The sequence below is a fragment of the Gracilibacillus timonensis genome (genome assembly GCF_900086715.1).
Lineage (GTDB): Bacteria > Bacillota > Bacilli > Bacillales > Amphibacillaceae > Gracilibacillus > Gracilibacillus timonensis.
In genome coordinates, this window is record NZ_FLKH01000012.1 from 1,845,488 (window position 1) to 1,903,158 (window position 57,671).

The window sequence follows — 57,671 nt, forward strand, 5'->3', positions numbered from 1 at the left end:
GCTTATTTTCTTTATTGGATTGGGAACATGGATGGGATTGATCACCAAAAGTGTTATTGAGGCCTCTGTCTATATCCTTCCAGTCATGTTTATCTTTGGCATGGGAAACATGTTCATGGCATTTGCAGATCAGTACAGCTTTTTAGAGATATTAGCATATACACCAGGAATTCAGTTGGAGGAAATCGCAGGATTAGAGGATTCGGGAGCTGGCTTGTCTGAATTAACGAAACCGTTTGCCATTATCGGTGCCTGGGTTGTCGTATCCATCACCTTGACTGTTATCACGTTTAGGAAACGGATGACAGATTAAACAAGTAAACGCAGTAACCTACCAAGCCAATGACAGGACAAAATCGTTCTGTCATTGGCTTTTGCTATCTTCATTGATAAACCAGTTCTTAAGATACATAAAAAAGTATATATTCACGAACATTTTTGATAATGCACTTCATATTGTTCGTAATTTAATTGACATTGCCGGATAAGCTTGGTAAAATTAGTTCGGAGTGAATAAATTAATAAGGCGGAGGTGCCGTTTATGTCTTCAGTAGTCGTTGTTGGAACACAATGGGGAGACGAAGGGAAAGGAAAGATCACCGACTTTCTTTCACAAAATGCAGAAGTAGTCGCACGTTATCAAGGTGGTAACAATGCAGGTCATACGATTAAGTTTGATGGTGTTACATATAAACTACACTTAATACCTTCAGGAATATTTTTCCAAGAGAAGGTGTGTGTACTAGGAAATGGTATGGTAATTGATCCAAAGGCGATGGTCGAGGAATTAAAATACTTAGATGATAAAGGGGTAAACACCGATAATTTACGAATCAGTAATCGGGCGCACGTGCTTTTGCCGTATCATATCAAATTAGATATGTTACAAGAAGAGGCGAAGGGCGTTAATAAAATTGGTACGACAGGCAAGGGGATCGGCCCTGCCTATATGGATAAAGCAGCGCGCGTTGGTATCCGTGTTGCCGATTTATTGGATAAGGATGCCTTCCGTGAGAAACTGGAAAGCAATTTGGAAGAGAAGAACCGTTTATTTGAAAAGGTATACGAGATCGAGCGCATGGAAGTTGAAGACATCATTGACGAGTATTATGCCTATGGTCAGCAATTAAAGAAATATGTGGTCGATACATCGGTTGTCTTAAATGATGCCCTTGACGCAGGTCGACGAGTGCTTTTTGAAGGGGCACAAGGGGTTATGCTGGATATTGACCAGGGTACTTACCCGTTTGTTACATCATCGAACCCGATTGCCGGCGGGGTAACGATTGGTTCAGGTGTGGGGCCATCCAAGATTGATCATGTGGTTGGCGTATCCAAGGCCTATACAACTCGTGTCGGTGATGGTCCGTTCCCGACAGAACTGGATGATGAAATAGGCCATCAGATTCGTGAAGTTGGCCGTGAATACGGAACAACCACTGGACGTCCGCGCCGTGTTGGTTGGTTTGACAGTGTAGTTGTCCGCCATGCTCGTCGTGTCAGCGGGATCACTGATTTGTCATTGAATTCGATTGATGTACTAACAGGTATTGAGACATTGAAGATTTGTACGTCATATAAATATCGTGGGGAAATCATCGAGGAATTTCCTGCCAGCTTAAAGGCCTTGGCAGAATGTGAACCAGTATATGAAGAAATGCCGGGCTGGACCGAGGATATCACGGGTGTGAAGAGCTTGCATGAACTGCCAGCAAATGCTCGTCATTATGTAGAGCGGATTTCCCAACTTACTGGTATTCCTTTATCAATCTTTTCTGTTGGACCAGACCGTTCTCAAACCAACGTCGTTCGCAGTGTCTATAGTAATTAACATAACAAACCGCTTCGTATCCATTACGAAGCGGTTTTCCTATATTTTTATGCGCTTTTTGTGTTTTTCTTATTCACTCAACTTTTGCACCTGAAAATAGGGGTGTATATATTGCCATTCTAAGATAATCAAGCTCTGCATTATAGTGATTACTTTTTGGTTAAGTGATCTTTTGTCTCGTTGATGTGAAGTTATTTTATAAGGTGCAAAATATTAATTATTTATTCAATTAAATAAGTTTAAACAGGTGGTGAAACATACATGCCAAAAGAAAGTAATTGGATATTTCAATTAGAAGATGAAGAGATTCGATTTATAAAGAATTTTATATTAAGTTCTGGCTCGCTTAAAGAATTGTCAAAAATATATACCGTTTCTTATCCAACCGTACGTAATCGATTAGATCATTTAATGGAACGAATAAAGCTAGTCGATGAAAAACAAGAAGACCCCTATGTACATTATATTAAAAAGCTCGCTTTGGATGATCAATTTACTTATGAAACGGCGAAACATCTAATTGAAAAATATAAAGAAAGGGTGAAAGAGAATGGATGAATTAATCTTGGGTCCAGATCTTCGAGTGATGATAATACTCATTGGATTTCTATTAGGAGCGTTGGAAATGATTTTAGTAAAAAAATTCGGGGTGAACTTATGGGTATTACCTATAATTACCTGGATAATCTCCGCAGGTCTTGCCTTAACCGTAAGTGCCACATTAGGAGCTTTCCCATCTTTAATGCTACTTGTCATCGTTCTTATTTTTTACATTAATGACCACTTTAATAAATTTAAATATCGAAACAATGCTGATGAAAAAATGAAAATTAAAGATTTAAAATAACGGATTTCCGCTCTAGTTAACGAATCATAAAAAAATCGACAATAGCTCAGTCGAAACCGAGCCATTATCAAAAGGGGAATCTACTATAATAGACGTATCACTTACTAAAAAAGTTTCAACTTTTGCAAAAAAATTTAAATAAAGTGAGATTTCATTCCAAAGAAAGTACTAATTCTTGGTATAACAGGACTTGGAATGGTGTTGACCTGGAACGAATCGCGAAACCGATCAGTTGGATGATGGAACGTAACGAGTCCGTCTATGTTATATCGTAAAGTTGATCGTTTGTCGGTGCTAGGCAGCGCTGCGGAAATAGGTTTCGCTTCGATGCACAGGACGTGCAAGTGCAGGCGTTACGACAGGAGGTCGTGATCTTAGCCTGCGAACCTTCGAGACAAGGCTTTAGCCTCCTCATCAGCAAGATCGCTTCCTGTGCGCTTTTCCCAATCAAAATAAAGGTGGATTATTGGTAAATACAGTCGATATCCTTTAAACTAGATAGACAGACACCTAAGACCCTTGTTACCATTATCGTAGCAAGGGTTTTTTACCAGATCAAGCATGCCGTACATATCGATGTTTTTTAGGGTGAAATGGAAATATAACCCTATGAAAAAATAAACACACTAGACAATAGAAGGAATAAGACATTTCCGTTCATTTCGGTTAGAATAGTAGTATAGGAAAAAGTGAAACTTCATTCAAAGGGCAAGACGCTGCGATTTTAGTCTGTTACCAAACCTATCATGAATGTTAGTTGAACCAATTGGGCAGTTAATGGCGGTTGGCATCTCCAAGTTTTCTTCGTTCTAGAAAAGGGAGTCATACAGCCAGTTACACTGCGATAAAATTATAGAAAAAAGGACGTGCTTTTATGAGTCAGAAAATCTTAGTAGTAGACGACGAAAAGCCAATCGCTGATATATTGAAATTCAATCTGGAGAAAGAGGGCTATGAGGTGGTACTGGCTTACGATGGTGATGAAGCCATTTCACAGGCGACTTCGGAAGATCCGGATCTTGTCTTGTTAGATATTATGCTGCCTAATAAAGATGGCAATGAAGTATGCCGTGAAATTCGTAAAACCCACAGCATGCCGATTATTATGTTGACAGCCAAGGATGCTGAGATTGATAAGGTACTTGGATTGGAGATGGGGGCAGATGACTATGTAACCAAACCGTTCAGCAATCGGGAATTAATTGCGCGGGTAAAGGCTAATCTGCGTCGTTTACAGGTAGAACCGACGAATCAAAAACGGGATAACAGTGATATTTCTATCGGTTCCTTGGTGATTCATCCCGATGCCTATACGGTGACGCGTGAGGGCGAATACATCGAATTGACCCACCGTGAGTTTGAGTTATTACATTATTTAGCGCGCCATATTGGTCAGGTCATGACACGTGAGCATTTATTGGAAACCGTCTGGGGCTATGATTACTATGGCGATGTCCGCACGGTGGACGTAACCGTTAGACGTCTTCGGGAAAAAATAGAGGATAATCCTAGTAATCCATTATGGATTGTGACTAGAAGAGGTGTAGGTTATTATCTGCGGAATCCTGAACAGGAGTAAATTCGATGAATAAGGTTAGTTTTTTTCAGTCGATTCGTGTCAAGATTATCATTGTCTTAACCTTGTTCTTATTATTGGCCATCCAGGTGATTGGCGCCTATTTTGGTCAGAAGCTAGAAGAGAGTTTGTTAGAGAATCATAAACAGAACGTAGAGGACCGCTTGCAAGTATTGGTATCTAACTTGGAAGAGCCTTTTCGTAAAGAACGGACGGAAGATTCGGAAGGACCGAGTTTGACAGAGGAAGTAAGGGATATTACCTCGCGCTACTCCAGTGAGATGTTCTCCGATTTACAGGTGGTTGATTCACAGTTCCGCGTGCTTGGGTCCAATCAAGTAGATATGATTGGCAAGAAGATATCAGGCAACAGCAGTATCCGCGATGCCCTTCAATATCGCAATGCAGATGAAGCCATCCGGCGAAATAAGCAAACTAACGATCGGGTTTTTGTGCGGGCTTTGCCGATTACGGATGGTGATGTATCAGTCGGGGCCATCTATGTCGAGGCCTCTGTTGAGGAGGTCTATGACCAGCTGCGGGAAATTAACCAGATTTTTTTAAATGGTACAATTTTGGCCGTAGTAGTCTCGATTATCATCGGTATTCTGGTAGCTAGGTCGATCACCAAACCGATTACAGAAATGCGTAAACAGGCGATGGGCATGGCTCGTGGTGATTTTTCTCGAAAGGTAAACGTCTATGGACAGGACGAAATCGGGCAGCTTGCTTCGACTTTTAATGATATGAATGACAGGCTGAAGCTGGCCAATCAGACGACTGAAGAAGAACGACGTAAGTTGAGCTCTGTGCTTTCCAATATGTCCGACGGGGTGATTGCCACCGATGAGAGTGGGCTGGTAACCTTAATGAATGCCCCGGCAACACAATTAATTGGCATGTCCTTATATGAAGTCAAAGGAAAACCCATCATGGATGTGCTGCAGATCGAGGATAAAGCCATCGAACTAGAAGAATTAGAAGATACGGGCTCTTTAACGATTGACTTTAGTGATGACAATGAGCTCTTTTTGATTAAGGCGAACTTCTCGATCGTAGAAGATGAAGATGGCAAATTCAGTGGATTAATTACGGTGATTAGTGACGTAACGGAACAAGAGAAAGTAGAACGAGAACGAAAAGAGTTTGTTTCCAATGTATCGCATGAATTGCGCACTCCGTTAACGACGATGCGTAGTTACTTAGAGGCGCTTACAGATGGCGGGGCCTTAGAGAATAAGGAACTAGCGCCAAAATTCTTGAGTGTGACACAGACCGAGACGGAACGGATGATTCGCTTGGTAAATGATCTGTTGCAGCTATCGAAAATGGATCATAAAGAAAAGGTGATGTACAAAAAAATCATCGATATGACACCGGTATTTCACCTTATCCTGGACCGGTTTGAAATGAATGAGAAAGGACGAATCCGTATTGAACGGAATATCCCGAAAGAATCCATTTATGTGTGGGTGGATCAGGATAAGATTACCCAGGTAATGGATAATGTGATTTCCAATGCGATTAAATACTCCCCAGAGGGAGGCAAGATTACCTTTCACGTGGTCAAAGAAGCACACCGCGTAAGGGTAAGCATCCGTGATCAAGGGGTAGGGATTGCCTCAGAGAAGGTAGATAAGATATTCGACCGGTTTTATCGAGCGGATAAGGCACGTTCACGTGAATTGGGCGGTACGGGCTTAGGCTTGGCTATTTCCAAGGAAATCGTCGATGCCCATCACGGGAAAATCTGGGCCACCAGTGAAGAAGGAAAAGGAACAACGGTTTACTTCACGCTTCCGTTGCCGAATCGAAAGCGAGGTAATCAGCAATGAAATTGAATGTGGAATTTCTCAAGACCGTCTTACTCGTTTTCTTAGTTGCGCTAAGCTTGCTGTTAACCCTAGGACTATGGACTTTCCAAGGAGATTATGAGACGTCCAATAGTGATATGGCAGCGGACGCGCAGATGAATGGCACCACGGATGACAAGCAGAACCTTGTTTGGCCTAACCAATTATTACTTCATGATGGTGACGCACCTTTCGCTCTCCAAGATAAAACGGTGGAAAGGGATATATTTAATGATATTGCTAGTTGGACGATCTATGATTTTGAGATAATGACAGAGGAGAATGCATTCGAACGTAGTAATTACAGCCAGGTAGCAGAAATCGTTTTTCCAACGGATATTCCTTTTTCTTCGATTAGAGATATCTTTCCAGCTGTGGATGACACGATGCGTTTTGATGGCAAATTTAAACGAATCTATATTATTTTAGATGAAAATCTGTCGAACAACCAGATTATTTTTGATAATGAAAATGACGGTGGCGTTGATATCACGGCAAGTGTTCAGAATATTAATCAAGTCATCGAATACTTTATGAATCAGCGGGAAGAGAACGATCTTACCGAATTGATAGAGGCGACGATTAATAATGACAGAACCGTCTATATACCAAAAAAACCAGAAATTAACGGCCGGATGGTACGTTTTGAAACGATCAATGCCGATTCAACTAACTTTTTGAATATTTTCTTCCGTAAGCCATCAACGGTTGCTAGCTCACCGGATATACAGGGTGGTACGGTATATAGTGATGGTCAACGGGAACTGGCTGTTCGTGATTATGCTATGGAATACACGAACTTCTCGATTTCTGATGCACAGGATGCCGATTTAGAAGAACCGATGAATCCGTCCGATTATCTATTGAGCAGTGCGATTAGCCATATTAACTCGCATAATGGCTGGTTTATGGGACAGGGCACTTATTATCGTTTGTCCGGTTTAAGTGATGTTAGTCAAACGGTGGAATTTCGCCTGACACATGACAATTATCCAGTTTTTTCTACACAGGGATTAGCTAGTATTAACATTATGTATCAGAACCAGAGTGTTTACCGCTACAGTCGTCCATTAATGAATTTGACGCGATCCTATGAACGATCGGCAACGGATTTGATGACAGGTGGAGAATTGAAAGATTATCTGGATGAGTCGGAGCGCTTTGATTGGAGTCAAATATTAGATATTCAACTAGGCTATAAGCTGGAACAGCAGCCAGGTGGTCAATATTTCGCCTTGATTCCCACGTGGTGTGTAGAAACGTATAGTGGCTGGGAGTACATTTCTAGTGATGTAGCGCCAGCGAACCAAGGGGGGAAACCAGATGCAATGGGGACAAATTAAGACATTATTTATCCTTTGTTTTCTTGTTTTGGATATTTTCCTCTTACACCACTTTATCAACAACCCAAGATCGAATATTGAGTTGACCGAAGATGTCCCACAGGAAGAGAACCTGCGTAATAATGTCAATGGATTGGATAATCTGCCATCCGATCCGCCCGTGGAAGAAGCGATGCTGTATGCAGAGCAAAAAGAATTAAGCGGAGAAGATGTCGAGGCCATCAATGCGTTGCCTGAACAATCCAGTGTGATATTGGATAATCATTTGATTATTTCACGATTTAATGAGCCCTTAGATGTAGATATAGATGAAAATCCGGAAGCCGTGGGCAACTATATTTGGCATTTTGAAGAGTATAGTTATTTTGGCAAGGATGAAGAAACCAATACCCATATTTACTTTCAAAACTTAGAGCGGCCGATTTATTTCAACCACAGTGCCGTTATTCTTGTCCAGGAAAATGAACAAGGACAGCCTGTGAACTACTTACAGACTGGTCTGGCGCAAACTCCTGAGCCACAAGAAGAGGAGGAAATCAATCATCCTTTTGCCGCCTTGGATGTGCTGTATTCCCGGGGAGGTTATATTAACTCCGGTGATGAGATTACCAGTGAAGTGACCTTGGGTTATCACAACTTGCTTCCACTGCCAAATGGCGTGCAGGTGCTTGCCCCTACTTGGGAATTTGAAGTGAATGAGGATGAATATTTTTATGTGAATGCCTTTGAAAGACATATCACGGCGCGTAATACCAGTGAATTCATTGATGAAATGCGCACACAGACGAATCAATACTTTAGTGGCGGCAGCAGTGTAGATATGCAGGCGGCTGATGATTCATGGGACGAAGAACAGGTGGATGAATTTCTCGAAGAGTTAATCAATCAATTTCAAGAAATAGATGGAGTGGAGTAAGATGACGATGCAATTTAGTGTACTAGCTTCAGGCAGTACGGGGAATGCTTTTTATATAGGAACAGAAAAAGAGAGGATCTTAGTAGACGCTGGTTTAAGTGGAAAAGAAATGACGCGGTTATTTTCTGAGATCCATGTCGATCCCAGCAGCCTATCGAGGATTCTGGTCACACATGAGCACAGTGACCATATTAAAGGGTTAGGCATTTTTGCTAGAAAATATAACCTGCCGATTTATGCCAATGAAAAGACATGGAAGGCGATGGAGTCTTCGATAGGCAAGATTGCACTGGACCAGAAATTCCTGTTTGATATGGAAACGGTCCAGACGTTCGGTGATATGGATGTAGAGTCCTTTGCGGTTTCCCATGACGCAGCAGATCCAATGTTTTACACTTTTCATCATCATGGTAAGAAGGTAGCACTTGTTACGGATCTAGGCTATGTATCGGAACGTATCAAGAAAACCGTAGAGGCTGCCGATGCCCTGATATTTGAGGCGAACCATGATGTGGAAATGCTGCGGATGGGACATTATCCCTGGAGCGTCAAACGCCGTATTCTAGGTGATAGTGGGCATGTTTCCAATGAAGATTGTGCCTTTGCCCTACAGGATATTATTGATAATCAAACCAAGCGTATTTATTTGGCTCATTTAAGCAAAGATAATAACATGAAGGATTTAGCAAGAATGTCGGTAACCAACAGCTTAACCGAGTATGGTTTTGATATTGGTAATAAACTTATGCTGCACGACACTGATCCCAAGGTGCCGACACCGCTTTATCAGGTTATTTAATCGGTATCCCTCTTAAGAGCAGATGAAGGCGGACAAGCAGCCGCCTCCCTGCCTTTGTTCCTCTAATAAAACAAGGTAGAAGGTGATGTAATGGGCTATTACGATGATCATTATCAATCTCCAACCCGAAAGAAATCAAAGAAAAAAAGCTGGTTGATGCCGTTTGTGATTGGTATCGTCCTTGGTGCTTTTTTGTTTGCGGTGCTTTTACCAGCCTTAGTGAATCATAACCTCCTTCCCTACACCGTTATCGTTGGCAATCAAGATAATCACATTGCGGAAACACCATCAGAAAATACCTCCCCTCCCACAACTCGGGAGCAGATAGAGGTAGATATTTCCTCTGCCGTTTCTGACATTGTCAGTGACATTGCCCCTGCCGTCGTAGGTGTGATTAACATCCAGAATCAATTTAATTTATGGGAACAAGAAGGAAATGGAGAAGAAGGCACCGGTTCAGGAGTGATATACAAGATAGACGGAGATACTGCTTATATTGTGACCAATCATCATGTTATTCAAGGTGCCGATCAGGTAGAGATTGTGCTTTCAGATGAAACAAGAGTGGAAGCAAGCTTAATTGGCAGTGATATGTACACCGACTTAGCTGTGATTGAAATGGACGCTGAATATGCAACTCGGGCGATAGAAATGGGTCAGTCCAGTGATGTGCATGTAGGGGAACCAGCAATTGCGATTGGCAACCCTTTAGGTATGCATTTATCTGGTTCCGTCACACAAGGGATCATTAGCGGAAAACAGCGGGCAATTCCACAGGATTTTGATATGGACGGCCGCGCCGATTGGCAGTCAGAAGTTATTCAAACCGATGCCGCCATTAACCCAGGTAATAGTGGTGGGGCTTTATTAAATATGAAGGGCCAGCTAATCGGAATCAATTCGATGAAAATTGCCCAGTCTGCTGTCGAAGGAATTGGTTTTGCTATTCCGATTGATGATGCTATCCCTGTGATAGAGGAACTAGAGCAAGATGGTGAAGTAACCAGAGCCTATTTAGGAGTAGAGGCATACTCTCTAGAGGATATTGCCCAAGCGGAATGGGAGCGCACCTTACATCTACCGAGCGAGGTAGATGCAGGTATTTATGTCCGAAGTGTGGAGCCAGCCTCGCCAGCTGCTCAAGGTGGTATAAAGGCCTATGATGTGATCGTTGCCCTAGATGGCAATCCCATCAACAATGTCGTTGATCTGCGCAAGCATCTCTATTCTGATAAAGAGGTAGGCGATGACTTAACGATTAGCTATTACCGTGACGGTGAACAGGCAGAAACAACAGTACAATTAACAACCATCGCCTACTAAATCAGCTGTGGACAAACCCAAACCAATGTTTGTCCACAGTTTTTATAAGTTATGCACAAAGTGTGGATAATACTAGGGATAACTAGCTATATATGGTGGAGAACATTAATTCCGATACGATATACATACGACTTTTGTGAGTATGTTCATAACTTTGTGGATAACTTGTTTAAATCTCCTGGATTTATGTGTATATGTGGGTAAAAAGCATAAAACCACAGCCATTGTGTACAAAAATGTGGATAAGTGATACATGCAAAAAGCCGTCCACATGTTGATAATATTGATTGATTTTCCGCGAGCAACATAGTATCGTTTAAATAGAAAAGACAATAAATTAAGGGAGAGCTTTTTTTATGTATACAGAGCCAATTTTTCTGCAGCCCATTTTCAAAGAGAGGATATGGGGCGGTGAGAAGCTTCATAGTGAGTTTCATTATACCATTCCTTACAAACATACGGGAGAGGCATGGGCGATTTCTGCGCATGAAAATGGACCAAGTCAAATCATTAATGGAGATTTACAAGATGAGTCCTTATTAACAGCTTGGGAAAAGCATGGAGAATTATTCAAGAAATCTGTGGATAACAATGAAGCTTATCCACTGTTAATAAAAATTCTAGACGCTAATGATAATCTGTCAGTGCAGGTTCACCCGGATGATCACTATGCAAGAGAGCAAGCCGGTGAAGCTTATGGCAAAACAGAATGCTGGTATGTATTAAGCGCGGAAGAGGACGCCGAATTAATTATCGGCCACCATGCCGAAACACGAGAACAGTTAGAGCAGTGGATCCATGAGGGTGCTTGGGATCAACTGCTGCGCAAAGTGAAGGTACAAGCCGGTGATTTTGTCTATGTACCAAGCGGCACGATCCATGCGATTGGCAAGGGCATTGTCATTCTGGAAACGCAGCAAAGCTCCGATATTACCTATCGGGTATATGATTATGATCGCACGGACGATGAAGGTAATCCGAGGGAGTTACATCTGGAAGATGCGATTGCGGTAACCACTGTTCCACATGAAACACCGCAGTTGAATCAACAGGTTATCCACAAGCAAGACCTTACGGAAAGAAAATTAGTCGAAGAACAATATTTCACCGTCTATCACTGGAAGTTAGCTGGCGAAGCAGAGCTAGAACGGAAAGCCGATTTTCTGCAAGTGAGCGTGATCGAAGGCAATGCAACGATTACGACAAATGGAAAAGAAAATCAGCTTAAAAAAGGCGATCATTTTATTATTCCAGCGACGATTGATCAGTATAAGCTGGAGGGCAATGCAGCGTTCATTGTATCGCATACGTGATATTCACAAACAAAAGACAGGCAGGAATCTTGGAAAATCAGGGTTCCTGTCTGTCTTTTATTAACATGACTATTTGACCAGCTGTAAAAATTCGTTAAGCTTTCTTCGCGCGTCCGGGCTTAATGTTTTAACGGTATGCATTAGTTGAATAAGGTCTTCAGGCATTTCTTCTAGTTCCGAGGAGAAAAAAGTAGAAAGGTTGGAGCCAAGTACCGTTAGAATATTCTCCAGCATCCCAATATCGGGTAACGCCTTACCATTTTCAAAACGGCTGATATAAGACTGCGACACATTTACCTTGTCTGCCACTTCTTGTGTTGTCATATGTTGAGCCTTCCTCAAAGCCCGTAATTGCACACCAATTCTATTATTATCCATCATGCAATACTCCTTTAACGATCATATAAATCTAGTGTAACGTGGTTAGCGGAAAATCTCAGAAATAATGGTGTTTTAGAATTAATAATCGTTAAAATATTTACTTTTAGAACTTTAAAGTATAAAATGAAGGTAACTTTATTACTAATTTTCTATTTGTATTAACATAAAATTGAGAACAGGTGGTGTTACTATGGGAGAAATGGTAGGTCAAGAAAGAAAGAAGAGAGATCCCCTAGACAGTGTGGAAATATGTCGTAGTTGCTTGTGAGATATATGAAAAGGGATAATAGAGATTCAGTTTTTTCCAAGATTATTTTACAAATAGAAATAATGGATCGGTGAAAAATAAACAAATAATATAAATGATAGTGTATATAACTGTATGATGTCACAGTCCTTTACTCTGATGTGGATGGTGTATAACCTCCAACCAGGATAAAGGATTTTTATGCAGGCAGTATTATCAAACTATTACTAAGAATCTTACCCATAAAAAAATGACATACTTCAGCATATGAAAAATAGAATAGACTAACAAAGAAATATAATGTACACTTGACAAATTTCATTAATTAGGATAAACTCCAAAATTAAGTTTATCGAATGAACAAAGTAAGTTATTTTATTCAAAACAAATATAATCCTTTTATTGGTGCAAATATTGAAAGCGGATACTTTGGGTGGGAAATAAACATGGAAAGGAGTGGAATGGGCATCTTTTGCAATGAAATAATCATAAGGGTGGGGTGAAAATGAGAAAGAACGGCTCATTATTTGTTTTTCTGATGTTGATAATAGGCATCACTGTACTTGCTGGTTGTACTTTCTCATCTGCTGAAGAAAAGAAACAATTAAGAATCTGGACCTTCACAGATGAGGCCAATTTTGCGGTAGAGAAATTTCAGGAAAGACACCCAGAGATTGATGTAGACTTGCTATTTATCACCAATGATAACTATGTACAAAAGCTGATTTCCGTTTTACAGGTGGAAAAGAATGTACCTGATGTGTTTTTTGTAGAAAAAAGTTACTGGGCTCAGATCAGACAAATTCCGAGACTGGAAGATTTGTCCCAAGCACCGTATAACGCAGAAGAAATACTAGAACAGCAATATTCTTATATTCAAGATTTCGAGAGGGATGAAGAAGGTATTATTCGAGGATTGGGCTATCAAGGAACGCCGGGAGGTTTCTTCTATCGCCGTGATCTCGCGCAGGAGTATTTAGGCACGGATGATCCGGATGAGGTGAGTGAACGGATCTCCAGCTGGGATAAGATTATGGAGATTGGCAAAAAGGTTGTCGATGAAAGTGATGGAGAAGTCCATGCCCTGTCTAACTGGAATGATATCGGCACAGTTGAAAATGATGATATCACAGAGCCATGGGTGGTAGATGAGAAACTAGTAATTGACCCAGTGAGAGAGAATGTCGTAGAGCTTGCCAAAGAAGCTAGAGAAGAGAATATTATTGCCAATTATGAGGCATGGGGACCAGCATGGACGGCTTCTATGCAGCAGGGGACGGTTATGTTTTACCCGCAGCCTACTTGGGGTTTGCCTTATATCTTTGAAAGCAATGCACCGGAGACATCCGGTCAATGGGGGTTGACCCATGGACCGAAGGCCTTTAGCGGTGGTGGTACCTTTCTGGCGATGTATAACCAGAGTGAGAATAAAGATATCGCCTGGGAGTTTATGAAATTTTATACGACGGATAGAGAATTTTTGAAAGAATTGGCGGAGACAGAACAGTACTTCTTGAGTAATCAAGAGATCAATGAAGAGTTAGCTCCGGAATTAACCTCTGATTTTCTGGGAGGACAGCATTACTTTAAATTCTTTAATGAGGCAGGACAGGAAGTGCCGTCTTCTCCACAGACACCGTACGACAATGATATCGGCGCTTTATGGGATGAGAAGGTAAATGATTATTTGAACGGCAGGTTAGAGTCCAAAGAAGATATGATTCAATCATTTAAGACAGAAGTCGGTCACCATTTTCCGGAAATAGAAGTAGAATAGCAGCCATTTGGTGTTGCGGAGGAGGAAAAATATGTTTTCAAAGACATTGCGCAAAGATAATTATGGCTATCTGTTTATCGCTCCGTTCTTTGTTATCTTTATTGTATTTGGCTTATATCCGATCCTGTATTCCTTTTATTTAAGCTTTACCGATTGGGACGGTTTTACCAGTCCGGTTATCGTAGGATTTGAAAATTATCAGCGGCTGTTAGGCGACTTCTTTTTCTATAAAACCTTGTTCAATACATTAGCGATCTGGATTGTTTCGGTTATCCCACAGCTAACGATCAGCTTAGTGCTGGCGGTGATTCTGCATGAAAAGTTTGTCAAAGGGAAGAGCTTCTTCCGAGCGGTCTTCTTTTTTCCAAACATTGTTACGGCGGCGTCATTGGGCTTACTGGTGGCCTTAATCTTCAGCTGGCAGACGGGGAGCTTTAATCAGTTCTTGATGGCTATGGGGATTATCAGTGATCCGATCCAATGGACAGACAAGCCTTATTTTATGAGAGGGCTCGTATCCTCCATTCTGTTTTGGCAGTATTTCGGTTACTCGATGATTATTTATATCGCTGGTCTGCAGGGTATTTCAAGGGACCTACTAGAAGCGGCTGAAATGGATGGCGCTTCCAAGATAAAGGTTTTCTTTCGGATTACTTTGCCGCTATTAAGACCGATTATCCTTTTCCAAGTGGTGACTTCTATTATTGGCGGGATGCAGATTTTTGATCAACCATATACCTTAACGGATGGATCAGGACAGCCGGATAATGCGACATTAACTAGTGTGATGTATTTATACGAGACGGCATTTACCCGTTATCAATACGGTTACGGTTCAGCGGTTGCCTTCGGGTTATTCCTGGTTATTGTTGTCTTCTCGATTATATCGTTTACCACGATGAATATCCGAACGAAAAATCAACAAAATTAAGGAGGGAATAGGATTATGGCACAGCTCAATGCGGAAGTTATCGAGAAGAAGACAGCCAGGATGAAAAAAATAAAACCTAGTCATGTGATGATTCATATTTGTCTTATTTTACTGGCGATCATTTGTATTGTTCCTTTCTATATCATGATTGTTTACGGGACACATACCAACGCCGATATTGCCTCGTCATTTATTTTTTGGCCGGGGGAAGCATTGCTGGACAACTATCAGTACATGGTCGAGAACATTGATATCTGGCGGGGGTTTCTAAACAGCATGATTATTGCCGGTTGTTCCACGGCGCTCACCCTTTATTTTGGCGCCTTAAATGCCTATGGCTTTGCCAAATATAAGTTTCGTGGTAACAAAATCTTATTTTGGTTTGTATTGGCGACCATGATGGTACCCCAGCAATTAGGGCTGGTGGGGACGTTTCGAATTATGTATATGTTGAACCTGTTGGATACACACTTGGCGTTAATCTTACCAGCAGCTGCCAATGCCTTTGCCGTCTTCTTTGTTAAACAGTTTATTGATGGGACCATTCCCGATGAGGTGATTGAGTCGGCAAGGGTGGATGGTGCTAGTGAATTCAGAACCTTTAATCGCATTATTCTGCCCATGTTAGCCCCAGCGTTAGCGGCATTAGGGATATTCGCCTTTATCGGATCTTGGAACAATTTTATCGGGCCATTAGTGCTCCTTTTTTCCAATGAAAAGTATCCACTACCACTCTTAGTGCAATTGCTGCAGGGCTATTATGGCACGAATTACGGCGTTCAATACCTAGGTGTTGCCTTATCCGTCCTGCCAATTATTATTGTGTTTGCGATCTTCTCGAAGCGGATTATTGGCAGTGTTGCTATTGGCGCGGTAAAAGGTTAGGACATTTATTCTGAGGGGAAAGGGGTGGAGGAGGTGCAGTTACATGGTTTGATGAAGGTATTTTATCAAGCAGGAGTTTGGGTGATTCGACTTGTCTATCTCAATCTATTATGGGTAGGTTTTACGATCTTAGGTCTGGTCGTATTTGGCTTTATGCCGGCAACCGTCAGCTTATTCGCGGTTTTGCGGCAATGGATACATGGGAATGAAGATATGGCTATATTGTAAGCGATCAATAACCAAGTATCTATAAATGCAGCATCACCTCCTATACACTTATGGTAAGACAAAGATACAGGAGGTTTTTCTATTTGATTGTTAATTTAAAGCAAGCGAAAGGGTTTTATATTGTATGTGGAAAAACAGACATGCGGTATGGGATTGATTCGTTGGCTTATACGGTGCAATCCCAATTCCATTTAGATCCTTTTCAAGAAGCGTTGTTTTTCTTTTGTGGAAACAAGCAGGATCGCTTCAAGATGTTGCATTGGGATGGAGAAGGTTTCTGGCTGTTATATAAACGGTTTGAAAATGGGCAATTAAAATGGCCTCGAACGACCAAAGAAGCCCGGGAACTGACCAGTCAACAAGTGGATTGGCTACTCCGTGGTTTTTCGATTGATCCACCGATACAAATCGCTTCTTCTCGCGCCTTTTATTAAATAAAGAGTGCTTTTATATCCCTTTTATGGTATAATATAGTTAGAAAATAAAAGGGAGAAACGCGTATGAGTCCCGAGGAGACATTACTAAAAATCAACGAAGCACAAGTGAAACAAATCGAACAATTAACAGCTCAGCTCGCTCAACAAGCGAATGAGCTGACATTGTTGCGGGAACAAGTCGCTTACCTCACCCAAAAAATCTTCGGTAAATCCAAAGAAACACTACCTCCTGATCATCAACTCACCTTCTTTGATGCACCAGAAGCCCCTCCTATCGTGGAAGAGGACATCGAGGAGGTTACCGCGAAACGGAAGAAAACAAAAGGCAGAAAAAAAGCCATTTTAGACCAGTTTCCGGAGCAGCCTGTTCACCATCGACTGGAGGGAGAAGCCTGTACTTGCCCCACGTGTGAGGCAACGTTGGACGCCATCGGGAGCTATGCCGTGCGAGAAGAAGTCATTTACCTTCCTGCCAAGCTTCAACGACAAGTGCACTACCAACACGCTTATAAGTGCGCAGCCTGTTCCAAACAAGGGCCAGAAGATAAGATTATCAAAGCACCAGTTCCCAAAGCGCCTATCGATAATAGCTTGGGTTCTGCTTCGATTATTGCCCAGTCGATGCATCAGAAATTTGAGTTAAAAGTACCTGCCTATCGTCAAGAAAAAGGTTGGCACCGCATTGGTTTACCCATTACGCGCCAACAAATTGCCAATTGGCATATACGAGTGTCGGAGTATTATTTAGCCCCTTTTTATCAACTGTTGAAAGACACGCTACTTCAACAGCCGATGTTACATGCCGATGAAACAACGTATCGGGTGTTGGAAAGTGATACCGTGAATACGCATTTTTGGACCTTTTTAAGCGCCAAACATAGTGAAAAGCCGATCACGCTCTATCATCACGATCCAAGTCGGGGAGCCCATGTCGCTCAAAGCTTTCTTGGTACGTATAAAGGGTACATCCATTGTGATATGTGGAAAGCTTATCAAGCCCTTTCTAACGTAGAGTTGGTCGGGTGTTGGGCGCATGTTCGTCGCAAATTCATAGACGCGATGCCAAAGGATTGTCCCGCCGATGCGTTGAGTCGACAAGCAGCCGAGAGGTGTGACCAATTCTTCACGTATGAGCGCGCGTGGTCCAAACTATCCGATGAGGAAAGGCTGNGGGAAACGCCAAACCATCTTGAAACCCAAAATGGATGCCTTTTTTGATTGGTTACGGGAACAAGATCCTTTATCCGGCAGCAAGTTAGGCGAAGCGATACAGTATGCTTTGACATACGAGTCCACGTTTCGCACGGTCTTGAAAGATGCGAAACTAGCGCTTGATAACAACCGAGCCGAACGCGCCATCAAACCCTTCGTGATGGGAAGAAAAAACTGGTTATTCAGCGCCACCTATGAAGGAGCGACAGCCGCTGCGATTATCATGAGTATCATCGAAACAGCGAAACAAAATAACCTCGTTCCCGAAAAATATATCACTTATTTACTCGAAGAACTTCCTAACCTTCCCACCTTAGCCAATGAGGAAGATTGGAAGGCTTATTTGCCATGGCGTTCCCACGTCAAAGAACGTTGCCAGGAAAGAACGCTGCCAAAGCCATGAAACAAGAAATAAGGATAAATCTCCCCAACCCTTCTGTTCCTCTTTCTAGAACAGTTTATCGCAGGGTTGGGGATTTTTCTATACACTTGAGTATTGATCGCTTACGCTATATTTCCAGCCTTTTGGCGGTATTTCCGCCAAGAGTTCTGGAAAGCCAACCTTTGTGGACTGATTTTTCTAGCGATCGCATATATTTTGCGTATGGATATGATCTTGTTAAAAGAGTTTCCGCAATGGACGTTTCAGTTGCTGTTAGGTATTACATTTGGTTTGGGGGCCTTGTATGCCGTTATGCTGTTGTATTTCTTTCCGGTATACGTCCATTTTGATATTTCCTTATGGCAATCGTTTAAGTATGCCTTACTTATCGGACTTTCACACCTTCCGATCACCATCATGATGATCATTGGCAGTATCGCTGTATTTAGCCTGTATTGGTTCGTTTCTGGACTGATACCATTGCTCTGTGTCAGCTTATTCTGCCTGAATCTGATGTGGTTTGGGTATCGCTCCTTTAAGAATATCGAATACGCACAGCAGAAGGCATAACAGGCCATCACTATATATAGAAAAAAGGGAAGGTGAACACATTGAAAAAAGCACTTATATTTCAAGGGGGATGGCAAGGCCATGAGCCGGAAGCATCAGCCGACATTCTAGCAAGGTTGCTGGAGGAGGAAGCGTTTGATGTCAAGATTACCGATACACTCGATACGCTGCGTCAAGAGGATTTAACGGTCTATGATTTGATTGTGCCGAACTGGACGCAAGGCACGATCGAACCGGAACAGCTAAAACCATTAATGGAAGCGATCGAAGCTGGCACAGGACTGGCAGGTTTGCATGGCGGGATGGGTGACTCGTTCCGGATGGAGGTAGACTATCAATTTATGGTGGGCGGTCAATGGGTCGCCCATCCAGGGAATGACGGGGTTGAATATCAGGTGCATATCCTCGATTCCGATCATCCGTTAACAGAAGGGATGCCCGACTTTACCGTGGTCTCTGAGCAATATTATATGCATGTCGATCCAGCCGTTCATGTCCATGCGACCACCCGTTTTCCAGTAGCAGAGGGCCCTTATCAAACCAATGGCGAAGTCGATATGCCGGTGGTATGGACGAAGAGATGGGGCAAGGGTAAGGTGTACTACTGCTCCTTAGGGCATGTCGCAGAGATTGTGCGGATGCCAGAGGTCCTCGATTTAATGAAAAAGGGCATGGTCTGGGCCAGCCGGTAAGTGTGTGATAAAGAAAAGAAAAGGGGTAGTGTAATGGAATCATTGAAGGTTGGCATCATTGGCTGTGGTAATATCAGCCGGATTTATTTAGAAAATCAGCAGCGCTTTGCAAACTATAAGGTAGTGGCCATCGCTGATCTGCTTATTGAGCGCGCTCAGGAGCGGGCCGAGGAGTTTGGTATCGCCAAGGCCTATACGACAGAGGAATTGTTAGCCGATCCAACGATTGATTTGGTGGTTAATTTAACGATCCCTGCCGTTCACGCCGATATTGCCAAGCAGGCCTTGGAACATGGCAAGCATGTCTATGGCGAGAAGCCACTGGCTGTGGAAAGAGAAGATGGCAAGGAGATACTAGAACTCGCCCAGCAAAAGGGTCTCTATGTCGGCAATGCACCCGATACCTTTTTGGGAGCGGGGCTGCAGACTTGTAAAAAGCTGATCGAGGATGGCTGGATTGGTACACCCATTTCTGCGACGGGTTTTATGATGGTGCCAGGGCATGAGCGGTGGCACCCAGACCCTGCCTTCTATTATCAACGCGGGGGTGGCCCTTTATTTGATATGGGTCCTTATTATATAACGGCCTTAGTTGCCCTAATGGGACCGATCAAAAGGGTTACTGGATCGGCACAGATCACCTATCCGGAGCGCACGATTACCAGTGAGCCAAAGTTTGGTGAGACGATCACCGTCGAAACCCCAACACAGATTAATAGCGTGCTGGACTTTGAATCAGGAGCGGTCTGCTCATTGGTTACCAGCTTTGACACTTGGCATCACCATCTGCCGAATCTCGAAATCTATGGTACGGAGGGCAGTATCATGGTACCAGATCCCAATACATTTGGCGGTCCGGTCTGTGTCCGGCGCAAGAACAGTCAGGAATGGAGTGAGATCCCCTTACTTTACGGCTTTGCCGACAACAGTCGCGGCTTAGGTGTAGCGGAGATGGCCGATGCGATTATAACCAAACGGAGATCGCGGATCGATGGCGAGCTGGCTTATCATGTTTTAGATATCATGCATGGCATTCTGGAATCGTCCGAAACTAGCAGGCACTATCAAACAGAAAGCCGTTGTCCACGGCCAGCGTCACTGCCAATCGGATTTGATGAAACTTTTTTAAAACAAAGAAAGGTGGAGGAGTAAGATGAAATTAGGAACATTTCTTGTATTATTTGGAGACAAGCCCCTGGAAGAGGCACTAGACACCGTACAGCAGGCCGGGCTGGAAGCAGTAGAAATCGGAACAGGCGGCTATCCGGGCAATGCCCATTGTAATCCCGCGGAATTATTAGCAGATCAAGCCAAGCTGGAAGCCTTTCAACAGGCCATCGACTTCCGTGGTTTAACAATTAGCGCACTGAGCTGTCACGGCAACCCGCTGCACCCCAATCGGGACATCGCAAATAAGCACCATCAGCAATTTGAACAAACCGTACAGCTGGCAGAGAAACTCGGGGTAGATACGGTCGTTACCTTTTCCGGCTGTCCTGGAGAGTCAGCGTATTCCAAATATCCCGTCTGGGTCACCGCAGCCTGGCCAGAGGACCATCCAGAGATATTGGCATGGCAATGGCGCGAGCGGGTCTTACCTTATTGGAAAGAACAGAATAACTTTCTTGCCAAGCACGGTGTGCGCGTGGCAATTGAGCCCCATCCAGGCTTTGTCGTCTACAACAATGAAACGGCATTAAAACTAAGACGGGAATGCGGGGATCAGATAGGTGTCAACTTTGATCCAAGCCACCTGTACTGGCAGCAGATGGATCCCGTCGTCAGCATTAAGGAATTAGGCCGAGAACAAGCACTATTCCATTTTCATGCGAAGGATACGGCAATCGATAAGCAGAATACCGAAGCAAACGGTGTGCTGGACACCAAACCTTATACCGATGAGCTAAATCGTTCCTGGATCTTCCGCACCGTCGGCTTTGGCCATGGCATCGAAGAATGGAAACGCATCATCAGCGCCCTGCAATTAGCCGGCTATGAAGGTGCCGTCAGCATTGAACATGAAGACAGCCTGATGTCCGTGGAAGAAGGCTTCCAGAAGGCCGTCGCTTTATTACAAGAGGCCTTAATTAAGGAAAAGGTAGGTGAGGTATGGTGGGCCTAGTGCAGCAACCGATTCGTATCGGCATGATCGGTTATCAATTTATGGGGAAGGCTCACAGCCATGCCTATCGGGATCTGCCTTTTTACTTTGATACGCCATTAAAACCAGAACTTAAGGTTATCGCCGGCCGTAATGAAGCAGCAGTAAAAGAAGCGCAAGCACGCTACGGCTTTGAATCTTATGAAACCGACTGGCGTAAGTTGATCGAGCGTGAGGATGTCGATGTTATTGATATCGTCACGCCGAACCATACCCATTTAGAAATTGCCTTGGCCGCCATCGAAGCAGGCAAGCACCTTATCATCGAAAAACCACTGTCCATGAATGCAGCGGACGCCAAGCGTATGTATCAAGCCACGAAGAAGAGTGGAGTGAAGCATATGATCTGCCACAATTACCGTTTCGCTCCGGCAATCCAATTCGCCAAGCAGTTAATCGATCAAGGCAAGATCGGCCGTGTCTTCCATTACCGTGCCAACTATCTGCAGGATTTTATTATTGATCCCGATTTCCCGTTAGTCTGGCGATTAAAAAAGGATATCGCCGGCTCCGGAGCACTCGGGGATCTCGGCGCTCACAGCCTAGACCTGGCTCGCTTTTTGAACGGCGAAATCAGCGAACTGACCAGTACCATGGAGACCTTTATTAAAGAACGCCCACTCGGCGACATGACCGGCGGCTTAAGTGCCAAGGGAAGCTCCGATCAAATGGGCGAGGTAACCGTTGATGACGCCGTAGCTGTGATTGCCCGATTTGAGAATGGCGCCCTAGGTACATTTGAAGCGACTCGTTTGGCCAACGGCAACCGCAACAAGAACAAATTTGAAATCAATGGGGACAAAGGCTCGATCCGCTGGGATATGGAGGATATGAATAACCTGGAGCTCTATCTCCATGATGACGAAGCAGGCGAGCAAGGCTTCCGTTTGATCAACTGTACCGAAGAGGTCCACCCTTATGCCGGTGCCTACTGGCCAGCGGGACATATTATCGGTTACGAGCATACCTTTATCAACCTGATGCATGAATTTCTCCAGGGCATTGCCGAGGATTATCAACCCAAGCCAGATTTTGAAGATGGTCTGAGAAACCAACTACTGCTGGAGGCGATTGAGCAATCAGCAGAGGAGCGGGCGTGGGTGAAGGTGGAGCGGGTGTAATTGAAATGAAAAACAAGGCAGGCGCTGACACCCAGCAGCCTGCCTAGTTGCTTATATTTACGCCAAAATATTATTAATCGCTTCCAGTTCTTCCTCGCTAAAGTCCGTGTTTTCCAATGCTTGCATATTCTCTTCAATCTGGCTGACACGGCTAGCACCAATTAAAGCAGAAACCACTGATTTCTCCTGTAACACCCACACCAGTGCCATTTGTGCCAAAGTTTGTCCCCGTTCCAACGCCAATTCATTAAGCGCCTTCAGTTTTTGCAGCTTGTCAGAAGTAATATCACGTTCATTTAAAAACGGAATAAACTCCTTCGCCGCCCGGGAATCCTTAGGAATACCATTAAGGTACTTGCTCGTTAACAGCCCTTGCGCTAATGGGACATAGGCAATACAGCCAACGCCGTGCTCGGTTAAGACATCGGACAGTCCCTCTTCCAGTTTACGATCAAGCATAGAGTAAGCCGCTTGATGGATGATAAAAGGCGTTCCTTGCTTTTGCAAGATCTCCGCCGCCTGCTGCGTCTGCTCCGCGTCATAGTTGGAAATACCAACATACAGCGCTTTACCTTGACGGACCACTTGATCCAGCGCTCCCATCGTTTCTTCTAGCGGTGTATCTGGATCCGGACGATGATGATAGAAGATATCAACATAATCCAGCTTCATTCGCTTTAAACTCTGATCAAGGCTGGAGATCAAATACTTACGAGAGCCCCAATCCCCGTAAGGCCCGTCCCACATCCGAAACCCTGCCTTCGTGGAGATAATCAGCTCGTCCCGATAAGGAGCCAGGCTTTCCGTCATGATACGTCCGAAATTCTCTTCCGCAGCCCCGGGAGGCGGACCATAATTATTGGCCAAGTCAAAATGCGTAATTCCCAAATCAAACGCTCTCATTAACATCCTGCGCTGATTATTCAAGGTATCCTCGTCCCCGAAATTGTTCCAAAGACCAAAGGAAATCGCCGGTAACTGAATACCAGAATTGCCACAGCGGTTAAATACCGCGCTTTCATAACGCTTTGGATCTGCTTGATAATTCATCCTCGTCCTCCTCTAAATCGATTAGTAACCTACTTCTACGGCAGCGTTGACCATATACATCAAGTCATTCTTATCCGCTTGATCCTCCAGAATAATACCCGATGTCGTAGCCATCCCGCCATCGATCACTTCAACCGTTACCATCCCATAAGGAATCTCCTGCTTCACCTGATCGGTATCCACCAATTCCTTATCAGCAGGCACCGCCAGTTTGACGTTAACCCTCATGTTGTGTAAATCCTGACCGGGTAAGTATTCCTTGATGCCAGGCATAGAGTTATAGTGAAGCGCATTCTCAACCGCGCGAATACATGCTTTGGTGATATTCTGTCCGTGTACATCAATTCCCGTACCTGTTTCGATGAAAATGATCTTCTCCATATTCTCGCCTCCCATATAGAAGTGTTCTCAATTACTAGATTACTGGATTCAGCCAGCAAAATCAATTTATAAAACTCTTACTGATAATGGGATTTATCTGGTATAATGGATATAAGAGACTTGCAGGAAGGATGACACCAGCGTGAAAATATCTATCATCGCAGTCGGCAAACTAAAAGAGAAGTACCTAAAGCAAGGCATAGAAGAATATATGAAGCGCTTAACTGCCTACGCCAAGGTGGAGATCATTGAATTACCCGACGAAAAAGCACCAGAAAACATGAGCGAAGCCGAACAAGAAGCCATCAAACGCAAAGAAGGCGAACGAATACTATCCAAAATCTCACTAGATACATACGTTATTTCCCTGGAAATAAAGGGCGACATGATCAGCTCCGAAACATTCGCCAAAAAACTAGAAAATCTGATGGTCCACGGGAAGAGCAAGATCGCCTTTGTGATTGGCGGATCCTTGGGATTGAGCGAGGAAGTGCAGGAGCGGAGTAATTATGCGTTGTCCTTTTCGAAGATGACGTTTCCGCATCAGTTGATGAGATTGGTGTTGGTGGAACAGGTTTATCGGGGGTTTCGGATATTGAAGGGGGAACCGTACCACAAATAGAGGCAAAAATTGTTGTAGATAAGGTGGTAATTCTTTGTCGGAAGCGGGTATTGAAAACAAGTTTTCATTATCCGTTTCACGATATAACAAATGGATAAGAATAAAGGTCTTGGATATGTTGATTTCTGTAAAATCAAAGTCGAGTTCAATTTCATTAATTGTTCGTGACTTTGATTTTTGTTGTTTGATCGTTATTTTGTTAATAAGATGTTGAAGCAACCGCTTCTTATTCTCCCTTGAAGAACTTTTATACATTAAGAGAAATTGTTTTAGTAGTAATTCAATTAGTTCGGGCTGTATAATCCTTGAATCGGTAGAGCTTAACTCTACGGATATCTCATTTTTCTTTTGCTGCAATTCCTCTTTTTCATTACTGACTTTCTGTAGTCTTTCTTGAAGAATTGCTGTCGGTAAGGTGTTCTTTTCAAATGCTTCCATATAACGGTCTTGTAATGACTCTATTTCGGACAAGCGTTCTTCGATATTTTCTAATTCCTTATTGAGCTGACTATGTGAATCAACGGAGTTTGAGTTTATATCATGAAGCGTTTTATATAACTTCTTCTTAGAAAGTATTGTTTCGATTCTATTTATAACTGAATCCTCTGCATCATACGCTTTAATTGAGTTTGCTCTGCACGCAGATGATCCTTTATTGTGGAAATCACCACAAACATAATAACGATGTTTTCGTTTTGTTCCGTCTTTCCGAGTGTGAGAAGTGATAGATGGAACCATTCCTTGCCGACAATCAGGACAGCGTAAAAGGCCGCTTAGTAAGAAAGGTTCATTGGATTGACGCTGTTTAAAGGATTTACTTTTTCTTCTTGAGTGAACAATACTCCATAATTCATCCGATATAATGGCTTCATGTTGACCGTCAACAAGGATAGGATTAGGATTTTTACCCCTTCTTCGTTTTGTATCCCAATTCTCGAATTGTAACCATCTGATTTTTCCAATGTAGATAACGTTGTCAAGGATTTGTGCTACACCATTGATGGAAAAGTAACGATTACGTTTAGTCTTATAACCTGCTTTATTTAGGTGATTGGAAATTGCTCTTAGTCCTTTGCCATCTGCATACATAGTAAAGATTAACTTCACTACATCTGCTTCCTTATGATTGATAACAAGTTTTTTCTTATCAGAATGATTGTAACCAAATACAACACCACCATTCCATAATCCTTCCAAAGCTCTTTGTTTCATACCAAGTTTAACGTTTTCTGATAATGTATTGCGTTCCATCTCTGCAATTGAAGCCATAAGTTGTACAACTAAACGACCAATAGGTGTTCCAGTATCAAAGTTTTCCGAGTAGGAAATGAATTTCACCCCATAGTCCTCAAATTTATCCAATAGTGTTAGGGTGTCCAACATATTACGAGAAAGCCTTGAAATTTTCCATACAAGAACTGCTTGGAATTTATCCTTTTCAACATCCGCAACCAACTTTTGCATAGCAGGGCGACCTTTAATGTTCTTACCAGATATCCCTTCATCAACGTATTCTTCTGCTACTTTCCATCCATATAATTGTGTATATTGACGTAAGGTTTGTAATTGAGCGGAGATGCTGTAACCCTCAGTCGCTTGTTCTTCTGTACTTACACGACAATAAATTGCTACGTTTTTGATTTCTTCCAAGTAAATAGCCTCCTTTCAAATTTATTCTAAGACTTAGACGCAAAAAAGGAAAGGAGGTTATCCTTCCCTAACTTTAAGAAGCTATTTCCATCAAAATATTTTCATCAAAGTGATAGTGGATTTCAGAAATCTGGCGTTTTTTCCTTTTGCCACCTGTATCCACCTCTTCAATTTGTATATCAGAAATAATCTCTCTAAGAAGTCCTTTTTTTTCAGTATCATCAAGTGAGTAAAAGAAACTTTCAAAGTTGTTTAAAACCTGTTGAACAATAAATGTGGTGTTTTGAGAAGAGGATAGATGAAGTTTTGCTTCGATATTTTCTTTACGGGTTTTTAGTTCATTTTTCATATTTTCATATCTTGATACTTGATCTTGTAGTGTTTCTTTGGGAATTGTATGACTTGTAAATAAGTCAAATAGTTCGTCAATTTTATTTTGAAGTTCTCTTTCTTCTTGTTCAATCATGGAATATTGTTTTTTTACTGGAATTTGTTCAAGTTTTATTTGCTGTTTAATTTTTTCTGAAAGGAGATTTTCATAATCTGGGGATTGTAATTTTGAGGATAATTCATTGAGGACCTTTGCTTCGGCCTTTTCCTTGTTGACTAAGTTTGATTTACAAAGTCCTTTAGTCTTGTTTTTGCTACATTGATAATATAAATATTTACCGCCTTTTGACTTGTGCTGAACCATAGAAGACCCACAATCTGGACATCTTAGTAAGCCAGATAAGAAGTATGAACCTTTGTGTATCTTTATAGGATGATAGCTTTTGGCTTCAAATATTTGCTTTGCTTTTTCCCATTGTGCATTACTGATAATTGCTTGATGTTTTCCGATGTAAATCTTTCTCTCATCATTTTTCTCGCCCCAACGAATAAATCCAGCATAAATTGGGTTTGTAACTATGGTTTTAATGGATATAACATCCCATTCTCTTTGGGCTTTTGCTTCAGTGTATTGTGTATTTAGGAAATGGGCAATCTTTTTATATCCCCAATCATCATTTGTGTATCGATCAAAAATAAATTGAACGACTTTTGCTTGTTCTTTATTTACTTCTAGTTCCTTCGATAGTGTAGAGTTATAACCAAACACTTTCCCGCCATTAAACAAACCTTGTTGTGCTCTTTTTTTCATACCATTTTTTACGTTTAAAACAATATTCTCTCTTTCTTGCTCTGATTGTGCAAATTTGTTGATTAGCAATGTTTTGGCATAGGGGTTATCTGAATCAAAACCATCTACTATTGATACTAGACAATGTCCATGGCTTTTTAACAAATCAGCTACATGAATACCATCTACAGTATTTCTTGATAATCTGTCAAGTTTAGCTAATACGACGTATACTTTTTGATTTTTGTTGTTTTCTATCACATCGTATATCATCTCTTTAAATACGTCCCGATTCTCAATACTTTTCGCTGATCCCGCACCCTCATCGTAAATTTTTGATAAGGTTAGTCCTTTTGATTTACAGAAATCTTGTATCATATCATGTTGGGTACTGATGGAGAATCCATCCAATTGCTTACCGGTACTCACTCTTGAATATCCTACTGCCTTTGCCATTATTCATTCACCATCTTTTCATTTTTAATCTTATTTTTCAATTTGTCGTTTTCTAAAATTAGATCCACAAACATATTCAAAAAGTTATTTGCATGAACCTTTTTTGAATCTTTCTCTCCAAAAATTATATCGTTAATTTTACCTCTTGGGTCTAAGAAGAAATCGTCTTTCACAATGCCCTTCCTCCCTCAATTTATTTTGATTTCCTTAAAATATCGCTGTTTTTCTATCTTTTTCTACCACATTTGGTGAAGCTATCTGGTTAAGGTGAAGGAAAGTATACGCCCGGGGGGTTAAGTATGGAAATAATAAGTAGCCCCTCACGAACTTAGCATCCATATTTATGAAAACTAAGTAAAATATACCGTATGATTGCACCTTTGGATCTCCACATTCAACATGGCGGTGGATCCTCCCATGTTTCTCGGCGTCGTGCGCGTAGATTCCTTTGTTCAACCTTACCATGTGTGGATGCCGGATATGCTTTCTAAGTGGGTCTATGCCCTAACGGAGTAGATACCGACCGGCTAATCCGTGCTTCAGATGTCATCGAATTTAAACAAATAGACAGCGTATTTTCTGTTGTATCACGCCACATTCCTGTATATCATGCATTATTTGGTTTTGGTGGAGGCATAGCCTGTTATACAAGCTATCCTACATTCGCCTGTATCAAGCATTCACGCGTTTCTGTCTGCAATCTGTCTCATCAAGCTACTTTCTGCAGGGATCTCAATGAAGGGATATCCCTCATCATGCGTTCTCCATCGAATGCACAGTTGCGCGTACCCATGACATAAAAGATCTTGATAAGCTTTCGGCCAAGTGCTACGAACGATTCTTTGCCTGTCAGTGGATGGTCCGGGCGATTTCTATAATAATGATGCAGCTGTTTGAAACCTTCGTTATTAGCTGATAAAGGGCGTGCGGCAAGGTACAGTATAGATCTTAATCGACGGCGACCACGTTTCGTAATCGTTGTTTGACCCTTGAATTTGCCTGATTGGTTCAGCTGCAGATTAAGTCCCGCTAATTTAATGATTTGGCGTGGATCTTGATAATTGGATAAATCTCCTACTTCAGCGAAAAACCCGGCAACGGTCATGACACCAACCCCTTTTATCGCGATCATTTGACGGGCACCGGGCACCTGGAGAACAAGTTCTTCCAATCGTGCTTCATGAGCCTCGATACGTCCCTTTATAGCTACATATTGATCGATTAAATAGCTGATTTCCTCTCGTGCCATGGTCAGTCCAACGGTCATACCTACACTCGTTTCAGCCGCATGTTTCAGGGATCGAGCTTGCTTGATTCCAACGCCACGCTTCGCCGCTTCTTTGATTTCCGCCAGTAAAGCCTCTTCCGAACAGGAGGCGATATCAACGGGAAGATAACCTTTTTTCAAGAAATGGATCGGTGTTTTCTTCGTCCAGTCTTTAAAAACAGTTGTAAACTCCGGGAAATAGCGATCTAGCGCATTCTGTACCTGCGCTTTTATAGATGTCAAATCTTTCTCCATTATGTCATGGAGTTTCATCCCTTCCCGCAATTCAGCATAAAGACCTTCCAGTAAAATCGGTTCATGAAAGCGTCCTGCCCGCACTACCTGTGCTATTACTTTCGCATCTTTTGTATCGTTTTTCGTTGGCGAGTCATCATCCAACTCTTTGGTGCGTTTGACTTTCGTTGGGTTAACAACCACAGCGTGCAACCCTTGTGCCTTTAAATGATAAGCCAGGTTGAGCCAGTAATGTCCTGTTGGTTCCATCCCAAACATAAAATGGGGGCGCTGTTGTTGCTCAGCAAGATGCTCTGCCCAATCCAACAATGATTGAAAACCTGTTAGACTATTTTCAAACACCAATCGTTTAGCCAGGTCGCGTCCATGATCATCTATGGCACGCGCGACATGTTTGTCCTTGGCCACGTCTATTCCGATAATAAGTGTCTTGTCTGTGATTTGCTCTAAGCGATTATTTTGTGTAGAATCCATGGTAGGAGTCCTCCTTGGTATCTAATTTCGAGGTCATCGCGATGACACTCTCTATCGTACCAAGAGGGCTCTATTTTTGTACAATCGATTCTAGCCCCACTTACCTTCATATTTTTTTATATACAGGAATGCTTTCTATGATGTTCTATTTAACTTTGAAACTAGCTGTTATCTACTATATTAAAGACCTTCATTTTTTAAGTCCACTTTATTTGGTTCTACCTCCTGGAATTATTTATTTACTTTCTTTCATGAAGGAATCAGAAAATAGAAACAACATTCAATTTAACAATGATGAATAAATATATTGCCTCTTGAATAGTATGCCAAAGTCAATTGCCTATCAGGTGGTTGATAAATACATTAAATATGGGTGGTTTACGGGAAAAAAGCCCTTTTGTTATCTGTAAAAATAAGAGAATGATAGAGAAAATAGGAGATTTATAGAGAAAATAGAAGTTTTATGAATTTCCCGCTACACACTTGAAGGAGGAATTAGATTGTTACACACTGCACGTTTTTATATCGACTTAACAAAAGATGAAGCATACTTAATCGAAAGAAATTTAGGCATAACATTAGATCAGCTTAAATCTAAGATTGAAAAGAAATTTAATGGGATTACTGCTTGGGTTATCCAAAAATATGAAGTGAGGCTGTTCTTCACTATTGATTTTGTTAAGCTCTTGAATAAATCAAATATTCAAGAAAGCGATTATGTCCAAACTGAAAGAAAGATTGATGAATTTATCTTATTTGTTTTTCAGGATGCGTCTTTCCTCGACCGTATTTGTATGACTAGATTGGATTATCGTCGAGATGTACAAATACCTATGGTAGAAAGAGAACTGCTACTCTCTTTATATAGAAAGACTACATCAAAACATTGTCATCAGGAAAAGGATTTGAGATATAAAACCACATTATATTTCAACAGCAAAAGCATAATTAGCTGTGTGTACGATAAGGACCTCGAGGCCAGAGAGGAAAGAGGTAAGGTAGAGTGGTATGAGGATTCTGTGTTGCGATTGGAAGTAAGGATCCTTAATCAGCATCTAAAATACAAGAAATACCGACAGGGGAAAGAAAAGTGTCTTAAAGAATACTTTAAAGACGAGCTATTCAAGGAATATATGGAAAAATATTTTGGAGAAATACTATTTAATGGAGATTTCTACAAAATCAATAAGGCCCGAACGATAATCAACAATAGCCAACTGAAAGATTCTGAAAGGGAAAAGTTGTTATTGTTTTTATGCGAAATATCGAAGCATGGATTTGATTATGTTAAGGAAAAGTATTCCACGTACTACCGAAAAAAGTTCCTCAAACAACTAAATTCCCTCAACATAAACCCTATCTTAATTCCCAAAAGTAGAAAATCACCTTCCGTGGTTAAAAATCCATTTCAATTCTGAGGTAGAACAACTTTAGGGTTATTAAAAGTTGACTCGAATACTAGAATATATTAGTCAAATGATGATAATCCACTTGACAAAAACTATTGAATTGAAGGTGATAGAAATGAAAAGTAATCAAAGTTCTGCAAGAGAGGTCTCTCCAGAATTTGCAAATCTCATCAAACAAAGAAGAGAAGATTTAGGCTACACAATTGAGAGAGTCGCCTTAGCTGTCCATTCTAGTGATGGTTATATAAGTAGAATTGAAAATCATAAACGGAGAAATCCTAATGTAGGTATCGTTTATGGATTGTCACAGGTACTGGAAATAGACCTTGAGTACCTACTTAAAGTAGCATTTCCAAAAGAATAGATATATAGAAAGAGGATAGCTACTGATAACTAAAATAATGGAGAGCATTGTCTCTCCTTCACAGGGGGAATGTTAAATGAGCAAAAATGGAAGTAAAAAGGAGTTTATCTTTAACCTTATCCTACAAAGAAACCCTCAGATATTGAAGCCTTTTTTAGGAGAAGTAGAATTGCTCGAGTTAGAATATGATTCAGTAAAGAGGATTGATGTTTATGGTCATGACTTAGAGCATAACTCACCAATTTACATCGAAAGCCAACTAGGATGTTCAGACGAAGTTCATTTTGATAAGGTAAAATACTTAATTGAAACCAACGAAAATGAAAGTGGGATTTTTATCTGGATTGCTTCTAGGTTTAAAGAAGAGTATCTAGTTGCGATAGAACAACTGCTAGAGTTACATGCCAAAGGAAAGTCTATCAAAATCTTAGCTCTGACCTTCCAAAATGGTTACACAAAAACTCTGAACAAATTAAATCGACAAAAGGATTCAGACATTTGGTACCATTTTAATCACAGAGAGTTTGTGCTACCAAAATTAAGCATTGTAAAACAGTGGGGAGGGATACCATTAGGCTTTAAGGATTCCGTAATATCAGCACCGGACTTTCCACTATATTCTACTTCTTCAGAAGCGATGAACTCCTACCTCCTATCTACTCTCAGAAAAGAAATTCCGTATCTTCTTAATGTACACCGATCCAAAAAATTAACCGTAAATTCTATCGTTTTTGGTTCAGGTTATTCAGACTTCAGCTTTGTCATAAATTTGGCTGCATGTGAAATTGCAATAAGGCTAGAAAATGAATGGCAATCTCAGTTGTTTCAAAGAGTAGTAAGTCAATTTAAGGATGTAGAGAATTTTGAGACTATCTTTTTCGAGGGAAAAAGGCTAGTTTTTCCGATATTGGATTTAGACAATCCAAGGGAAAAGGTAGAGATGGCAACTAAGTTGTTTAGAAAAGTGGTTGATGTAACAATCCCAACTATATACAACCTATGAGAAAGGGTTCCTCACATAATAAAAGGGGAACCCTTTCATTTATGCTAAGTTTCCCATTATTAGCGTTATCATTCTGTACATAACTGCATAGTACAGAGTGTACCAATAAAGAATTAAGGGGATTTTTATGTTCATGTTTCCGAATCACAAAGATAACTACGAATGTCTATTGGGGAAAGATGGAACACATCCGAATGATATAGAAAGAAAATCATTATTTTACATTTTTGCAGGTAATGAAGAAATTATGAAACAAGTGAATCTCTTCTATGATTTTCAAGAAAGAATGATCAAAATAGACAATGATCGTGCATCTATTTCAAGCGGTGCTAGAGCATTGGTTCTTCTTGGTTACAATCTTTATAATAACTATCCTAGTTTGACTATCTCAGAGTTGTTCCGAAACCTAGATAGGCAAAATAGCCGATTGGCATTTCAAGCAATTAAAATAAGGTTTAGAATAACGGAGCAGTAGAATTAGTCACTTTCTTTTTTTATGGTTGCTCTACAAGATTTGATTGTAGGGCTTTTTGCTGTTATATTTATTTGTCCTTTTTAGGTACACCCTTAGACTTCGCAGAAAAACATTGTAAAACTAACCCTTGAAGTGTATCATTAGGGCTGTACGATAATTACTTCGGATAATGAGGTGATTTTGAAAAATGATTATTGGATATGCGAGAGTCAGTTCATCTGATCAATCCCTGTCAAGGCAGGTTAAAGATTTAGAGGAATATGGATGTGAAAAAATATTTACAGAGAAACAATCAGGGAAGAACTTTGTAGATAGAAAAGTTTATCAAAAGATGCGAGAGAAATTACGTTTTGGAGATATTTTAGTAGTTCATGACTTAAGTCGTTTTGGTAGGAACAAACAAGAAATAAAAAATGAATGGGAATCATTAATAAAAGATGAAATAGATATTGTTGTATTAAATATGCCAATCCTTGATACAACAAAGTATAAGGAGCTAGAAGGTATTGGACAATTATTAACAGATCTAACTCTCTCATTGTTATCTTGGATGGTAGAAGAAGAACGGGAACGCATTAGGATAGCTCAAAAACAAGGAATAGCAATAGCAAAAAAGCAAGGTAAGTACAAAGGTAGAAAGAAAAAATATCATTCAGATGCAATAGGTAAGGATAGGATTATATATAACGAGATTATTAAAGAATTAAATAACGGAACAAGTGTGATGGATATACATAGAAAGACCGGGGTAGCTAGAAGTACGATTTATTCAATAAAAAAAGAAGATTCTGCAGAAAGGATTGAAAATGATGGGGACAAACTTATCAAAAGATAGAAGAATTAAAATGCTTGAATTCCTAGATAATATTAGAAAGCTACATACTGACGATAAATCTATTATATCAATCAATGAAATAGAGAATTATTTAACGGAGAAAAAATTTGGTCTTGTTTGGGAAGAACATGCAGAACGTGTAGACAAAGAATTAGAAACGCAAATTCCAGTATTCAAGGAGGTTAAAGAAAGAGAAATACATGATAATAGGGAAGAAAAGTACAATTTTCTACTTGAAGGAGATAATCTTCATAGTCTGTACTTATTAAATAAAACACATACTGGTAAAGTTGATGTCATATATATTGATCCCCCATACAATACAGGAAATAAAGACTTTAAATATAATGATCAATTTGTTATTAAAGAAGATGGTTTCAAACATAGTAAATGGCTCTCTTTTATGGAAAAGCGTTTAAAGGTTGCTCGGCAACTAATGTCGAAAGAAGGAGTAATTTTCATCTCTATAGATGATTATGAATACGGTCCATTAAAATTATTGTGTGATGAAATCTTTGGTGAGAAAAATATGGTTACAAGCATGATTTGGCAACGAAAAACAGGTGCATCTGATGCGAATGGAATAGCCACTATAACAGAGTATATTCTTGTTTATGCTAAATCATCAGACAAAGAATTGTGGAAAAAGACTTTTGCAAGAAATGAAGAATCATTTGATGAAAAACGTTATCGAAGAACGGATTCTTATGTAGAGGAAAGGGGTCCTTATTACCCAGATAACTTAGACCGAGGTGGTTTAAGATATAGTGATTCTCTAAATTATGGCATAGAATGTCCTGACGGTACGGTTACTTATCCAAATGGAAGAACTGAATTTTTGAATGATGGTTGGACTTGGAAGTGGGGAAAGGAAAAAGTTAAGTGGGGCTTAGAAAATGGATATATTGAATTTGAGAAGAGTAAAAATAAAAAGTCAGGTTGGGCAGTTAAATATAAAAACTATTTGTATGTAGATAATGAAGGTAATTCGATTGACCGATCAGCTCCTTATAAGAATTTAATATTAGATATATTGAATGGAGAAGGAACAACAGAAATCAATCAGGTAGTAGGTAAAAAGAAATTCAATAACCCAAAGCCACTGCGGTTAATAAAACATTTGATTCAACTAATTGATAATAAAAATGCAATGGTCTTGGATTTTTTTGCAGGTTCAGGAACAACAGGACAGGCTGTACTTGAATTAAACCAATTTGATGGAGGGAAAAGGAACTTTATTCTATGTACGAATAATGAAAATAATATTTGTGAAACGGTGACTTACCCAAGATTAAAGAATACAATAAAAGGCTATAGCTTTGAGGGGAAAAAAGAAGTTTTGTTGTTTGAAAAGAAACTTACTCAAACCGACTTAAAAAATGTGAATAAAATATTTGAAAAGGTTGAAACCATAAAAAAAGAACAGCATGATAAATACACCAAGTTTAAAACCTCTTTTAAAAAAGGAATCTATGAATTATATGGTGTCTTGGAAAAGAATGGGAAGACAAAACCAGTTCCTGCAAACTTAAAGTATTATAAAACTGATTATATTAATAGATGTAGTGATGGTGAGCTTTATATTTCAGAACAGTTAATGAAACATATTACCGAAATGATTCAATTAGAATATCAAATAAGATTAGACCAACAAACCTATATTGTTCTAAAAAATGATGAAGAAAAAGATAAAATTCTTCTTTATATAAAGAATTTAAAAAAGTGTAAAAGAATATTCAAACCTTCTTTTGTCTTTTTTACGACTGAAGATATGAGAAAAATACAAGAAATAGAAATCGAAGTGGTAACAATACCTGATTACTACTTTACAGAAGAATTAAGAGAGGTGGGGGAATTATGATTTTGCTGCCAAAGGGTCTTTTTGATTTCCAAGAAGATTCGGTTTCTTATCTTATTGAAGAGTCGACTAATATAAATAAAAATAAAACAATTACGATGAAAAGTCCTACTGGTAGTGGGAAAACAGTTATATTAATTGCATATATTGACAGATACTTAGAGTTTGTACCAAATGATAAATCAGTTTTTGTATGGCTTACTCCTGGTAGTGGAGAGTTAGAAGAGCAATCAAAGGAAAAGATGGAAAAATTAGCCCCACATTTACGTACACAAGATATGCAAGATGTTCTTAACGATGGGTTTAATGTAGGTACAACAACCTTTATCAATTGGGAACAGGTAACAAAGAAAAATAACCGTTCCATTACAGAAAACGAACGGAAAAATCTGTTTGAACAAATTGCGAATGCACATAGAAATGGCATAAATTTTATTGTGATCATTGATGAGGAACATTCACACAATACGGCAAAGGCACAGGACATCATTAATGCTTTTTCGGCAAAAACTATCATCCGTGTTTCAGCCACCGCTAAGAAAAATCCGAGTTTTAATTGGTATGAAATAAAAGAAGAAGAGGTCATTCAATCAGGATTGATTAAGAAAGCTATGTACATTAACGAAGGTCTATCATTGAATGATGAACAAGGTGAAATGGAAATATCTACTGAATCGGAAGTTTTGTTAAAACTTGCAGATAAAAAAAGACTAGAAATCCTAAAGGAATATGAAAACTTAGGTAAAAATATACGTCCATTGGTACTCATTCAATTCCCTTCATCATCAGATGTACAAATTAAGCAAGTAGAAAAGCAACTATCTGATATGGGTTATTCTTATGAGAATAAAATGGTTGCGAAGTGGATGGCAGATGCTTCTGACAAAATTAATTTAGAAGGAATTGAAAAAGAGAATGCGTATCCATCATTCCTTCTCATTAAACAAGCTATTGCGACAGGATGGGATTGTCCTCGCTCTCATATCTTAGTAAAGTTACGAGAGAAAATGGACGATGACTTTGAGATTCAGACTATTGGACGTATAAGAAGAATGCCTGAAGCAAAACATTATGAAAAAGAAATATTAGACTGTTGTTATTTGTATACGTTTGATGAAAAATATAAAGAAACAGTAATAAATAATATGGATTCTTCCTATGAAGTAACTAAGCTCTTTCTGAAACCTCAATACAAGTCTTTCCAATTGCCAAAGGAAAACCGTGATTTAGATTATGATTCCGTTGGTGTAGCAGATGTTTATAGGCTGATTTACAACTATTTTATGGACACTTATAAACTCACTACGGATAAAAAGAAAAATAGAGATATTTTAAGGACTCATGGCTTTGAAATGGATAATCGAATATTAGGTGAGTATCGACAAGGGCGTTTTACTACATATAAAGAGCTGATGATTAGAGAAAAAGGAACTTATAGGGAAGTTTCATATGCAGTAAATACACACTTGCATGGAATAGATATGATGCACTCAATTGATATGATGAAAAAAGTTGTTAAAATGTCACATGAAAACGTTCGTGCAGTTCTGTTATCACTATTTTCTAATCAAGTACGAAAAAAACAAAAGCTCCTAAACTTAAATAAGAGTGAATGGTATGCATTTATTATTAATAATGCAAGTAGAATACGTGATGACTTTAGAACTTTGGTAGCTGGTTCAACTTATCAAATGCAAGGCATAGAGATCAATCCTAAAATTAGCACATTTACACTTCCAGAAGAAGATTTTGTCAAGTTTGACTCTACCAATCTTCATATTGAAGAATATTTAACAAATGTTTACAGAAATTACACAAGTCAAATGACAGTTAGTGGATTACGTTCGACAAGTGAACAGTTATTTGAACTATATTGTGAAGGAAACAGTTCAGTAGAATGGGTTTATAAAAACGGGGATACAGGACAACAATATTTATCAATTGTATATCTTGATAGACTGGAGAATCAATGGTTGTTCTACCCTGACTACATTGTCAAGTTAAAAGATGGAGACGTTTGGATTATAGAAACTAAAGGAGGAGAGGTACAAGGCAGGAGCAAGAATATTGATGAGCGGTCAGAGATTAAATTTAAAGCATTTAAAAATTATGCTAGTAAAAACAACCTGAATTGGGGATTTGTCAGAGATAAGGATCAAAACTTATTTTTGAATAATACCACCTATACGGAAAATATGAATAATGTGGAATGGAGAGCCTTAAAAGATATATTGTAATATTCCGTGACTGGGGGAGAAAATAGTATTGGAAAAAATTCCAATGCTGTTTTCTTAATAAAGAGATTTTTGAAATATGAAATTGATATAAAATGACTAAAATTGTTTCAAAGAGCCTGTGTTTATATTACAGGAGACGGAAGGGGATTTATGAATATATAGGGGGTAATTTAGTGAAGGAGCCAGAAAAAGGTTATGTATTACCAATTACTACTTATCTAAATCAAAAGATAGTTTTCGACTTACTAGCAGTAATTGAGGATGGATTTGCACAAGTTACGAATCTAAACATATCAACGACAAAAGGTACCACTACGACTGGAAGTACGGAAGGAGAAGTTGGGTTTGGTCTCTATGGTGTAAAAACGAAGATTAAAGCCGCTTTTGGGAAGGAAAAAAATAGTAAGGATGAGAAAAGTGCCAATGAAGAAAGGGTACATACACCAACATCCTTATTCTCAAAGCTAGTAACATATTTGGATGAGAATGATTTAATAAAAGACATATCAAGTGAAGAACATTTAGAAGAATTAGAAACAGGTAGTTTTGTGAGGTTCAAAAGTAAATTAGAAAAGAATCCATTAGTCTCAATGTTAGATTCATTCGAACAAATAGGTGTCATTGCAATGAGCTTTCAAGGGAATGCAAAGGGTGGGAAAAAGAATAATGATCAAGAAATTCTTAAACAGATTAAGGTGATGAGAAAGGGGCTAGTGGAGAATGGGATTATAGATTTAATTTGCACAATTAATGATACTGAAAAATTAAAGGCTGTCATTCCTGTTTATTTAGATTATTTTGCTCACAATAATATGAATGAAATTATTGATGGTAACTATTCGGTAATTGGTAAGGTAGTAAAAGTTGTAAAAGACTCAGATGATGATATAAACTTGTTCAGGAATACTGGGTTCAAATTATTTAAGCAAAGGACACTTGAAGACTTATTCCTATCAATGAATAAAAATATTGATGAGCAATTAGATTTTCCAGAAATCCGAACAAAAATTTCTAGCCCCTCAATATTAGTGATACCCATGGCAATATATTCCTGATTTTCAAAACCAATTCGAAAGAAACAGGCAATGAACTCCACTTGCTTCAAAAATACTTATTATGTTACGCATAACAAATTTTTCAAATCTTTATTAAACCAATAGTTTGATTCTATATTTACAATTCGGCCTACCTACTGGTATCTATATGCTAGAATGGTTGTCTGTATAACTATTGTTTAAGTAAAAACAGCCTTGGCGATTAATTCCAAAGCTGTTTTTTTGCCTCTTAAATTACCACGGTGACCCGTACCACAAATAGTTGTAAAGCAGTGGATGGAGTTGCGCTAGATAAGGAGTAGCTTAATACCTATTCCATTGGTTAAAAAGATAAACTGTTTGCTAATCATTAGTTTGCTATGTTCAAAAAACCATTTTACTTTGTTTAATGCTTATCTTCTAATCAAAATGGTTTCTTCTAAAGCAAATTCAACTTTCCAATAAGCATTTCAAACTGTCATCAATAAATTTATTATCAGCACTGTTGATTCCGCGGCCGGCAAAATGGCCCCAGATTGAATCGATAGGGTTAAAAACAGCGTGAGGGATATGTTTAGCCTCGTATTCGTTATCATCCGCAGTGCAGAAAAGATCCGTGTTTCCTGGCATGACGTTGGCAATTGCTTTAATGCTTTTAAGCGCCTTATCGAAATCTCCGTTATAGACGGGATTTGCACTAATATCTCCATTTTGTCCAGTCCATAACATGGCTAGGACATTGTGTGGATCCATCCTCATAAAACTATCTTCCCAAACTCCATTAACAAAACTTTCCAATGAATCATAGCCCATCTCACGATAAAGCTCCTCTTTGTAAAAGGTTTGAGATAAGCCCCATCCTGCATAGACACGACCAACAGCGCGCATGTCTGCAGATGTCAACTGGTTTAATTTACTTGAATCGAAACCAATTGCAGCCATTAGCGCAGCTTTCATTCCGCCTAGAACTATATACGTTTGTGGCCAAGTCTTTGCGCCTCCGCAGAAAGGAGCAATTCGTTCCACCATGTCGGGATAGCTTGCCCCCCATTGGAATGATTGAACACCTCCCATTGACCATCCAACTACCAGAGCGATCTTTTGAATACCGAATTTTTCGGTCACCAGTCGATGCTGTAATGTGACGTTATCATAGATGGTTACTTGAGGGAAATTAGCCTTGTCGAATGGAGCAGGAGTATTACTAGGAGACGAAGATAGCCCGTTCCCCAGCAAATTTGGAATGATAATGAAATATTCCCCCGGATCTAGTGCCATCCCGTTTCCAATCAGCCATTCATTTTGAACGTGTTGATCACCAAAAGCAGTTGGATAGACGATTACATTATCCTTCTTTTCATTCAATTCTCCATAAGTCTTATATGCAAGAAATGCATTCGGTAACGTTACTCCTGATTGTAAGGTTACGTCACCCAAATCAAAAATCTCATAATCCATTGTATGGTCGCCTCCTTCAAAAATGAAACACATCTAAAATGCATTTCTTGTACTAAGTATAAACCCATGATACTATCAACAAAAGTGAACAAAATTAAAAGTAGTATTCAATAATATTGAAAATAAAAAGGGAGGAAAAGATAATGGAATTGCGCCAACTGGAAACGTTTCGCACTGTTGCTTCCACTTTAAATTTTAGTCGGGCTGCGGACGCGCTGAACTACGTCCCTTCCAACGTGACGATGCAAATCAAAGCATTGGAGGAGGAGCTTGGTGTTCCTCTTTTTGACCGCTTGGGCAAGCAGCTCGCTCTCACCACTGCGGGTAAACGCTTTTTAACTCATATCCAAAGTGTTATAGACAAATTAGATGAAGCTCGCCATGCCGTTCATGACAACGAAGATATTAGCGGCACCCTTACAATAAGTGCCAACGAGGTTCTTTGCGCCTATCGCCTTCCGGTTGTCTTTAAGTTATTTCGTTCCCGCTATCCAGGAGTTCGACTTATTTTCCGTTCCGTTCCAAATCAGGAACTCAAACAAACACTCTTTGATGGTACCGCGGATGTCGTCTTTATGCTGGATGAAACCATTCTTTCAACGAGACTTGCTGTAGAACCATTACTGGAAGAAACTTTCCGCTTGTTCGTTGCACCTGATCATCCGCTTGCGAAAAAATCTGTACTGCATCAGGAAGATTTTCACGAAGAAGTATTACTGGTGAATGAAAAAGGCTGTCCCTATCGAACCATGTTTGATCGATCATTTGAGAAAAAGGGCATTGATAGTATTACTTATTTGGAGTTTCAAAATGCCGAAGCCATTAAACAATGTGCCATTTCGGGAATCGGCATTGCCTTTCTTCCTGAAATCACAGTGGAAGCAGAAGTTGAACGCGGTGATCTTGTTGCTCTTCCATGGCAACTTTCAGATTTACAAGTATATACTCATATGGCTTGGCATAAAGAAAAGTGGCTTTCACCAATCATATCATCTTTCATAGAAGTAGTAAGGGAGGTTATCGCTATAGAGGATGGGAGTAAAACCGTTTAGAAAACTTCTTTAACTGCAAGCTCTTTGATCTTTGATTCGCAACTATTAGGGGATAGCAAAAAACAATCCTTTTATGGCTTTATCCGCCTCAATAGCGTACCACGGACAATCAATTCTAAGCTTTACCGGCGGGGCCCCGTCCTCTTCCAGCATTCACTAAGAATTGGCACGGCGGTAAAGGGCAAAGGCAGTTAACACTGTGGTTGATAAGTGCTTATTCTTCAGTTGGATGGATCACTATTGTCATATGTGGATCAGTTTTTGGTCACCTGTGGGTCAAAAAGATGGCAGAACTGGATCAATTGAATGGCATAATCATACTAGCAAACGACAAGTTGTTTACCACTTTGATTTAATTTAATATCTTTGTATACTTAATATGCGTGCTTATTACCAATATCATGCTGCTTGGCATGCACATTAAGTATACAGGATGTGTTGAATTGGTAAAGCCTACCGCAAAAGGTGGTAAAACTCTCCACATTTGGTGGTAAAAAAGATTGTAAGGCAAATGCCATCCCTCATTCTTTTTTCAAAATGTTAATCGTTTTTTGGCTGCTCTTCTAAGATACTTTTTAAAGGTTTTTGAAGAACGTTCACAAGAGCTATGAAGACGCTTGTTGCTAAAATTCCCATTAGACCTAGTGATATCGGACCTGCCGAGTCATCACCTGTGAATTGAGCAAGCACCCTTAAATAAACTATTGCTAACAAAATGAAGAAAATGACAGCGAAAGCACATTTTTTTATTAGCTTTAAAGATTGAAGAGATAACTCAGAAAAGATATTGTTCTTTTCGATACAGGTTAAAAGTTTAAATACTTGATATAAAACTACAGAAAACGCTATACAGATTCCATATCCACATGCCAAAAGTGGATACAGCGAATAATCACCTGGGCGCTCTATCGCATCATTTCTGGCTGCTGCAGGAAACCAATATACACATAACATAAGCACCGCAATTCCAATAAGAATAGCAATGACCTTTAAGAAAAAAGTGGAACCTAGTTTTACATTCATGTAAAGCACCCCGCTAATTTAATGATATAATCACTTTAGCACGTTATTTATCGAATAACAATAAATAAATATTGATTAATAATGTGTTAGCGTTGTTAACTTGATTCCGATAAGAATAGTTAAAATTATCATTTGTTGTTGTTTGAGTATTGGTAGAGGGATGTTTTATATAATTTTGAATCATAAACGATCCAAACAAAACCCTAGTGAAAACCTCACTAGGGCCCTACTCATGCTTACTCTCAATAAAATCCCAATATTCCTCCAAACGCTTCACTTTTTCTACAGGCTGGTCGCTAACCTTATCCATCAATGATTTTTTCATTTCCTTTACGACTAACATTTCTGTCTCATTCAATGATAAGTCATCGTTAATAGTATAGCTGCCGGGAAGGTATGGTGTATCAATCCTGCCAAGTAAGTAATCAGTGGAGATGTCTAAAATATCCGCTATTTTAATAATAGTTTCTATAGAAGGTTGATTTCTGCCAGATTCATAATGATTGTAGCCACTCTTTGTCATATTTAATCGTTTTCCTACTTCTTTTTGTTCGAACCCAGTTTCCTCTCGAATATATCGCAATCGTTCGTTGAATTTGAACATAATCTAGCTCCTTCTCTTCTTACTACAACAAATTATACAAGCAGCTAGTCTTTAAAACTCATAAATTTACGAATCATAAACTTATTTATTTACAGTTTATAAAATATAAACTATAATAATTTTAATACAACAAAAAGTGGGGTGAAATATGTGTATTCCATTTTAAGTTAATAGACGAGGTTATAGGAATAAATCCTAGACCTAGGTGAGTGAAGGGAGGACTGTTACAAACTATACAGTACATAAAAGAAATCTATTGTAACCTTAAATGTCAAATTGTAATCGGATTCATTGGAAAATAATGAAGGGGGAAATTGGTTTAATGAAAAAAATAATGATTTTATTGGTGGGGTTAATATTAACTTCTATCTTGTTGGGGGCATGTTCTTCAGAAGATTCAGGTAATAGCGAGGTTCCTGAAGGGGCTACAGAAGTTGTTTTATGGAATCCATTTAGTGGTGGAGATGGCGAGTATTTTGAGGGATTAGTCGAGAAATTTAATGATGATCAATCAGATATCTTTGTAAATAGCGTGTTTCAAGATAACGAAGAATATTATACAAAGTTAATTACCAGTCTTAGTGCAGGAGAAGGTCCGGATATTGCTGTTGCTCATACCCATGTGTTGTCTGAATTAATAAATGGAGATCTTATTGTAGGGATGGATGAACTAGCTTCAGAAGAAGGATTGGACTGGGATGAATTCAATCAAAATATCTTGGATGCAACGGTCTTTAATGGTGAGCACTACGCAGTTCCAATGGATACTCATGCATTAATTATGTTTCAAAATAATGAGCTTTTACGAGAAGCGGACTTATTAAATGATGATGGCTCCATTAAAATGGAGGAAACACCAGAGGGATTCATTGAATTTTTAACACAGCTTAAAGAAGATTTACCAGATGGCAAAATCCCATTTGCTTTTGGAAGTGAGGGCGGTGGTCTTTACTGGTTATGGTGGGCTTACTATAGTCAACTAGGTGGTGAAGGAATAGTATCAGAAGACCCTGATAATCCAGAGTATGTTCTTGACTTGGAAAAAGGTATTGAAGCAGCAAACTATATAAAAAACTTCTTTGATGAAGAATTAATTCCATTAAATTTAGCTAGCCCTTCATCGGAATTTGAATCTGGAAACGCTGCGATTGTAAGTTCTGGGGTATGGGATACGGGTCTATTTGAAAAAAGCGAAGAGCTTGATTTTACTCCACTGCCAATTCCAAATGTATTTGAACAGAACGGGACATGGGGAGATTCCCACACATTAGTGTTACCTAATTCCCAAGATACAGATGAAGAAGTACAGAAGGTAGCCGTCCAATTTATGGACTTTATTACTGATAATGGTGTGGATTGGGCTGAAGCTGGTCATATTCCTGCTAAGACAACCGTTGTCGAATCAGATGCGTTCAAAGAAATGCCAAATAGCAGTGAGTATTCAGAAGTAGCTGACTATGTAAACTTTGCAGACCGTACAGTTCATGCACGTGGCTTAGAAGATATTATTGCTCGTAACCTTGACAAGTTATGGTCAGATGAGGCTACTGCCGAAGAAGCATTTTCAGATTTAGAAACAGAGGTTAAGGAATTAATAAATGAGTAGATGTCTTAACTAGTAGAAGTCCGTCAGTCAAAGCACAATATTAGTGTATCACTATTGGCTGACGGGCGATTCTAGAAATTCTGTGCTCTAGCAGGACTAGCCATTTCTTGATCTTTATCGGATATAAAAATGCACTAAACGTAAATAAGGAACGCTAGGAGGACCGGTCTTTTATGAATAGAAAGTGGTTAATGCAAGATATGAGGGCGTTATTATTTATTTTGCCCTTTTTTATCGTATATTTGATTTTCACTATTTTTCCAGTGATTAAAGGTTTGGAAATGAGTCTTTATGATTGGAATTTGGTTAATAAATTGGAGTTTGTTGGATTTGAAAATTACAAAAAAATGTTTGGTGATCCTCATTTTTGGCGAACGTTATGGAATACAACATTGTTTGTGATTCTTACAACCCCAACGATGGTTCTTCTTTCTTTAGGATTAGCATTATTAGCCAACTTAGATACAAAGTTTCAAACGTTTTTTAGGGGTTCATTTTTTATTCCGAGTATTTTATCTGTTTCGGTTATTTCTTTTCTTGTTATCTTTATGTTACAACCATACAACGGTTTCGTAAATACATTTATTCAGTCTATAGGTATTGATGCAGAGCCGTTTTGGATGGCAGATAAAGTACTTGCTTGGGTAACTATAGTAGTGGTTACACTTTGGTGGACAGTTGGATTTAATATGATTCTTTTCCTGGCAGGATTACAGGATATACCTAAATCATTATATGAAGCCAGTGAAATCGATGGTGCGACAAGATGGCAGATGTTTAGATACATCACACTACCACAATTAATTCCTATCGGTAGAGTTATATTATTACTTCAAATCTTGGCATCTTATAAAGTGTTTGCGCAAATTTTATTGATTACTGATGGTGGTCCAGGCGGTGCAACAAGACCATTAATACAGTACATTTATGAAGTCGGCTTTACGCAAAATAACCTTGAGTATGCAGCCGCAATGTCTTATGCGCTTTTCTTTATTTTATTAATTCTCTCGATCATCCAATTGAGAAATCAAAAATCGGAGGAGGGCTAATGTGGATAAGCGTAACCTAGATTCGAAAAATAACAAAAAGAAATCTATTGCTTTACAGCGAAATCGCGACCCTAAAATAGGTATTAAGATAATGATAGGTGTAATCGTTGCTATCTTATTTGTATTCCCTATCATTTGGATGTTGTTTGTTTCTATAAAACCTGATGGGTTTATGACAACGGATCCATTGAATTGGTTCTTACCACCCTATACATTCACAAACTACATAGACTTGCTTTTTGATAGCCTTATTTTACGCTGGTTGTTAAACAGTCTTATGGTTGCCGTAATTAGTACAGTATTAACATTAATTTTTACGTCCTTAGCAGCTTATGCCATATCGCAAATGAAGTTTCATTTTAAACATTTCATTTTTATTTTCTTTTTATTAGGCTTAATGATTCCGGGTGAAGCCACTATTATCCCACTTTATGAGGTGGCGAAGAGCTTGAATTTATTAGATAGTTATACAGGCCTCATACTGCCAATGATTGCCTCACCGCTGGGTATCATCATATTGAAAAGTTTTTTTGATGGAGTGCCGAAAGAGGTCATTGAGAGTGCGATAATTGATGGGTGCTCCCATTTGAAGATTTATTATAAAATTGTTTTACCACTGTCCAAGCCGGCTTTGGCAGCTATAGGAATTTTTACATTCATTGGATCATGGAACAATTTCTTATGGCCATTTATATCGATCTTGTCAGAAAATTTATACACCTTACCGGTTGGACTTCCGGTATTTAATGCAGCCTATACGCAAACTTATGTGTTACCAATGACTGCAAATGCTATAGCTTCCATCCCTTTATTAATTGCATTTTTGTTATTTGAGAAACAAATTGTTAAAGGCATTAGCTTCTCAGGTATTAAAGGTTAGAAAGCAATGCTTGGAAGTATACGTTAAGTGTGTGAAAACCATAAAAATTTATTATACTAGTCATATTACGTAAACAAAATTAATAAGTTTTTAATCAACAATGGGAGGGAATTCACAATGAATAATAGTAAACCAACATCAGGGAATCCGGTTATACCTGGATGGTATGCAGATCCTGAGGCACGAATTTTTGATAATCTCTATTGGATTTATCCAACCTATTCGGCGCCGTATGAAGAACAAACTTTTTTTGACGCTTTTTATTCGGAAAACTTAATGGATTGGAACAAAGTAGAAAGAATACTGGAAATGAAAGATATCCCTTGGGCAGAAAAAGCAATGTGGGCACCATCTCCTATAGAAAAAGATGGAAAATATTATTATTATTTTGCTGCTAACGATATACAAAGTAATAATGAGATTGGAGGGATAGGTGTAGCGGTTGCTGATCACCCTCAAGGACCATTTAAAGATGCACTTGGTCAACCATTGATTGGCGAAATTCATCATGGGGCACAGCCTATTGATCCACACATTTTTATAGATAATGACGGTGTTGCTTATTTATATTATGGAGGATGGGGCCATTGTAATGTAGTTAAATTAAACAAAGATATGATCAGTCTTGACGTTTTTGATGATGGATTGGTTTACAAAGATATTACTCCTGATTTGTTCGTGGAAGGGCCTTGTATGATAAAACGGCAAAACCGATATTACTTCATGTGGTCGGAAGGAGGATGGGGCGGTCCAGATTATTCGGTGGCATATGCAATTGCAGAGTCTCCACTTGGTCCATTCAAAAGGGTAGGTAAAATTCTCAAGCAAGATTCAAATGTTGCAACAGGAGCGGGTCATCATGGGATGATTCAAATACCTGGTCAAGATGAATGGTATATTATCTATCATAGAAGACCGTTGTCAGAAACGGATGTTAACCATAGAGAAGTATGTATTGATCGTCTTTACTTTAATGATGACGGGACTATTCAACCGGTAGAAATGACATTTGAAGGAGTGCATGAACGTAAATTAGGGAATTAACACGAGTGTTGATTAACGAATAATCTTAAAAAAGGACACCTTGTTTGTAGAATGGAGTTAGCACGCAACTAAACTACAGAAGAGGTGTCCTTATGAGAAAGTATGCCATCAAGAGTGTACTAGCATTACTATTTTATCCAAAAGCGGAATGAAACTGATTACTAGGGCATTCCATCATCAATAACCCATCCTCTCAGGAAACACCTTTTCCCGCCTTAAGTCTTCTTCAACGTATCTCTTGGTTCAATATTTGCCAAGCACACTCTGGGTCATAAAAATAATCCTTACTAGGCTATTTATATCGTTGATTACTTTGTATTTTGCTGATTCTCTCATCTTTCCAATTTTTGATCGTATCCGCCAATTCTTCCAGCAGCATATCCGTTGATGTATACATATCAGTGTCGTTATTGATGGCAAGTTCCAAGGAATCAGAAATCCATTTATCTGGAGCAATTACCACTTGCCTTCTTCATATTTTGGGTCGCTGGTAAAAGAGATTCCTTTTTCGGAATTATTCGATTCGGAGCGACATAGTTTTGGGCATGAGTATCTTTTATCAATTGTTGTACTTCCTGCTCAAGAATAGGAAAATCCACCTGTTTTGGCGTCTGCTTTGTATTTTTTCTTTCCTTCTTAAACGTCTCTGGATCCTCGATTAATCGATCGATGTCCTTACTTTCTTCGGAATGGTCTTATACATTTCTACAATCAACTTCTTAAGTTCATCTTTCTTCCGGCATTTCAGTGTTTCTCTTAATTCATTGATCCAAACATTCCTTTCGCTCGGTATACGATGAAATAAGCTTTTTCAAAATGATTCAGGCTACTTTTTTCTTTGAGCCATTATAACACGGTTATGCGGTATGTATTGCCACGATCAATTATATAACACTCGTGAGTACTAAAATCAGAAGAAGCATTATTGGGAACAAACATTCTTATTTTTATTTAATTAATGGCTGATAAATGGTATAATAATAGTACTCAGATAAGGCTTAAAATACGTGACAAATTTTGAATAAAAGTTAACGAAAAAAGCACTACAAAAATGACATACAGGGGTGAATAAGATGCAAAATGAAACCAACATTTTAATCTATCAAACAGAAGCAGGGAACACAAAAATAGATGTTAGATTAGAAAATGAAACAGTTTGGATGACGCAAAAGGCTATAGCAGAATTATATCAAACCTCTCCACAGAATATTACACTTCATATAAAAAACATTTATAAAGAAGCAGAATTACAGGAAACAGCAACTTGTAAGTATTACTTACAAGTTCAAAATGAAGCCTCAAGACAAGTCCAGAGACAGACAAAACATTACAATTTAGAAATGGTTATTGCAATCGGCTATCGAGTTCGTTCACACCGCGGTACCCAATTTCGCCAATGGGCTACGGAGCGCTTGAATGAGTATCTTGTTAAAGGTTTTACAATGGATGATGAACGATTGAAAGAAATACGGAATTTGGGAGAAGACTACTTCGATGAACTGCTTGAACGAATTCGCGATATTCGAGCTTCAGAAAAAAGATTTTATCAAAAAATTGCGGACATTTATGCTACCTCTATAGATTATGATAGTAAAGCTAAAATCACACAAGAGTTTTTTGCAACTGTACAGAATAAACTCCACTTTGCTATACATGGTCAAACAGTAGCAGAGCTGATTGCGAGTAGAGCAAATGCAAAAAATAAAAATATGGGTTTAACATCATGGAAAGGCGACGGGGTACGCAAGAATGATGTAACGACAGCCAAAAATTATTTGAATGAAAAGGAACTGAAAGCATTAAATCGAATGGTTACTAGATATTTAGACTATGCAGAAGATCAAGCAGAAAGAAAAAAACCAATGTATATGGTAGATTGGAAAACAAGACTGGACGCTTTTTTGGAGTTTGATGAACAAGAGATACTTCAAAATGCGGGGAAAATAGCAAAAGAGGTGGCCGATCAATTGGCAAGTGCAGAATACGAAAAGTATAATCAGCGGCGTGTAGAGGAAGATAGATTTAATGATTTTGATGTATTTGTTGAGAATAATGATTTAAAATGATTCTTACAAGTAATACGGATTATTCTCACAAGGATGCTGAAACTTATGCTATATCAGTTGCGCTGTATGAATTAGAACGATACATTGCAGGTAATAATCCATTGATAAGAATGGGATCGGGTATTTACATCCAGAATTTAGCATTTTACCCTACTAGCAAAGGTTAGACACGGAAACAACGTGTACTGTCAATACTAAAAACAGATCGAAGTTTAACTAACAAAGAAATAAGACAATTAACAGGTATGAACCGTAAACAAGTACAACGCTTGATCAAAGAATTAGAACATGATGGTGTGAAAGTGGTAGGAAGAGGAGCGGGAACTAAATATACCTATGACCAAGGGAATAGGGACAAATAGGGACATAATTAGAATTTCACCCTAAAGGCCAAGAAGACTAATGGGACAAAAATAGGGACAAATAGGGGCAAAATAGGGGCTTCAAGGAAATATAGAAAAGAAGAACTGCTAATGTATAAAGAAACAAACATCTAATTTTTCAAACGATATAGGATGATGTGAAGTTAGATGTATAAAAGTGATGATTTTGAAGAAATGCACGTAGCACAAAAATATAAATCTACAACTATTCCCATAAAAAACAACAATAGCCAGCCTCTTTACGGTAGAATAGTACAAAAGAAAGGATGATCAATATGACAAAAACAATGAAAGGTATTTCAGGAAAAATAGACGTGAACATGAATGAATCGCTCGCAGCATGGCAACGCCTGCAATTTGGAATGTTTATTCATTGGGGGCTTTATTCGGCATTTGGAGGGGAACGAAATGGAAAACCTGTCAAGATTGGATACAGTGAACAAATCCAAATGTGGGATCAAATTCCTGAAACAGAGTATGTGGAAGTTGCAAAACAATTTACAGCAGATCAATTCGATCCAAAGGCAATCTGTCAATTGGCAAAAGACACGGGTATGCATTACATCGTGATTACTAGTAAACATCATGATGGTTTTGCCATGTTTGATACCGATACCACAGATTATAATATTGTAAAGCAGACACCATATGGTCAAGATCCGCTTAAACGATTAGCTGAAGAATGCCACAAGCAAGATTTGAAATTCGGTGTTTATTTCTCTCTTGTGGATTGGCATCAAGGGCATGCATTTGATGATAATAACAATAACCATATTCCAGTATCCATGGAACAGGTGATTGAACAGCAATTACGTGAATTAATGACCAATTATGGACCGATTGCAGAAGTGTGGTTTGATATGTCCAGCCCGACATTAGAGCAGAGTATAAAATTTTCTAGTATGGTTCATGAACTTCAGCCAGAAGCGGCTGTTAATAGTAGAATTTGGAATAACAAAGGTGATTTTCGTACATTGGCTGATAATCAAGTTCCATTTAATACATTAGATGCCCCGTGGCAAACGCCAGCCTCGATCTATCATGAAACATGGGGTTATCGCAAATGGCAGGAACGTCATGATTTTTCCGGAAAAGTGCGTGATTTGATTGCTGGATTAACTAGTGTTCGAGCTCGTGGGGGCAATTATTTATTAAATATCGGCCCGCGTGGCGATGGGGCGGTTGTATCGTTCGAACAAGATGTACTGCTGACCATTGGCGAATGGATCAATCGACACCCTCAAGCAATCTTAGGGGCATCAGCTACTAAATTTGGAGGACAAGCTTGGGGAGAAGTGACCGTGAATGAAACTGATTTATTTCTCCATGTGATAAATAGACCAAAGGATGGTGTCATAACATTACCTGGATTGGCAACGGATATCATACAAGTAGTAGAAGATGGCTCTTCTAATCCGTTGGAATGGAGCTTAGAAGACAATAACCTAATTGTTAAGTGTCCAGATCAACCGATCGATGATATACAAACCGTTATCAAGGTTGAATTGGCAGAGGAATTGCGAATGATACCAGAAAAAACGGTGGAGGCAGATGAAAATGGTGTCTGGTCCATTGCATTAACAGATATCTATATGGGATACGGCTTTGCGGATCGTGGAAATTATAATACACTCCAAGAAACAACGATACGTCATACGGCGTTTATCGTTACAGAAAAGGCGGGATGTGTATGGTTAGAGGTACAAGGTGAAGTGCAAAAGAAGGAAACAACCTACCAGATCGAACTTGGTAATGAGACTAAAGTGGTGACAGGCAAACAACTGGTAGAAGATGACATCGGATTATTTTCCGTGAATGCGAATGAGATTGTCCCTTTAAACATCACATTGGCAGAGCCTAATTATCCAGAGGAGCCATTAGGTCTAGTTTTAGAAGGAATGAACTTAAAATATAGTTAATGTTGAATTATTCAAGAAACAGCAACTTGTAAGTATTACTCACAAGTTCAAAAGGAAGTTTCAGACAAGTAAAGAGGAAACTATCATTATAAGTTAGACAACTAGCTACCCCAAATAATCAAAAATAAATCCACGATCCATTGAGACAAAGCCCTGGTGAAACATATCACCAGGGCTTTGTCTTGGACTAACATATACTACTGCAAACGCCTATCCCATATAACCATGTCGATATTTCACAGTAAAAAATCTCTTCTTTTTAATGTATTTATCATGGAATACATGTGATATATTCAGTAATAGAAAGCGCTATCTATCCATAGATGTGCAAATTACTTATTCGCTGCATGCAACGATTCATGATAAACATATGAAAAGGACGTGATGATTTGAACCTCATAGAAAAGATTAGCTCTCCACATCTTCCATTAGACCAACGGTTGACCACTTTAATGGAAGCGCTAACTTTAGAAGAGAAAATATCATTGTTGAGTACAAAACAAAGTGCTATTCCAAGATTAGGTATAGCAGAATATGCTGTTGGTGGAGAGGCCGCACATGGCGTGGTGGATCGTAACGGTGGTAAAACGACGGTATTTCCACAGCCAATTGGATTATCTAGTACTTGGAATAAAGTACTGCTTCATCAAGTTGGCAGTGTCATTGGTGACGAGGCAAGAATATTTTATCAATTACAACATAAGAAAACGGGATTAACGCTTTGGGCACCTACGATCGATATGGAGCGGGACCCTCGATGGGGACGAACCGAGGAGGCTTATGGAGAAGATCCTCATTTGACGGGTGAATTATCTAAAGCATTGATTCAAGGAATGCAGGGTGATGACCCTTTTTATGTCAAACTAGTAGCAGCACCAAAGCATTTCTATGGAAATAATAACGAAAAAGGAAGAGAAGATACATCCAATAGTATCGATTTACGAAATAGAAGAGAATACTATCTAAAAGCTTTTGAACCTGCTTTTAAAGAAGCTAAAGCTTTATCGATGATGACAGCTTATAATGGGGTTAACGGTATTCCCAGTATGCAAATAAATGAAATAGAAGAAATTGTCCGCAATGAGTGGGGAATGGATGGTTTTATTGTTTCAGATGGTGGCGCATTGACGCTAAATGTAGAAGAGTACCAATATTATGCTACATTTGAAGAAGCCTTAGCTGACGCGCTGAGGAAAGGTATTGACTGTTTCGTTGATCGTAAGGAAGTCGTCGAAGAAGCAGCCCAAAAAGCGCTGGATAAGCAATTGATCGATTCCTCAGATATCGACAGAGCGATACGACGTATGTTAAATGTGCGCTTTCGCTTAGGACATTTTGATCAAGCTAATAGTGCGAATCCCTATCATGATGTGTCGGAAGATCGGATGTGCAGTGAGGAACATCGTAAACTAGTCAGAAAAGCCACTGACGAATCCATTGTATTATTAAAAAATCAACAGCACGTCTTGCCATTGTCAAAAGAAAAAACGAAAAAGATAGCAATGATTGGTCCAACAGCTGACGATGTGTTTCGAGATTGGTATACGGGTTTCCCGCCTTATAAAGTAACGCCATTAGCAGGTGTGAAAAAATACGCAGCTGACATCGATATCTCTTATCACAATGGATTTGATCGCATCATGTGGAAAGAAGCCAACTCGCAAAAATATTTAACGATAAATGAAAAAAGCCAGTGGGTCGTAACGAGTCAACAAGAAACAGCTCATGCTACTTTAGTAGATGAAGATTGGGGAAATGACTGGCATGTCTTTAAGAGTGTAAAAACCAATCATTATCTGACCCAAATGAATAAATCGAATGTCTTTTCAGCTACCAAAGAGGAAATATTTGATTGGTTTAATCGTGAAAAAATCCGTGTACATACGCAAGAAAATGGGTTTTTCAAGCCTTATAATTGGGAGGGCCAACCGATAACGATGGAAAATGATGAAGTGGTGGTGGGCCAAAACGATGCGTCTTTATTTGAAAAAGTAATCGTAACAAACGGAATAGAAGAATCGGTAAGGCAAGCAAAAGAAAGCGATGTAGCTATTGTCTGTGTCGGGAATCACCCGATGATTAATGGGAAGGAAACGGAAGACCGCCCCGATATTGATTTAGCAGACTATCAACAACGATTAATTCGAGCAGTCTATCAAGCAAACCCGAATATGGTATTAGTAGTGATTGGAAGCTACCCTTTTGCAATTAATTGGGAAGAAGAACATATCCCGGCCATCTTATATAGTTCGCACGGGTCGCAAGAACTCGGAAATAGTCTAGCTGCCACTTTATTTGGAGAGAATAACCCTTCTGGTAAACTAAGTATGACATGGTATCGAAATGTAGATCAATTACCTGCTATTACCGATTACGATATTCGCAAAGGAAAAAGAACCTATCAATATGCAGAAGACAATATTCTCTATCCCTTTGGTCATGGACTAAGTTATGGTAGGCTTAGTTATCGAGGCTTCGATGTTGATAAATCAGTGATAACGGCTAACGATATAGTATCCATAACTTGCACATTAAAAAATGAAAGTGATAGCAATAGGGATGAAGTGGTTCAAGTCTATGCCAGTATAAAGAATAGTTATTACCCAAGGCCGAATAAACAATTAGTCGCTTTTGAAAAAATACATTTATTGCCCTACCAAGAAAAAAGCATCCTATTTACCATTGATGTGGAACAACTGAAAGTGTTTGATGTTAGATCCAATCAGTTCTTGCTTGAGCAGGGTAACGTTCAGTTCCATATTGGTAAATCAAGTGAACAATTCGTCTATCATTTCCAGCCGATTGCTGTCGAAGGTGAAATCATTACTGGACGAACACTTACGGAAATAACACCAGCAGAGAACTATGATGATTATGAGAATATCTTATTAACGAAAGGTGAATTCGAGCGACCATGTGTAACAGCTGATAGACAAGGGTCGATTTTATTTCGGAATGTATATGCGAAAGCTAACGCAAGATTAAAAATAAGAGCAACCGGCAGACAGGCACAATTACGAACGCTTATAAGCGACCGTGATAATCAAGTGTTAGCGGCTGTGCAACATATAAATACGGATCAATGGGAAGATTATATTGTCGATTTGGACATACCAGAGGAGGGAACGTTCGACATCATTTTTGAAATGAGGGGTGTTTCCATGCAATTCATTCAAATATTGGAAGGATGAGTAGTTTGCAACATCTATTACCCAAAAGAGGTATCTGGACTGATCAACCTGCATTAAAATGGGAAGATGCCTTAGTCAGTGGAAATGGCCGCCATGGTGTGATGGTCTTTGGTGACCCGAGTCATGATATTTTGATTGGCAACCATTGTCGGCTGTATCTACCACAAGGAAATAGCTATGCATTACCTGATATGGCACCATACCTGAAGGAATTCCGAGAGATCATTCGTGAAGAAGGGTATGAGAAAGCAGTCTCGTTTTATTACCAAAAGGCGAAGAGTCTTGGGTATCAAGGGTTAACGATGAGTGATCCATTTCATCCAGGTTTTCATTTGCATATCGAAACAGATCATCAAGTCTATCAAGACTATAAACGAAGTATCAATTATCAAACAGGAGAATTAACGGTATCTTATACGGCAAATCAGCAATCCTTTTACCGTCAATCCTTTGTGTCACAAGATTGTAACCAAATCATTCACGCTTTAAGTCCCGGTAATTATACCGTCTATTTAGAGGACTATCAAAATAAACAAATGAAACAGACCAGTATCCTAGATCATCAAACCATCCATACACACTTTAACTATCTACATAGTGCAGGTGGCTATGATATAAGGATGGAAATAATTGGCGAAGGAGTAACCAAACTGGAGGCGAAAACAGGCTTTCAAATGAACAGTGATCGGCCTGCGCTAATCCGAATAGAGATTGTGCCGTATCAAGATGTAACACAACGTATGGTGGTCAAAAGACCGACAGTGAAGTCAGAAGATTATCATACACTTTTTAAAAAACATTGTGAGATCCATGAGGAAATGTTCCAGCGTGTTCAGCTTAACCTTGCAACTGATAAGGAAAGAATACAACCAATCTGGTCGTTAGTTACGAAAGCGAAGCAAAAAGCAAAAATAACACCTGTTCTGTTAGAAAAAATGTACGATGCAGGGCGTTACATGTATATATGTAGCGCAGGTGAATTAACTCCGAATTTACAAGGCATTTGGACAGGCACCTTCGATCCGGCGTGGAGTGGAGATTTTACTTTTGATACGAATGTGGAATTATCGATAACCTCTGCGCTTTCCAGTCATTTACTCGAAGGACTGGAAGGATATTTCCGTCTAATAAAGGAACTTATGCCGGGCTTTCGTGAGAATGCCAAAAAATATTATGGGTCAAATGGTGTGATGGCGGCTATACATTCCAGTAATAGCGGAAGGCATGTGCATTGGAATGAGGAATGGCCACTTCATTTATGGACTTGTGGTGCAGGTTGGCTCGCACATTGGTATGATCAATATTATCATTTTACTGGGGACAAGATTTTCTTACAGGGCGAAGTTGTTCCCTTTTTAGAGGACATTGTGCGATTCTATGAGGAATTTCTGATAGAAGATCTTGATGGAACCTATCGCTTTACACCATCTTATTCTGCAGAAAATGGAGCAGCAGATAACGCGACACAGGATGTGGCAGTTGCCAAGGAAGTGCTGACAAATTTAAGTGAAGCGTATCAAGTATTAGGGTATCCAAGTAAAACGATAGTAAAATGTCAGCAAATGATTAAGAAACTACCAGGTTATCAAATCAACCAGGAAGGTGCGTTAAAAGAATGGTTAACCCCAGAAAAAGGCGAAAATTATAACCATCGTCATTTTTCTCATTTATATCCAATATTTCAAAGCCGTGAATTCAGTGAGGAAACGAATCCAACCTTATGGAAAGCAGCAAGAATAGCTTTTGAGAAACGGTTGGAAGCTTGGCTTATGAACGAAGAAGGCAACACATCATCTACCCATGGAAGAATGCACGCGGCATTATGTGCCACACAATTTCATATGCCAGAGTTGGTTGACGATATTTTTCGCCTGCTAGTCGACCATAACTGTTTCTACTCTTCCTTAATGATGTCACACTATAATAATCAAGAAATCTTTAATGTCGATGGAAATGGGGCGCTGCCACAAGTGGTACATGAAATGTTAGTCGACTATAGTCATGGCACGCTTACGTTATTGGGTGCAGTACCTGAGTCGATTTCACAAGGTGAAATGGAAGGTGTTCGTTTACCAAACCAA

At 39.4% G+C, this 57,671-nt stretch carries 52 protein-coding genes and 2 pseudogenes (2 of these 54 running past the window's edge); 43 read left to right on the forward strand and 11 right to left on the reverse strand.

Going from position 1 to position 57,671, the window contains the following annotated elements:
* The 11 genes from BN6556_RS19940 to manA form a co-directional block, all read left to right on the forward strand.
* A protein-coding gene (locus BN6556_RS19940; protein ID WP_066195456.1) for an ABC transporter permease crosses the window boundary here: on the forward strand, positions 1-313 show its end. 395 nt of this gene lie to the left of the window's left edge; only the last 313 of its 708 coding nucleotides appear in the window; its start codon lies beyond the left edge, outside the window; its stop codon occupies positions 311-313.
* Between the two features lie 228 nt (positions 314-541).
* Positions 542-1,831, forward strand: a complete 1,290-nt coding sequence (locus BN6556_RS19945) for an adenylosuccinate synthase (protein WP_066195459.1) — start codon at positions 542-544, stop codon at positions 1,829-1,831.
* Positions 1,832-2,092: 261 nt separating this feature from the next.
* Positions 2,093-2,389 (forward strand): DUF2089 family protein, encoded by a 297-nt coding sequence (locus BN6556_RS19950; RefSeq protein WP_066195462.1) that lies wholly within the window; start codon positions 2,093-2,095, stop codon positions 2,387-2,389.
* Positions 2,382-2,678: a hypothetical protein gene (locus tag BN6556_RS19955; RefSeq protein ID WP_066195465.1), complete on the forward strand. Its 297-nt coding sequence runs from the start codon at positions 2,382-2,384 to the stop codon at positions 2,676-2,678. Before BN6556_RS19950 ends, BN6556_RS19955 begins: the two co-directional genes overlap by 8 nt.
* 874 nt (positions 2,679-3,552) lie before the next feature.
* Entirely contained in the window at positions 3,553-4,257 is a 705-nt protein-coding gene (yycF, locus tag BN6556_RS19960; protein ID WP_066195467.1) for a response regulator YycF, read from the forward strand.
* 5 nt (positions 4,258-4,262) lie between these two features.
* A complete protein-coding gene (gene walK, locus BN6556_RS19965) occupies positions 4,263-6,089 on the forward strand; it encodes a cell wall metabolism sensor histidine kinase WalK (RefSeq protein ID WP_066195470.1) in 1,827 nt (608 codons plus the stop codon).
* Positions 6,086-7,450 (forward strand): YycH family regulatory protein, encoded by a 1,365-nt coding sequence (locus BN6556_RS19970; protein WP_066195473.1) that lies wholly within the window; start codon positions 6,086-6,088, stop codon positions 7,448-7,450. Before walK ends, BN6556_RS19970 begins: the two co-directional genes overlap by 4 nt.
* Entirely contained in the window at positions 7,431-8,366 is a 936-nt protein-coding gene (locus BN6556_RS19975) for a two-component system regulatory protein YycI (RefSeq protein WP_066195476.1), read from the forward strand. The genes BN6556_RS19970 and BN6556_RS19975 overlap by 20 nt, the downstream gene beginning before the upstream one ends.
* A gap of 1 nt (position 8,367) precedes the next feature.
* A complete protein-coding gene (locus BN6556_RS19980) occupies positions 8,368-9,165 on the forward strand; it encodes an MBL fold metallo-hydrolase (protein ID WP_066195479.1) in 798 nt (265 codons plus the stop codon).
* Positions 9,166-9,255: 90 nt separating this feature from the next.
* Positions 9,256-10,488: a S1C family serine protease gene (locus BN6556_RS19985; protein WP_066195482.1), complete on the forward strand. Its 1,233-nt coding sequence runs from the start codon at positions 9,256-9,258 to the stop codon at positions 10,486-10,488.
* Between the two features lie 356 nt (positions 10,489-10,844).
* Positions 10,845-11,801, forward strand: a complete 957-nt coding sequence (gene manA, locus BN6556_RS19990) for a mannose-6-phosphate isomerase, class I (protein WP_066195485.1) — start codon at positions 10,845-10,847, stop codon at positions 11,799-11,801.
* A gap of 69 nt (positions 11,802-11,870) precedes the next feature.
* Here manA and BN6556_RS19995 read toward each other — a convergent pair whose 3' ends face one another.
* Entirely contained in the window at positions 11,871-12,182 is a 312-nt protein-coding gene (locus BN6556_RS19995) for a helix-turn-helix domain-containing protein (protein ID WP_078060176.1), read from the reverse strand.
* Between the two features lie 752 nt (positions 12,183-12,934).
* On the opposite strand from BN6556_RS19995, the gene BN6556_RS20000 reads away from it, so the two are divergent.
* The 13 genes and pseudogenes from BN6556_RS20000 (at position 12,935) to BN6556_RS20050 (ending at position 22,825) form a co-directional block, all read left to right on the forward strand.
* On the forward strand, positions 12,935-14,206 hold the full coding sequence (locus BN6556_RS20000; RefSeq protein ID WP_066195489.1) for an ABC transporter substrate-binding protein: 1,272 nt from the start codon (positions 12,935-12,937) through the stop codon (positions 14,204-14,206).
* Positions 14,207-14,237: 31 nt separating this feature from the next.
* A complete protein-coding gene (locus BN6556_RS20005) occupies positions 14,238-15,137 on the forward strand; it encodes a carbohydrate ABC transporter permease (protein WP_066195493.1) in 900 nt (299 codons plus the stop codon).
* A 15-nt stretch (positions 15,138-15,152) separates the two neighbouring features.
* Positions 15,153-16,022, forward strand: a complete 870-nt coding sequence (locus BN6556_RS20010; RefSeq protein WP_078060177.1) for a carbohydrate ABC transporter permease — start codon at positions 15,153-15,155, stop codon at positions 16,020-16,022.
* Between the two features lie 33 nt (positions 16,023-16,055).
* Positions 16,056-16,250 carry a DUF624 domain-containing protein gene (locus BN6556_RS20015; protein ID WP_235817557.1) on the forward strand — a complete coding sequence of 65 codons (195 nt, stop codon included), beginning with the start codon at positions 16,056-16,058 and terminating at the stop codon, positions 16,248-16,250.
* 83 nt (positions 16,251-16,333) lie between these two features.
* Entirely contained in the window at positions 16,334-16,684 is a 351-nt protein-coding gene (gene tnpB / locus BN6556_RS20020; RefSeq protein WP_205410304.1) for an IS66 family insertion sequence element accessory protein TnpB, read from the forward strand.
* 66 nt (positions 16,685-16,750) lie between these two features.
* Entirely contained in the window at positions 16,751-17,905 is a 1,155-nt protein-coding gene (gene tnpC / locus BN6556_RS20025) for an IS66 family transposase (protein WP_316245306.1), read from the forward strand.
* Complete coding sequence (locus BN6556_RS22775) at positions 17,877-18,302, forward strand: IS66 family transposase (protein WP_316245307.1); 426 nt, start codon at positions 17,877-17,879, stop codon at positions 18,300-18,302. The genes tnpC and BN6556_RS22775 overlap by 29 nt, the downstream gene beginning before the upstream one ends.
* A gap of 93 nt (positions 18,303-18,395) precedes the next feature.
* Positions 18,396-18,497, forward strand: a pseudogene (locus BN6556_RS22865) (DUF624 domain-containing protein); the annotation flags it as partial.
* An 18-nt stretch (positions 18,498-18,515) separates the two neighbouring features.
* Positions 18,516-18,851, forward strand: a complete 336-nt coding sequence (locus tag BN6556_RS20030; RefSeq protein WP_235817558.1) for a hypothetical protein — start codon at positions 18,516-18,518, stop codon at positions 18,849-18,851.
* Between the two features lie 41 nt (positions 18,852-18,892).
* Positions 18,893-19,543 carry a ThuA domain-containing protein gene (locus tag BN6556_RS20035; protein WP_066195504.1) on the forward strand — a complete coding sequence of 217 codons (651 nt, stop codon included), beginning with the start codon at positions 18,893-18,895 and terminating at the stop codon, positions 19,541-19,543.
* A gap of 33 nt (positions 19,544-19,576) precedes the next feature.
* Positions 19,577-20,695, forward strand: a complete 1,119-nt coding sequence (locus BN6556_RS20040) for a Gfo/Idh/MocA family protein (protein WP_066195507.1) — start codon at positions 19,577-19,579, stop codon at positions 20,693-20,695.
* Position 20,696: 1 nt separating this feature from the next.
* Positions 20,697-21,665, forward strand: a complete 969-nt coding sequence (locus BN6556_RS20045) for a sugar phosphate isomerase/epimerase family protein (protein WP_066195514.1) — start codon at positions 20,697-20,699, stop codon at positions 21,663-21,665.
* A complete protein-coding gene (locus tag BN6556_RS20050) occupies positions 21,653-22,825 on the forward strand; it encodes a Gfo/Idh/MocA family protein (RefSeq protein ID WP_066195517.1) in 1,173 nt (390 codons plus the stop codon). The genes BN6556_RS20045 and BN6556_RS20050 overlap by 13 nt, the downstream gene beginning before the upstream one ends.
* Before the next feature lie 57 nt (positions 22,826-22,882).
* Here the strand turns inward: BN6556_RS20050 and mgrA are convergent, their stop codons facing one another.
* Both mgrA and BN6556_RS20060 read right to left on the reverse strand, forming a co-directional pair.
* Positions 22,883-23,875: an L-glyceraldehyde 3-phosphate reductase gene (gene mgrA / locus BN6556_RS20055; RefSeq protein ID WP_066195521.1), complete on the reverse strand. Its 993-nt coding sequence runs from the start codon at positions 23,873-23,875 to the stop codon at positions 22,883-22,885.
* Positions 23,876-23,896: 21 nt separating this feature from the next.
* The gene (locus tag BN6556_RS20060) at positions 23,897-24,256 is read right to left on the reverse strand and encodes a Lin0512 family protein (protein ID WP_066195523.1); all 360 of its coding nucleotides are present in this window, start codon (positions 24,254-24,256) and stop codon (positions 23,897-23,899) included.
* Positions 24,257-24,398: 142 nt separating this feature from the next.
* On the opposite strand from BN6556_RS20060, the gene rlmH reads away from it, so the two are divergent.
* A complete protein-coding gene (gene rlmH / locus BN6556_RS21790; protein ID WP_078060178.1) occupies positions 24,399-24,878 on the forward strand; it encodes a 23S rRNA (pseudouridine(1915)-N(3))-methyltransferase RlmH in 480 nt (159 codons plus the stop codon).
* Positions 24,879-25,472: 594 nt separating this feature from the next.
* On the opposite strand, the pseudogene BN6556_RS20065 reads toward rlmH, so the two are convergent.
* The 4 genes and pseudogenes from BN6556_RS20065 to BN6556_RS20075 form a co-directional block, all read right to left on the reverse strand.
* Positions 25,473-26,528 (reverse strand): annotated as a pseudogene (locus BN6556_RS20065) (recombinase family protein); the annotation flags it as partial.
* A 73-nt stretch (positions 26,529-26,601) separates the two neighbouring features.
* Entirely contained in the window at positions 26,602-28,104 is a 1,503-nt protein-coding gene (locus BN6556_RS20070; protein ID WP_066195530.1) for a recombinase family protein, read from the reverse strand.
* Positions 28,104-28,277: a hypothetical protein gene (locus BN6556_RS22205; protein ID WP_161485728.1), complete on the reverse strand. Its 174-nt coding sequence runs from the start codon at positions 28,275-28,277 to the stop codon at positions 28,104-28,106. The genes BN6556_RS20070 and BN6556_RS22205 overlap by 1 nt, the downstream gene beginning before the upstream one ends.
* Before the next feature lie 536 nt (positions 28,278-28,813).
* Positions 28,814-30,100 (reverse strand): IS110 family RNA-guided transposase, encoded by a 1,287-nt coding sequence (locus tag BN6556_RS20075; RefSeq protein WP_066195533.1) that lies wholly within the window; start codon positions 30,098-30,100, stop codon positions 28,814-28,816.
* Positions 30,101-30,600: 500 nt separating this feature from the next.
* Between BN6556_RS20075 and BN6556_RS20080 the strand changes: the two genes are divergently transcribed.
* The 8 genes from BN6556_RS20080 (at position 30,601) to BN6556_RS20115 (ending at position 39,336) form a co-directional block, all read left to right on the forward strand.
* Positions 30,601-31,518, forward strand: a complete 918-nt coding sequence (locus tag BN6556_RS20080) for a hypothetical protein (protein ID WP_066195537.1) — start codon at positions 30,601-30,603, stop codon at positions 31,516-31,518.
* A gap of 106 nt (positions 31,519-31,624) precedes the next feature.
* On the forward strand, positions 31,625-31,873 hold the full coding sequence (locus BN6556_RS20085) for a helix-turn-helix domain-containing protein (protein WP_161485729.1): 249 nt from the start codon (positions 31,625-31,627) through the stop codon (positions 31,871-31,873).
* A 76-nt stretch (positions 31,874-31,949) separates the two neighbouring features.
* Positions 31,950-32,876 (forward strand): hypothetical protein, encoded by a 927-nt coding sequence (locus tag BN6556_RS20090; RefSeq protein WP_066195543.1) that lies wholly within the window; start codon positions 31,950-31,952, stop codon positions 32,874-32,876.
* Between the two features lie 133 nt (positions 32,877-33,009).
* Positions 33,010-33,351 (forward strand): DUF6075 family protein, encoded by a 342-nt coding sequence (locus tag BN6556_RS20095; RefSeq protein WP_148436823.1) that lies wholly within the window; start codon positions 33,010-33,012, stop codon positions 33,349-33,351.
* Between the two features lie 187 nt (positions 33,352-33,538).
* Positions 33,539-34,186: a recombinase family protein gene (locus BN6556_RS20100; protein WP_066195551.1), complete on the forward strand. Its 648-nt coding sequence runs from the start codon at positions 33,539-33,541 to the stop codon at positions 34,184-34,186.
* Positions 34,158-36,047, forward strand: a complete 1,890-nt coding sequence (locus BN6556_RS20105; protein WP_078060179.1) for a site-specific DNA-methyltransferase — start codon at positions 34,158-34,160, stop codon at positions 36,045-36,047. Before BN6556_RS20100 ends, BN6556_RS20105 begins: the two co-directional genes overlap by 29 nt.
* Positions 36,044-38,281, forward strand: coding sequence for a DEAD/DEAH box helicase (locus tag BN6556_RS20110; RefSeq protein ID WP_078060180.1), 2,238 nt, complete (start codon positions 36,044-36,046; stop codon positions 38,279-38,281). The genes BN6556_RS20105 and BN6556_RS20110 overlap by 4 nt, the downstream gene beginning before the upstream one ends.
* A gap of 173 nt (positions 38,282-38,454) precedes the next feature.
* The gene (locus BN6556_RS20115; RefSeq protein WP_066195557.1) at positions 38,455-39,336 is read left to right on the forward strand and encodes a DUF6414 family protein; all 882 of its coding nucleotides are present in this window, start codon (positions 38,455-38,457) and stop codon (positions 39,334-39,336) included.
* Between the two features lie 429 nt (positions 39,337-39,765).
* Here BN6556_RS20115 and BN6556_RS20120 read toward each other — a convergent pair whose 3' ends face one another.
* On the reverse strand, positions 39,766-40,773 hold the full coding sequence (locus BN6556_RS20120; protein ID WP_066195563.1) for an alpha/beta fold hydrolase: 1,008 nt from the start codon (positions 40,771-40,773) through the stop codon (positions 39,766-39,768).
* A 143-nt stretch (positions 40,774-40,916) separates the two neighbouring features.
* Here BN6556_RS20120 and BN6556_RS20125 point away from each other — a divergent pair, with 143 nt between their 5' ends.
* Positions 40,917-41,825, forward strand: coding sequence for a LysR family transcriptional regulator (locus tag BN6556_RS20125; protein WP_066195564.1), 909 nt, complete (start codon positions 40,917-40,919; stop codon positions 41,823-41,825).
* A 540-nt stretch (positions 41,826-42,365) separates the two neighbouring features.
* On the opposite strand, the gene BN6556_RS20130 is transcribed toward BN6556_RS20125, so the two are convergent.
* Positions 42,366-42,848, reverse strand: a complete 483-nt coding sequence (locus BN6556_RS20130) for a DUF2975 domain-containing protein (RefSeq protein ID WP_066195569.1) — start codon at positions 42,846-42,848, stop codon at positions 42,366-42,368.
* A 226-nt stretch (positions 42,849-43,074) separates the two neighbouring features.
* On the reverse strand, positions 43,075-43,452 hold the full coding sequence (locus BN6556_RS20135) for a helix-turn-helix domain-containing protein (protein ID WP_066195571.1): 378 nt from the start codon (positions 43,450-43,452) through the stop codon (positions 43,075-43,077).
* Positions 43,453-43,774: 322 nt separating this feature from the next.
* Between BN6556_RS20135 and BN6556_RS20140 the strand changes: the two genes are divergently transcribed.
* The 4 genes from BN6556_RS20140 (at position 43,775) to BN6556_RS20155 (ending at position 48,031) form a co-directional block, all read left to right on the forward strand.
* Positions 43,775-45,058 (forward strand): extracellular solute-binding protein, encoded by a 1,284-nt coding sequence (locus BN6556_RS20140; protein WP_066195574.1) that lies wholly within the window; start codon positions 43,775-43,777, stop codon positions 45,056-45,058.
* 173 nt (positions 45,059-45,231) lie between these two features.
* Positions 45,232-46,107 carry a carbohydrate ABC transporter permease gene (locus tag BN6556_RS20145; RefSeq protein ID WP_066195577.1) on the forward strand — a complete coding sequence of 292 codons (876 nt, stop codon included), beginning with the start codon at positions 45,232-45,234 and terminating at the stop codon, positions 46,105-46,107.
* Positions 46,108-46,198: 91 nt separating this feature from the next.
* On the forward strand, positions 46,199-46,987 hold the full coding sequence (locus BN6556_RS20150; RefSeq protein WP_066196672.1) for a carbohydrate ABC transporter permease: 789 nt from the start codon (positions 46,199-46,201) through the stop codon (positions 46,985-46,987).
* Between the two features lie 117 nt (positions 46,988-47,104).
* Positions 47,105-48,031, forward strand: coding sequence for a glycoside hydrolase family 43 protein (locus tag BN6556_RS20155; protein ID WP_066195581.1), 927 nt, complete (start codon positions 47,105-47,107; stop codon positions 48,029-48,031).
* A gap of 292 nt (positions 48,032-48,323) precedes the next feature.
* Here BN6556_RS20155 and BN6556_RS22210 read toward each other — a convergent pair whose 3' ends face one another.
* Entirely contained in the window at positions 48,324-48,494 is a 171-nt protein-coding gene (locus BN6556_RS22210; RefSeq protein WP_161485730.1) for a hypothetical protein, read from the reverse strand.
* Positions 48,495-49,104: 610 nt separating this feature from the next.
* Between BN6556_RS22210 and BN6556_RS20160 the strand changes: the two genes are divergently transcribed.
* The 5 genes from BN6556_RS20160 to BN6556_RS20175 all read left to right on the forward strand — a co-directional run.
* Positions 49,105-50,097, forward strand: coding sequence for a virulence RhuM family protein (locus BN6556_RS20160; protein WP_066195584.1), 993 nt, complete (start codon positions 49,105-49,107; stop codon positions 50,095-50,097).
* A gap of 185 nt (positions 50,098-50,282) precedes the next feature.
* Complete coding sequence (locus tag BN6556_RS21795; protein ID WP_078060181.1) at positions 50,283-50,459, forward strand: hypothetical protein; 177 nt, start codon at positions 50,283-50,285, stop codon at positions 50,457-50,459.
* Between the two features lie 296 nt (positions 50,460-50,755).
* The gene (locus tag BN6556_RS20165; protein WP_066195590.1) at positions 50,756-52,399 is read left to right on the forward strand and encodes an alpha-L-fucosidase; all 1,644 of its coding nucleotides are present in this window, start codon (positions 50,756-50,758) and stop codon (positions 52,397-52,399) included.
* Between the two features lie 389 nt (positions 52,400-52,788).
* A complete protein-coding gene (locus BN6556_RS20170; protein ID WP_066195592.1) occupies positions 52,789-55,590 on the forward strand; it encodes a beta-glucosidase in 2,802 nt (933 codons plus the stop codon).
* Positions 55,587-57,671 carry the 5' portion of a glycosyl hydrolase family 95 catalytic domain-containing protein gene (locus BN6556_RS20175; protein ID WP_066195594.1) on the forward strand. 177 nt of this gene lie beyond the right edge of the window, so 2,085 of the gene's 2,262 nt are visible here — the first part of the coding sequence; its start codon is at positions 55,587-55,589; the stop codon falls past the right edge of the window. Before BN6556_RS20170 ends, BN6556_RS20175 begins: the two co-directional genes overlap by 4 nt.

What these genes read in the sequence shown, in the direction of transcription:
- BN6556_RS19945 (WP_066195459.1), top strand. Translation starts at nt 542, where the DNA reads ATGTCTTCAGTAGTCGTTGTTGGAACACAATGGGGAGACGAAGGGAAA.
- BN6556_RS19950 (WP_066195462.1), top strand. Translation starts at nt 2,093, where the DNA reads ATGCCAAAAGAAAGTAATTGGATATTTCAATTAGAAGATGAAGAGATT.
- BN6556_RS19955 (WP_066195465.1), top strand. Translation starts at nt 2,382, where the DNA reads ATGGATGAATTAATCTTGGGTCCAGATCTTCGAGTGATGATAATACTC.
- yycF (WP_066195467.1), top strand. Translation starts at nt 3,553, where the DNA reads ATGAGTCAGAAAATCTTAGTAGTAGACGACGAAAAGCCAATCGCTGAT.
- walK (WP_066195470.1), top strand. Translation starts at nt 4,263, where the DNA reads ATGAATAAGGTTAGTTTTTTTCAGTCGATTCGTGTCAAGATTATCATT.
- BN6556_RS19970 (WP_066195473.1), top strand. Translation starts at nt 6,086, where the DNA reads ATGAAATTGAATGTGGAATTTCTCAAGACCGTCTTACTCGTTTTCTTA.
- BN6556_RS19975 (WP_066195476.1), top strand. Translation starts at nt 7,431, where the DNA reads ATGCAATGGGGACAAATTAAGACATTATTTATCCTTTGTTTTCTTGTT.
- BN6556_RS19980 (WP_066195479.1), top strand. Translation starts at nt 8,368, where the DNA reads ATGACGATGCAATTTAGTGTACTAGCTTCAGGCAGTACGGGGAATGCT.
- BN6556_RS19985 (WP_066195482.1), top strand. Translation starts at nt 9,256, where the DNA reads ATGGGCTATTACGATGATCATTATCAATCTCCAACCCGAAAGAAATCA.
- manA (WP_066195485.1), top strand. Translation starts at nt 10,845, where the DNA reads ATGTATACAGAGCCAATTTTTCTGCAGCCCATTTTCAAAGAGAGGATA.
- BN6556_RS19995 (WP_078060176.1), bottom strand. Translation starts at nt 12,182, where the DNA reads ATGATGGATAATAATAGAATTGGTGTGCAATTACGGGCTTTGAGGAAG.
- BN6556_RS20000 (WP_066195489.1), top strand. Translation starts at nt 12,935, where the DNA reads ATGAGAAAGAACGGCTCATTATTTGTTTTTCTGATGTTGATAATAGGC.
- BN6556_RS20005 (WP_066195493.1), top strand. Translation starts at nt 14,238, where the DNA reads ATGTTTTCAAAGACATTGCGCAAAGATAATTATGGCTATCTGTTTATC.
- BN6556_RS20010 (WP_078060177.1), top strand. Translation starts at nt 15,153, where the DNA reads ATGGCACAGCTCAATGCGGAAGTTATCGAGAAGAAGACAGCCAGGATG.
- BN6556_RS20040 (WP_066195507.1), top strand. Translation starts at nt 19,577, where the DNA reads ATGGAATCATTGAAGGTTGGCATCATTGGCTGTGGTAATATCAGCCGG.
- BN6556_RS20045 (WP_066195514.1), top strand. Translation starts at nt 20,697, where the DNA reads ATGAAATTAGGAACATTTCTTGTATTATTTGGAGACAAGCCCCTGGAA.
- BN6556_RS20050 (WP_066195517.1), top strand. Translation starts at nt 21,653, where the DNA reads ATGGTGGGCCTAGTGCAGCAACCGATTCGTATCGGCATGATCGGTTAT.
- mgrA (WP_066195521.1), bottom strand. Translation starts at nt 23,875, where the DNA reads ATGAATTATCAAGCAGATCCAAAGCGTTATGAAAGCGCGGTATTTAAC.
- BN6556_RS20060 (WP_066195523.1), bottom strand. Translation starts at nt 24,256, where the DNA reads ATGGAGAAGATCATTTTCATCGAAACAGGTACGGGAATTGATGTACAC.
- BN6556_RS20070 (WP_066195530.1), bottom strand. Translation starts at nt 28,104, where the DNA reads ATGGCAAAGGCAGTAGGATATTCAAGAGTGAGTACCGGTAAGCAATTG.
- BN6556_RS20075 (WP_066195533.1), bottom strand. Translation starts at nt 30,100, where the DNA reads ATGGATTCTACACAAAATAATCGCTTAGAGCAAATCACAGACAAGACA.
- BN6556_RS20085 (WP_161485729.1), top strand. Translation starts at nt 31,625, where the DNA reads ATGAAAAGTAATCAAAGTTCTGCAAGAGAGGTCTCTCCAGAATTTGCA.
- BN6556_RS20090 (WP_066195543.1), top strand. Translation starts at nt 31,950, where the DNA reads ATGAGCAAAAATGGAAGTAAAAAGGAGTTTATCTTTAACCTTATCCTA.
- BN6556_RS20095 (WP_148436823.1), top strand. Translation starts at nt 33,010, where the DNA reads ATGTTTCCGAATCACAAAGATAACTACGAATGTCTATTGGGGAAAGAT.
- BN6556_RS20100 (WP_066195551.1), top strand. Translation starts at nt 33,539, where the DNA reads ATGATTATTGGATATGCGAGAGTCAGTTCATCTGATCAATCCCTGTCA.
- BN6556_RS20105 (WP_078060179.1), top strand. Translation starts at nt 34,158, where the DNA reads ATGATGGGGACAAACTTATCAAAAGATAGAAGAATTAAAATGCTTGAA.
- BN6556_RS20110 (WP_078060180.1), top strand. Translation starts at nt 36,044, where the DNA reads ATGATTTTGCTGCCAAAGGGTCTTTTTGATTTCCAAGAAGATTCGGTT.
- BN6556_RS20120 (WP_066195563.1), bottom strand. Translation starts at nt 40,773, where the DNA reads ATGGATTATGAGATTTTTGATTTGGGTGACGTAACCTTACAATCAGGA.
- BN6556_RS20125 (WP_066195564.1), top strand. Translation starts at nt 40,917, where the DNA reads ATGGAATTGCGCCAACTGGAAACGTTTCGCACTGTTGCTTCCACTTTA.
- BN6556_RS20130 (WP_066195569.1), bottom strand. Translation starts at nt 42,848, where the DNA reads ATGAATGTAAAACTAGGTTCCACTTTTTTCTTAAAGGTCATTGCTATT.
- BN6556_RS20135 (WP_066195571.1), bottom strand. Translation starts at nt 43,452, where the DNA reads ATGTTCAAATTCAACGAACGATTGCGATATATTCGAGAGGAAACTGGG.
- BN6556_RS20140 (WP_066195574.1), top strand. Translation starts at nt 43,775, where the DNA reads ATGAAAAAAATAATGATTTTATTGGTGGGGTTAATATTAACTTCTATC.
- BN6556_RS20145 (WP_066195577.1), top strand. Translation starts at nt 45,232, where the DNA reads ATGAATAGAAAGTGGTTAATGCAAGATATGAGGGCGTTATTATTTATT.
- BN6556_RS20150 (WP_066196672.1), top strand. Translation starts at nt 46,199, where the DNA reads ATGATAGGTGTAATCGTTGCTATCTTATTTGTATTCCCTATCATTTGG.
- BN6556_RS20155 (WP_066195581.1), top strand. Translation starts at nt 47,105, where the DNA reads ATGAATAATAGTAAACCAACATCAGGGAATCCGGTTATACCTGGATGG.
- BN6556_RS20160 (WP_066195584.1), top strand. Translation starts at nt 49,105, where the DNA reads ATGCAAAATGAAACCAACATTTTAATCTATCAAACAGAAGCAGGGAAC.
- BN6556_RS20165 (WP_066195590.1), top strand. Translation starts at nt 50,756, where the DNA reads ATGACAAAAACAATGAAAGGTATTTCAGGAAAAATAGACGTGAACATG.